This is a genomic window from Paenibacillus sp. XY044 (assembly GCF_002257645.1).
Classification (GTDB): Bacteria; Bacillota; Bacilli; order Paenibacillales; family Paenibacillaceae; genus Paenibacillus_AQ.
This window is the reverse complement of record NZ_NQMO01000001.1, coordinates 691,386-749,056: the sequence shown is the minus strand read 5'-3', so window position 1 is coordinate 749,056 and position 57,671 is coordinate 691,386. Positions and strand designations below refer to the sequence as shown.

The following is a 57,671-nucleotide window of genomic DNA, read 5'->3' as shown; positions in this document are numbered from 1 at the left end:
GCGAATGACCACAAGATCAGAATCGCAAACACGGCATAAACCGAGTGGCCAGCCATACTGAGCAAGATTAGGGCAATCACGTGAAGGGTCATCCCGCTCAAAAGGGTGAAGGTTACGCCTTTCTTATCGGCACTGAAGCCTCCAAGCTTCGAACCGACCAGGCTGGCGATCCCGAAGGCCAGCAGCGCCGTGCTCAGCAGGCTCTCCTGCAATCCGGAAATCTGCAAAAGATAGGGGGACAAGTACGTGTAAGCCACCGAATAGCCACCCAGCCAGAAGAAACTGATGGATAAGCCCAGCGCTACCTTCGGGTTTTTCAGAAGGGAGAACTGCTGCCGCAGAGGCACATGCGCGTCTCCCTGAATCCGCGGGATGGTCACCCAAATGATGAGCATCGCGACAATGCCAAGAAGTGCAATCCCGATAAATACCGCTTTCCAGCCAAACGCAGCCGCGATCATTCTGCCAAGCGGTACACCGATGATGAGCGAAGCCGTGAAGCCCATAATGACGGTGGCCAAAGAGCCCGCCTGTTTGCCTTCAGGCGCAATTTTAGCGGCGATGCTAAGCGCCGTAACGACGACCATTCCCGCTCCAAGCGCCATCAGCACACGTGACGCCAGCAGCAGTTCATATCCGGGCAGCACAAACGATAAGATGTTGGCTGCAACGAAAATGCCAAGGGCGGTGATCATCAGCCCGCGACGGTCCCACCTCGCCGTCAGTGCCATGAGAACAGGCGTGGCGATCGCGTACGTCAGCGAGAACACGGTAATCAGCTGTCCCGCGGCAACGAGCGAGATGCCCATCGTATCAGCGATTTTATCCAAAATACCGGAAACGATGTATTCCGAGGTACCCACCAAAAAGCTGATAATGGCCAAAATGTAAATTTTCCAGGTGCTGGTCATAAATGCAATCAAACTCCTTCGAATAATATTTTTATATTTCTACAATCATAGAAATAAAGGACAAAAAAAATTAGTTCAACAGAAATGGCGCATATTTCTGCGCAACCTCACGGTTCAGGCAGTAGAAAATGAAGGTGCCTTCCTTACGGGAATCCAGCAGTCCGCTCTCTGCCAGCTGCTTCAGATGATGGGACAGCGTGGAGTCGGCTACGGATTCCAGCTTGCTCCCAAGCGTAGAACAGCAGGCTTCACCTTCCCGGGACAGAATCATCGCCACTTTCAAGCGCGTCGGTTCGCCAAGTGCTTTGTATATTTTTACGGCTTGCTTGGACTCCGCTTCTTCGGTCATTTCACGCCCTCCTTCCTGATCCCATATTTCTAAATTTATAGAAATAAAATTAGCACAGACGCTTTTAAGTGTCAATCCTTTGATTTCTTCAGGCGGATCGGTGTTATTCCATCATCCGTCTTCGTTAGCTTGTACGCCCACATTCGGTCAGTCATTTAAAAAGCCCTCGCCCACTTCAGCAATCGTATCATGAGCCTGATCCATCCATAGGCAAGAGGGTGATCTATGAAACGGGACGAAGCCGTATCCTCCTCGGGTTACAGCTTCGTTTCATCCATGAGCAGCTTGACCGGACAGTGATCGCTCCCCAGGATCAGGTGATCGATCTGAGCATCGATGAGGGATGGGGCAAGCCGCGCTGATACTAGAAAATAGTCGATCCGCCAGCCCACGTTCCGCTCACGGATTTTTGGCATGTAGGACCACCAGGAATACGCGCCTTCCAGGTCCGGGTAAAAGTGTCTGAACGTATCGATAAGACCCGCATTCAGCAGCTCTGTCATTTTGCCGCGTTCCTGAGGCGTAAAGCCGGAGTTTTCGCGGTTCGACTTCGGATTCTTCAGGTCGATTTCCTGATGGGCGACGTTTAGATCCCCGCAAATGATGACAGGCTTCCGCGAATCCAGCTGCTGAATGTAGATTCTGAATCGGTCCTCCCATTCTAGCCGGAGATCCAGTCTGGACAGATCGCGGCGCGCATTGGGGGTATATACGTTCACCAAATAAAATCCTTCGTATTCGAGGGTAAGGATTCTCCCCTCCGGCTCCCCGTCCTCTTCCAGTCCGGAGTACACGGACAACGGCTTCTGCTTGGTAAAGACAGCGGTGCCGGAATACCCTTTCTTCTCGGCATAGTTCCAGTATTGATGATACTCGTCCATGCCGTCCAAGCAGATCTGCCCTTCCTGAAGCTTCGTCTCCTGCACGCAGAAGATGTCTGCGTCCACTTGCTTCACGTAATCGATAAAACCTTTATTGACACAAGCCCTAAGCCCGTTTACATTCCAAGATACCAATTTGATCATGATTTCCCCCGCTGTTTTTGAAATCTATTACTCTAGTCTACCATACTACGCCTGCCCCTTCCGTGACAAATCGGTGATTTAGTTAATGGTAGATTCATGGTACAATGTCCTAACGCAATTCAACTAATTTCCATGATGACGTGAGGGATTTATTGTACCGATGAGAACTTCCGCTCCTGTTAAAGCGTTTAATTTTCTGTTCTTTGCCCTGCTGGCCATCTTCATTCCGTTTCTTCCCGTTTATTTCGATGAGCAGGGGCTAACGCCTACCCAGATCGGCTTTATCGTTGGGACGGGCGGCTTTATCACGATTGTGGCCCAGCCGCTGTGGGGCATGATCAGCGACCGGATCAAAACGATCCGGAAAGTGCTGCTGCTCCTCCTAGTCTGTGCTGTCATTACCGGCTATTTCCTGTACCATACCGGCATCTACAGCCTGATCATCCTGTTTGCCATGCTGACCTACTTTTTTCTTATGCCTGTCGATCCGCTGACGGAGAGCCTGAACTTCCGCGTCGCCGAATCGGCGGGAATCAGCTACGGCTCGCTTCGGACCTACGGGGCGCTCGGATACGCAGTAATGTCGTTGTTAGCAGGCTATGTTATGACTTCGTACGGCGCGCACAGCCTGGCGTATTTGTTTGCGGCAATCGGGCTGGTTAGCTTTGTCATTACGCTGTTCATGCCGGATGCTCCGGTGGCGGGCAAACCGGTTACCCTGTCCAGCCTGAAGCATTTTCTCAGCAGCAAAGAAACATTGCTTTTTCTGATTCTGGTCTTTATCAGCTCCATCCCCGCCCGAATGAACGATACATATTTGGGTGTCTATATCAAGGAACTGGGCGGAACGGCCAGCCTGGTGGGACAAGCCTGGTTTCTTGCCGCGGGCAGCGAGATCGTCGTATTCGCCTTGAGCTTCTGGTGGCTGCGCAAAGGCAGCGAGCTGATGCTGATCGCCTTTTCGGGAATGTTTTATTTTGTGCGCTTTTTCGTGTCGGCCTGGATCGAAGACCCGCATCTTCTCGCCTATCTGCAGCTGCTGCAGCTGCTCACCTTTCCGGTCTTCTATTCCGCCGCCATTCAGTACCTGTACCGCATCGTTCCCGTCGAATGGCGGGCAACCGGCCAGACGGTGCTTGCGCTGCTGTTCTTCGGGGTTTCCGGGATCATCGCTTCCTTTGCAGGCGGCGCGCTGTATGAGGCATTCGGCGGGCGGACGATGTTTCTGACGATTTCCGGTATGTCGCTGGCTGGAACGCTGTTCGGGATCGTGCTGTATCGGATTTATGGGCGTAGAAACCCCGCTGCATCTACAGGGCAGGCCGGCGACGACGCCATTTAATGTTTATGAGACCACAAAAAATAACCGCCCCTGGGGGCGGTTATTTACTTGATCGCGATGTTAATGCGTGCTGGAGGCCTTGCCCGGCTTCACGGCCTGCACTTCATACATTTTGACGGTGGTGCTGATCATATAGGCTGGCGGCTCCTGGCCCTTCTTGTCGCGATGACCTTGAAGATGAGCGTCGCTTTTCTCCCAATTTTTCCAATCTTCCTGGGACTCCCAGCGGATCATGACGACGACTTCGTCCTGCTCTCTTCCTCGGGTATTGACCATAACGGTTCTGTCGATCAATCCGTTCATCTCGTCCATCGGGCCGTCCTTGGTGAATCTGGCGGCAACCTGCTCACTGTACCCTTTTTGCACGGCCATCGTTCTTAATTGGACAAACATTCGTTATTCCTCCCGTCAATGAATATATGATTGATGATTGATGTATTTCTGCGGAATCATCGCCTCATGTCGGCTCCGTGATTCCTGAACTGTATTCATCTTACTTGATAATGATTCTCATTGTCAAATAATTGAGCATTCCGAATCCCCCGCTTTTACCATTCAGCGCTTAAACCCTTGTATTTCGGTTTTTAGATATAATATCATTAAAGGAGTTTCCTCATGACTGTTGTAAGGGATACATAAACCTGACTCCAAACAAACGATACTTAACTTAACAAAGAGAGGATAATCATTCACATGATCATCAAACCAAGAACCCGGGGCTTTATCTGCACGACGGCACATCCTGTCGGATGCGCGGCGCAAGTCCAGTCCCAAATCGATTACGTCAAATCCAAGCCGGCCATCCAAGGACCGAAAAACGTGCTCGTGATCGGCGCATCGACCGGCTACGGATTAGCGGCGCGCATCACGGCTGCGTTCGGAGCCGGAGCCAATACCGTAGGCGTATACCGCCCCAGCAGCGGTTCCGAGAAACGGACCGCTTCCGCCGGTTGGTACAATTCCGCCGCATTTGAACAAGCCGCTGAAGAGGCCGGACTTAAGTCCTTCAGCGTGACCGGGGACGCTTTCTCGGCAGAGACCAAGGATCAGACGGTGGAATTGATCCGCTCCGAGCTTGGTCAGGTTGATCTGGTCGTATACAGCGTGGCATCCGCCCGCAGAACCGATCCGATTACCGGCGAAGTGTACAATTCGACCCTCAAACCGCTGGGCAAGCCTTATACGAATAAAACCGTCAATTTCCACACAGGTGAAATCAGCGAAGTGACCATTGAACCCGCTACGGAAGAAGATATCCGCGGCACGGTTGCCGTGATGGGCGGGGACGATTGGCAGTTGTGGATCGATGCACTGGAGCAGGGCGGGGTGCTCGCCGACGGAGCCGTCACCATTTCCTTCTCCTACATCGGTTCGGACATCACCCAGGCCGTGTACCGGGAAGGCTCCATTGGCAAAGCCAAGGATCACCTGGAAGCCACTGCGCTGAAGCTGAACGACCAGCTGGCGGCCAGAAACGGACATGCTTATGTCGTTGTCAGCAAGGGGCTGGTGACCCAATCCAGTTCGGCGATCCCGGTCGTGCCGCTGTATATCTCCGCTTTGTACAAGGTCATGAAAGAAAAAGGCATCCACGAAGGATGCATCGAGCAGGCTTACCGCCTGTTTACCGACCGGTTGTATACCGGCGGCGAAATACCCGTTGATGAAGTGCGCAGAATTCGCATTGACGACTGGGAGCTTCGCGAGGATGTGCAGGCAGAAGTCTCCGAAATTTGGAACAGCATTACATCAGACAACATCTATGATTTGACCGATCTTCAAGGATACCGCCGCGAGTTCTTCCAGCTGTTCGGGTTTGAGACCGACGGCGTCGATTATGAAGCTGACGTGAATCCTGACGTGAAAGTTCCGCATTCCGTTTAACGCAAATTTACGCCTTAGCTCAAGCAGCCTGGATATGCTTTATTGCATATCCAGGCTTTTTGCTTAGTGACGCCGGCAGTACCCAACCTTGATGGGACGGGGCATAATGTCGGGACTCCAGGCAAGTTAATGAAGACGGTCCCATCGCTGACAACCGTCCTTTTTCAGTGGACAAATGAATGATCTTTACACTCCTCGTTGACAATGAACTAGCAAATTCCAGGACAACCAGCGTATAATGATAGCGAGTCCGACATATCACAGCGTTTACATGCGGCTCATTGACTTATCCAGTATAGATACCCGGAGGATTGATTTTCATGAGATTGGAAAAAGATTTTCTAGGCACGAAAGAAGTACCCGATGAAGTTTACTACGGCGTTCAGACCCTGCGCGCCAAGGAAAATTTCCCGATTACCGGACAACGTCTCCATCCCGAACTGATCCGGTCGATGGCCATGGTCAAAAAGGCTGCCGCTATGGCCAATATGGAAATCAAGCGGCTGCTTCCCGCCAAAGGCGAAGCGATCGTACAAGCCGCGGATGAGATCATCGCCGGCCAATGGCTGGAGCATTTTATCGTGGATCCGATCCAGGGAGGCGCCGGTACGTCAATAAATATGAATACGAACGAAGTGATCGCGAATCGCGCTTTGGAATTGATCGGCAAAGAAAAAGGAAGCTACGCCGACATCAGCCCGAACAACCATGTCAACATGGCCCAATCGACCAACGATTCGTTCCCGACCGCAGTCCATCTGGCGACGCTGACGATGATTGACAAGCTCGTAGCCACCATGACCGAACTGCATCAGGCCTTCGTCAATAAAGCCGACGAATTTGACGCGGTGATCAAGATGGGCCGAACCCACCTGCAGGACGCCGTCCCGATCCGTCTGGGACAGGAGTTCCAGGCATATGCCCGCGTGCTGGAGCGCGACATTAACCGCGTGAAAGCAACAAAGAACAACCTTCTCCATATCAACATGGGCGCCACGGCGGTCGGAACGGGTCTCAATGCCGATCTGACCTACATCAAACGCGTGGCTGAAATCCTGGCGGAGCTGAGCGGCTTCCCGGTCCAGGCCGCCGAGCATCTGGTCGATGCCACCCAGAATACGGATGCCTATACCGAAGTGTCCGCCTCTTTAAAAATCTGCATGATGAACATGTCGAAAGTCGCCAACGATATTCGTCTGATGGCTTCGGGCCCCCGCGCCGGGCTTGGGGAGCTGACCCTTCCTTCGCGGCAGCCGGGTTCCTCCATTATGCCGGGTAAAGTCAATCCGGTCATGTGCGAAGTCATCAACCAGATCGCGTTTCAGGTCATCGGCAACGACCATACGATCTGTCTGGCATCCGAAGCCGGCCAGCTGGAGCTGAACGTCATGGAGCCGGTACTCGTTTACAACCTGCTGCAATCGCTGGAAATTATGAATCAAGGCTTCCGGGTGTTCCGCGAGCACTGCATCGAGGGCATCCAGGCCAATGTGGAGCGGTGCAGGGAATATGTCGAGAACAGCGTCGGTATCATTACGGCACTGAATCCGCACCTTGGCTATGAAGTCGTCTCTCGCATCGCGCGGGAAGCGATCACGACCGGCAAATCGGTCCGGGAGCTGTGCCTGCTGTACAATGTGCTCACGGAAGAGGAGCTGAACATCATCCTCGATCCATACCAAATGACCAATCCGGGCATTGCGGGAGAAGCGCTGCTGCAGAAGGAATAGAATCTTTTTGGGAATAGGCCCGTGCCGGCATCGGCGCGGGCTTTTTTGTCCGTATCTCCTTATGGTCCTTCCGAATCCCAAAATTTCCCAGATTGAGATCGACATTTTTTTTCAACTCCGAATGAAAATCCGCATCCTTGATCCATTCAAAAGAATAAACGTCAGCGGTACTCCTCCTTCTACTCCAACACAATCTTCTGAAAATATTGATGTAAATAGAATGAACTAAAGAAATGAATGTTATAGGCCTCTATAGGGCCTTACAACAGGAAGTTCAATGCAAATCTTTAGTTCAATCTATGTAATTACATAAAATCCACCGTTCTTTACCATACTATCCTTTATCTAAACCAAAGCCTAACCGGAATAGAGTGATAAGTGCGATGAGTTCTGTCAATCGAATGGGTTTCTCACGTATCTGCCTGATCCTCATGCTGATGAACGGGCTGACCAGTCACGTCATCGTCAACCCCATGATTCTGGACGCAGCCGGCAGAGATGCCTGGGTTTCCGTCCTCATGGCTGCGGTCTTTTACTTGCCCTGGTCACTGCTGCTCGTCATATTCATGAAGAGATCGGGAAACCGCAAGCTGCAGCCCTGGCTTGCCGATCGAACCAAACCATGGATTTCCTGGGTTCTCATGGTCCCACTGTGCCTGTATTTGTACCTGATGGGAGGCCTTACGCTGCTTCATACCTCCACCTGGACCATCACGAATTACCTGCCGGCCACGCCGAAGCTGGTGCTGGTCACCATACTGGCGCTTGTTTGCCTGTATATGGCAAAAACCGGTTTGCGCTCCATGGCCATCGGGGCAGGCGTCTTGCTGCCCATTGTCGTCGTCCTGGGGATTTTTGTCTCGGTCGCCAATTCGGCGCACAAAAATTACAAGTTGCTGTTCCCCCTGATGGAGCATGGGTGGGTGCCGCCTGTTCATGGGACGGTATATGCTGGGGGCGCGTTCATCGAACTGGTCGTCATCGTGGCGATGCAGCATCGGATCCGGTCTAATGTGAAGCCTTGGCATATGATCGTGTTCGCGCTGCTGATGGTATGGATTACGCTGGGACCCGTCATCGGGGCCATCACCGAGTTCGGGCCGATTGAAGCGGCCAAGCAGGCCACGTCCCCTTATGAGCAGTGGCGGCTGGTCAAAATCGGCGATTATGTGGAGCATGTGGACTTTCTGTCGGTGTATCAGTGGCTTGCCGGGTCAACCGTACGGATTAGCCTATCCTTGTTTCTGCTTGCGGACATCATGCCTTTCTCCAGCCAAACGATGCGGGGCAGATTTATTATCGCCCTTACATTCAGTTACATCGTGCTGTGCATGTTTCCGTACAGTCAGCAGGATTTCTACAACATGATGTACCGGATATATTTTCCGGCGTCCCTGGTCTTGGGAATCGCGTATTCCCTGATGTGCGTTGGCATCTCCTTCATTCCGGACAAAAGAAGGGAGCGTACGACATGACGGATATTGAACATAAAAATGACCTGCCCCAAGGGGGCCATGAAACAGCGGATGACCAGAAATCAGGAGGTCATTCGCATGACGAAAACATTGGAAAGCATAGCCAAAAGCGTGAAAAAAGTGAGGATCAAGATAACCGCCGCGACAATTCTTCGGAAGACCAAGCTTCAGAAGAAGCGGGCCAGGAAAATGGCGCACCGCTTGCCGACAACGAAGATGACAACGGGGGAAACAGCGGTTCCGAGCGTGACAGGGATAAAAAAAACGATGAAAATACAAAGCATGGCAAAGGTAAACGCAAGAGTGAAGACACCGATGAAAAAACTGGCGAACAGGGTAAATCGGATGATAACAAATCCCAAACAGACCATCCTGATGACAACGCCTCGGATGAACCGACGCTTTGGAATTACAGTAAGCTGAATGATTTATTTTCCAAAAGCGCCGATATTAAGGTCCAAATGCATCGGCTCAGCAAGTCCAATCCATATTCGGAAATCGTATTGGTTTTTGCGGATGGTCTTTGCGAATCGTCGCTGATCGGTAAAGTCATTCTACCGGAGCTCTACGACATGTACGAGAAAGACGGCCTTCCATCCAAAAAAGGCGAACTTCTTTCCGGCAAGCTGCCCCTCAACCTGTTGAAGCCGAACGCGCCCAGCAGCGAGGTGGAAGAAGCGGTCTTTCAGGGGAGCGTCGTCCTGTTCCTCCCTCATACCAATGAGCTGTATACGATGGACATCAGCAACATGCCCAAGCGTACGCCCGAGGAATCCACCACCGAAATTTCCGTCAAAGGGCCGAAAGACGGCTTTACCGAGGATATCAGCACGAACGTCGCGCTCATCCGCAAGCGGATCCGCAGCACCACGCTCTGCAACGAAACGTTTATTATGGGCAGACGGACGCGGACGCGCGTTTCGCTCCTTTACGTTCAAGACATCATTTCGCCCAAGCTTCTGGAGGAAGTCAAAAAACGGATGGCCAATATTGACATAGACGGATTGTATACGGCGAGTCAGCTCGAGGAACTGCTGTCCGACTCGAAGTATTCCCTGCTGCCGCTGATCGATTTTACGGGACGTCCGGATTACGCGGTTAGCTCGCTGATCAACGGGAGATTCGTCATCATCGTGGACGGCAATCCGATGGTTCTAACGGGACCCGGCTCGCTGTCCCTGCTTCTGAAGTCGCCGGAGGACATCCACTTTAATTACATTTACGTCTCCTTCGTGCGGTTGATCCGCGTGCTCAGTCTCGTTTTGTCCGTGGCATTGCCGGGATTTTGGGTGGCCCTGACCGCGTTTCACCAAGACCAGCTTCCGTACCGAATGATGGCGACGATTTCGGTGACCCGGCTGGGACTGCCCTTCTCCGCCCAAATGGAGCTGTTTTTGCTGCTCCTGCTGTTTGAGATCTTCCGCGAGGCCGGCATCCGCCTGCCCAGCACGATCGGCCAAACCTTGACCGTTATCGGCGGTCTTATCATCGGCGACGCCTCCATCCGCGCGGGATTGGTCTCGCCATCGTCCGTTGTCATAGGCGCCATTACGACCGTCACCGGCGCGACGCTGGTCAACCAGAGCTTGAGCTCCATCATCAGCGTCATCCGGTTCGGCCTGTTTATGATCTCCTCGTTTCTGGGCATGTACGGCCTGATTCTCGGATTGATCCTGCTCCTGGTCTACGTATCCCGCCTACGGACGTTTGGAATGTCTTATCTCGCGCCGGTTTCTCCTTTCCAGTTCAAGGATTTTGTCAATTCGGTCATCCGTCTGCCGTGGGATAAAATCAAATTCCGCACCTCCTTCTTGAATCCGAAGGATCCGGACCATCAAGGGGAATCCCCGACATGAAGCGTTTGGTGCTCTTCATGGTGTGCTGTGCACTGACCCTTCTCCTTCCGGGCTGCTGGAACTCCAAGGATATCCAGAATATGGCCTACGTGACGGCAATCGGTCTTGACTATGAGGACGGAAAATATAAAAGCTACATTCAGGTGCTGAACTTCTCGAATATCGCGCAAACCCAAAATGCCCAGGTCGGCAAGGCCGTACCGATCTGGATCGGCACCGGAGAAGGGAAAACCGTGACCGAATCGTTGTCGACAATCTACTCAACGGCTCAGCGTCGGGTATTCTGGGGCCATATGAAAGCAGTCGTTTGTTCGGAACGGTTGCTGAAGCACGGCATGGGCCAAGTATTTGACATGCTGAACCGGTACAGGGAGATCCGCTATAACGTGCTGCTGTACGGGACGAGAGATCCGATTCAAAATATTTTGACGGAAAAGTCCATCCTGAACTTTTCTCCGCTGGAAAGCGTGCTGGAATCGCCGCAGCAAATTTACACGCAGCGTTCGTTTATCCTGCCGATCTACGAGTTTAAAATTCTGTCCATGCTGAACGAACCGAGCGGAACGGCCATCCTTCCTTCGCTCACCATTGATCGGAATGACTGGTATGAGGACAAAAAGGATCATCCGATGCTCCGGGTGAATGGAGCTTATTTCTTTGACAACAAAGATTTCCGCGGTTGGCTCTCGGAGGATGACCTGAAGGGGACCCGCTGGATTCAGCTGCAGCTTGAAGAGTCACCCATCAACATCCCAGACAGCAAAAACCCCGTGGCCGGCCTGATTCTGATGAAACCGCATTTTGTCGTGGAACCCAAATTGGAGCAAGGCAAAGTTCATTTCAATATCCGGATCGGCCTTAAATCCTATGTCAATTTGCTTATCAAGGAGCTCCCCGAATCGACGCTGGAAAACATGGCCTCCGAGCTGGTGAAAAATGAAGTGATCGACAGCTTCAAAAAGGGCATTGCCCTGAAATGCGACGTGCTGATGCTGGAGGACAAGCTGTACCGTAAATATCCTGATAAATGGAGGGAGCTCAGCAAGCAGTCCGATTTTATTTTGACCGAGGATATGCTGAAAAACGTGGACGTCACCGTTACGATGGTCAACTCCGGAAAGTACAAGCAAAGGGTTCACTGATCTTCCGGCGCATGGTATGATGAAGCCAAGAATGCGTTCCTGTCACACAGCCAGGGATCGAGGAAGGTGATTATATATGTGGATTTACATCGTCGTGATCGGGATCGCCCTGCTGGCTGCTGTGGGGACATTCTGGGTCGGTTTTTCCGCGGAAAATAAAAAGCGCAACCCGGAATACGAGCATCGTACGAAGAAAAACCTGTCGAAATTGACTTCCATTTACGCGGTGACGATCGTCCTGGCGATTATCATCTGTGTTGCGGTGGTGTATTTAAGATAGCTAGCAGCTCTAACATGAAAAAAGAGAAGCATCGTTGCGATGCTTCTCTTTTGCGCTTGGAAGTCCGGGAAAATACGTCGCCCGGATCTTCCAGTATCGTCGTCCCTACCGGCTACTGTGCCGTCAGAATTTCCGGACCGTTAGCCGTAATCGCGATCGTGTGCTCATACTGCGCCGACAATCCGCCGTCCAGCGTTCTGGCGGTCCAGCCGTCGCTGTCCATCTTGCTCCGGTAGGTCCCGGTATTCAGCATCGGCTCAATCGTAATGACCATGCCTTCCTTCAGCCGCGGGCCCACATTCGCCGGTCCGTAGTGCGGAACCTGCGGCGCTTCGTGCATTTCCTCGCCGATGCCGTGGCCGATGAAATCGCGTACGACCGAAAAGCCTTCGCCTTCTGCATAAACCTGGATCTCATGCGAAATGTCGCCGATCCGGTTGCCGATCACCGCCTTCTCGATCCCCTTGTACAGAGAATCATGCGTCACGTCCAGCAGGCGCTGCGCCTGCTCGGAAATGTTCCCGACCGGATAGGACCACGCGGAGTCGGCCAGCCAGCCCTTCAGGTTGACCACCATATCCACGGTTATGATATCCCCGTCCTTCAGCGCCGTTTTACCCGGAAAGCCGTGGCAGATCACGTCGTTTAGCGAAGTGCAAGTCGCATAAGGAAAGCCGTTGTATCCTTTCTGCTCGGGCGTGGCCCCGTGCTTGCGGATAAATTGTTCTGCGAAACGGTCAATCTCTATGGTGGTGATGCCGGGAGCAATCATCTTGCGGATTTCGCGGTGGCAGGCGGCCAAAATTTCGCCCGCTTCTTTCATGTACTTGATCTGGTCTTTCGTCTTCAGAATTATCATCTTTTTATCTACCCTCATTCCTGTCTGTATCTTCTTATTATACCCAATATCGTCAATGTCCGAAATCTACCCGTATCATCTTATGCGGTATAAGGCGAAAAAGAGCTCCGGTCCTCCCATCGGAAGAACCGGAACTCCTGTGAATAGATTGTATCCATAAGCGGCCTTACGCCGTTTGCGGCTCTACCGGGGCTTCCTTCGTCTTGCGGCCCTTGACTAGGAAATAAACAAGGGTCAAGACAAGGAAAATCACAGCGTCGATGCCCAGGATGCCTGCCTGCTTCCATACGAGATCGAAATCGCCGCTTGCGATAATCGCCTTGTATCCGATCACGCTGTGGGACATCGGAAGCCAAGGATTCAGCGGTTTCAGCCAATCCGGAATGAGCTCCAGCGGGAACGTTCCGGCACTGGTAGCCAGCTGCAGAATCAGCAGGATAATGATCAGGAAGCGTCCCGGCATATCCAGCCAAGTGACGAATGCCTGAACGATAAACATAAACGTCAAGCTGGTAATAAAGGAGAAAAGGAAGAACAGCGGTATGCTTCGAACCTCCAGCCCCAGTCCGTACAAAATGATCGCTGCCGCAACCACGGACTGGAACAAGCTCATACCCGCAAAGGACAACGAGCGGCTGACAAAACGGCTGAAGCCGGATGCACCGGGAACCGTCGTTCCTTTGAGCGAAATGACAAGCGTCGAAATGAGCGCTCCAACGAACAGGCCGAGCGACATGAAGTACGGCGTCAGACCCGTGCCGTAGTTCGGTACCTTGCGATCGTCGATTTCCTTCGTATCGACCGGTGAAGCGAACATTTCAACCAAAGCGTCGGTCTTCTTCAACTCGGAGGTTTTGTCCGCCGCGTCCGTCAGCTTCGTCTGCAGCTCTTTCGAGCCGTCCTCCAGCTTGCTGATGCCGCTCTTCAGATCGCCTGCGCCGTTATTCAGCTGCTGCGAACCGTCCGCAAGCGTTCCGAGCCCGCTGGCGAGCTTGTTCACGCCGCCCTGCAGCTGGTTGGATCCCGCCAGGAGCTGCTGAGCGCCGCCCACCAGGCTCTGGCTGCCGCCGGCCGCTTCGGAGAGCTTCTGGCCGAACGTTTGCAGTCCGGCCGTAAGCTGCTGTTGGCCGGCATTCAGCTTGGATGCGCCGGCCACGAGCTGCTGCTGGCCCGCTACGAGCTGGCCGCTGCCTGCACTGAGCTGCTGCGTACCCACATGCAGCTGGGCGGCGCCGCTGGCCAGCTTCTTCTGGCCGTCGTGCAGCGAGTTCGCCCCGCTGAGCAGATGCTGCTGCCCCTGCACGAGCTGGGCGCTGCCGTCGGCTACAGCCTGGCTGGCGGCGATCAGCTTCTGCACCTCAGGATTAGCCGCGAGCTCAGGGCTCGCATTGGCCAACTGCTGCAGGCCATCGGCCACGCCTTTGGCACCGTCGGCGACCTTCTGGGTGCCAGTGGCGGAAGATTCAAGGCCGCTCGCCAGATCGGCGCTTCCTTTCTCCGACGCCTGCAGGCCGGATTCCAGTCCGGCTGCGCCCTCATCGGCGCTCTTTAGCCCGGCATCCAGGTCTTGGGCGCCTTTCAGCGAGGACTGCAGCCCTTGATACAGCTGCTCTCCGCCCTTTTGGGCCGATACAGCCCCTGCGGTCAGCTGACCCTGCGCGCTGCTCAGCTGGCTGAGTCCGCCGGCAAGCTGCTTCGCGCCGCCTTCCAGGTCACCGACGCCTTTGGTCAGGTCGCCGGCCCCTTTGGCCAGCGGAGCCATGCCGTCCTTCGCTTCCAGCGTGCCTGCGGCAAGCTTGCCGAGGTTTTCTTTCAGCTTGACGGCTCCTTCATCCAAATCATTGGTACCGTTGTGCAGCTTGCCCGCGCCATCACCGGCTTCGGCCAATCCGTCCGATACCTCCGTAAAATTGTCCAAAAGGCTGTCGGTATACGACTCCGTTACTTTCGCGGATACCTTGGATTTGATATCCTTCACTGCCGTATTGCCGATCTGGGAGGCGACGAAGTTGTAGTCTCCGTTCGGCTCGTATTCGATGCTGGCCGGCTGCGGATTTTCGTCCATCAGCGTCGTCGCTTTGCCGGAAAAATCCTCAGGAATCGTAATTTTCATATAATAGCGGTTATCCTTGATTCCCTGCTCGGCTTCCTTCTCGTTGACGAATTCCCAATCGAAATCTTTGCCTTTCTTCAGTTCGTCCACCAAGTCGTCTCCGATATGGAGCTGCTTGCCTTTGAACTCGGCGCCCTGATCCTTGTTGACCACCGCTACAGGCAGTTGGTCCAGATGACCGTAGGGGTCCCAAAAGGCAGCCAAATATACGCCGCTGTACAAAATCGGAATGAACATGACGGCAATGACCGGAATGAACACTTTCGGATTTTTCACGGCCGCCGCCAAATCTTTAAAAAATACGGCTATCGATTTCATGTTTCCGGGCTTCCCCCTTTACGTTATTTTGTATGACTCTGACACTCCCGAGTATCACTGACTGATTTCTTCAATTGGTCACTTTTGCGCATACGGAAACACTCCGGACAAAAGAACCCCACGAAGTGGGGCTATTTCACCGAGGTGTACTCGGGTAAGTCGCCGTGCCGCCTGACAATGGCCTCAGCGGTCCCTGCTCTAATAAAAGGATATAACGCATGCCCGGTTATTTTGCAGACAAGCCTTCTTCCAGGAACAGCCGGAAGTGCTGCCTGATTTCTTCCTTCGTTAAAGTTTCTTGATGCTGTTTGTTCCATTCGGACGTCAAGGCGACGTACATTTTCAGCATGAGAAAAGCGACGACGGACGGCTCGCATTCGCGGATTTCGTGCTGCTCCACCGCAAACCGGACTTCCTTTTCCATATAACCCAGGATAACACTCTCCACCCGGCTCATCGCCTCTTGGGATTGCGGAGTCCCGAAGTCTCTAACCTCCTGCGAGAGCTTAATTAACAGCTCATGCTCCCCCCGGAATTCCAGAAGGGAATCCAGAACCCGGAACAAGTTGTCGAAAAACGGCTTCCCGTGATCCACTTCCCGATCAATGATCGTTTTCATTTCGAATATCACACCATGCAGAATTTCGTCGAACAACTGCTCTTTCGTATCGAAAAACGTGTAAATCGTGCCTTTTCCCACATTAGCGATCTTCGCCACCTGCTCCATCGTCGTCGCCTTGTACCCAAACAAGGAAAAGGACTGGGCAGCCGCGCCCAGCACCTGTTTCTTCCGGTCGACCGTTCCTATGATGTTCTCCTCCCATCTAAACGCGTATCCGCAAAAAAATGACCAATTTTCAATTTCAGTCATAAGGTCATTTTTTACTTTACCACATTTAATGGAATATGCAAAGATAAAAGCTTGAAAATTTCACGATTGAATGAAAATTTCATATTTTGCCCGTTCGGTTTCCATGGAAAGCTGCTGATCCTGCACCTCCGCGTACTTCAAACCGTCGACGTAGATTTGATACGTGCTCTGCGGAAGCGGGATATCCCCCTGCTCGTTCACCACAGCTCCGCTGCCGTGCAAAATCAGGGAATCCCCCTCGGTATATTCGTCAATCGTCGGGGTACTCGGCTTGTATTCCACGTCCTCCAGCGTGATTCGCGTCTGGTCGGTATCCTCGAGTTCCTGTTTGCGGATCATGACGGTCTGCCGTTTATGCGCGTTCAGCCAGTCGGTTATGGATTTAAGCGATTCATTCATGAAAAGCCCTTCTTTCTGCGTAGTAGTCATTGTCTTTATTTCCGGGTGCGGCTCTTGTCAATGGAGCAGCCGCTGCCCGTCTATAAAGAGTCTAACCATTCCGCCGAAAGGCAAAACATCCCTTACGATTCGGCAATCGTAACCCTATATGATTGATTCACGGTGGTTTGAAATCCATAAACGCCGGGTTCGATCATCTCGGTCTGGATCCTTTCGGCTCCAGCGGATATTTGGATGGGCTGCTGTGAGCGCAGTCTGCAATAATTACCGTTCGACGAATAAATGCAGGCTGCGGCCAGCTTGCCTTCTTCCCATGCCAGGTCTACCGTGAATCCGCCCCTGGCGCGCAATCCCCGAATGCTTCCTTCGGCCCACTCCTTTGGCAGCGCCGGCAAAAGCCGCAGCTCCCCCGCTTGGCTCTGCAGCAGCAGCTCCGCGATTCCCGCGGTTGCCCCGAAATTCGCTTCTACCGTCAGCGGGTAGAACGAAAGCTTGGGATGGCGGTGGGCATTCAATAGGTTGGGGAAAGGATTTTCTAAGAGCTTGATTAAATAATGATGGGCCATATCCGCGTCACCAAGCCTCGCAAATTGGTTAATTCGCCAAGCAAAGCACCAGCCAATGGCATCCTCCTTTTCATGCTGCTGCCGCCGGTCCAACGAGACCCGGCAAGCTTCAGCCAAATCGGGCGTAATATAGGGATCAATTTGATCTCCGGGATGCAAGGCATATAAATGCACCGTATGTCGGTGTCCTGGTTCAGCCTCCTCGAAATCCTGAGACCACTCCTGAAGCTGTCCATAACGGCCAATCCGCAGCGGACGCAGCCGGTTTCGGGCTGCAAGAAGCTCGTGTCTGAACTCCGTATCGGTTTCAAGGATGGCTGACGCCTCCATGCAGTTGGTGAATAGCTCCCAAACGAGCGAATTGTCCAAGGTCGAAGCGATGCTGACTGCCGCCTTTTTTCCATCAGGTCCGATAAACGTATTCTCGGGCGATGTGGATGGATTCGTAACCAGATATCCTTCCGGGTCCTTCACCAGCCAATCCAACAGGAAGAGCGCCGCTTCCTTCATAATGGGATAAGCCTTTTCCCTCAGGAAAGCCACATCGCCTCCAAAACGGTAGTGCTCCCATAAGTGCTGACACAGCCATGGACCTGCCATCGGCCAGAAAGCCCAGCTGGCCGGACCTTTGGACGGACCGCCGGAAGGCGTCGACAGCCTCCACAGATCAACGGCATGGTGGCATGCCCAGCCGCTGGCGCCATAATGGATTTTTGCCGTTTCCCGTCCGGTTACGCGAAGATCCTCCAGCAAGTCGAAGAGAGGTGTGTGGCATTCCGCCAAATTACAGCTCTCGGCGAGCCAGTAATTCATCTGCAGGTTAATGTTTACTGTATAATTACCTGCCCACGGCGGCCGCGTCCGGTCGTTCCATATCCCTTGGAGGTTGGCAGGCTGCGTTCCCGGTCTCGAGCTGGAGATCAGCAGATAACGCCCAAACTGGAAAAACAGCACCGCTAACTGCGCATCCTCGCGTCCTTCGCGCAGCGCCTGGATCCGTTCATCGGTGGGAAGTTCCGTTAATCCGGGCGCGCCGAGCACCAGCTCCACCCGGTCGAACAACTCACCGTATTCGTTTTCATGGCGATGCAGCAGCTGTTGAAAGGAGTAAGCGGATGCCCTGTTCAGCCATTCCTCGCAGCGCAAGGTTGGGTTGCTCCCGTCCTGGAACGGATCCCGGTCGAAGCCGTTAAAGCTTGTTGCTGCCGCTAACAGAAAAGTCACTGCGTTCGCGCGCTCTACTTTCAAACCATGCTCGCCCTGTTCCAAGGAGCCCTGATCTGCCATGGCAATCAGCTGAATTTCAAACCTCATGCCTTTCCCTTCTTCATACACCACGGGATCCGCTGATCTGGCATGAAAAGGCTCTACATGACTCGGGCTGCGCCCTTGAAGAATAAGGCGATCGGGTGCATCCAGCTTGACCTTGTGCTCCAGCAGGCTGTCGAGTGATGCTTGTACGGATACTTTTCCTGGCTGGTCTGCCGATAGATGGATGACCATCACCTGATCCGCCGCCGAGACAAACACTTCACGGACATAACGAACGCCGTTCATGACAAAGGATGTGCGGCATACGGCCCGCTTCAGGTTCAGCTCCCGCCGATACTCCGTGACGTCGCCAGCGTTCTCCATTTGAAGATACAGGTCTCCCATCGCTTGATAGGACGCTGACCACGGACCAAGCATATGCTCTTCAATTAGCTCCTGCGCCTCGGCATAACTGCCTTCGAAGTTGAGCTGACGGACTTTTTCTAGATGGGATAAAGCTTCATGATTCGCAGGGTCATCAGGATGCCCCGACCAGAGCGTGTCTTCATTCAACTGAATACGCTCCTGCTCCGCGCCTCCGAACACCATTCCACCCAAACGGCCGTTACCTACGGGAAGGGCTTCTACCCATTCCTTGGCCGGCTTACGATACCACATCTTCATGCTGCGATCTTTCACCAATATGCTCCACTCCTTATTACGCATTATGGTATTTGCTTCAAGATATACACGGCATGGGCAGGCAGAATCATTTCGCCGGTGACCTGCCTCCCCGTTAGCACGTCAAGTCGTTGTTCTGGCCCCAAATGGATCGTCGACGATGTCTCGTTATGATTTAACAGAAATGTATAACGCTCACCATTCTTTACGCGAACGGCAGCCTCGACCCCCGGCGGCGTCTCTATAACGGGTAAAATGTTTTTTCTTTCGGACAATTGCCCGAAGAATGCCGCCAGGAAATCATCTTCAGGATCCGCTGCGATATACCAAGCTTCTCCACTGCCGAATACATTCCGCGTCAATGCCGGCATGCCTTGATAGAAATCACTTCCATACGTAGCGGCTATCTCCGCCGTTTCCGGGTGGAGCAGCTCGCACAGCATGCCGCAGGCATAGCTGCCTTCCAAGCCGGCAGCGTTTGCCTGCAGCTGCATGCTGTTGAACTGTCCCGGGAAAAGGGCGTCGATTTCCTCTACCCACACGCCGAGCAGTTTCCGCAGCTCGCCCGGATAACCGCCCAAGGTGACCAGATCGCTTTCATCGACGATGCCGCTAAAAAATGTAGTGACGAACGTTCCTCCGCTTGCCACGTAGTTTTCCAGCTTCTCGGCAACCCCTTCTTTCACCAAATATAAAACAGGCGCGATGACGATATCGTATTTGCCAAGATCCTCCTGGATTCCGATCATATCCACCGGGATATTGCGATGATAGAAGGCGTCATAGTACTTTTGAATTTGCGGCAAGTATTTCAATTGCTGACTGGGTCCGCTGGAATGCTCCAGCGCCCACCAATTATCCCAATCAAACAAAATGGCGACCCGCGATTCCGTCTCAGCCCCAAGCAGCGTGTCCCCCAGCAGCTTCAATTCCTTCCCCAGTTCCGCGCATTCACGAAATACGCGCGTATGCTCGTGGCCGGCATGATCGATGACCGCGCCATGAAACTTCTCAAAAGCTCCGCGGGAGCGCCTCAATTGGAAGAACATCACGCTTTCCGCCCCGCGGGCTACAGCCTGATAGCTCCATAAGCGCATCACGCCCGGCCGCTTCAACGGATTGACGGGTTTCCAATTGAGCTGACTTGGACTCTGCTCCATTAATAGATACGGCTGACCCTGCTTCAGCCCTCGCATCAGATCGTGGCGCATCGCAATTTGGCTCATCGGCATGTCATTGGAAGGGTAGCTGTCCAAGGCGATGACATCCAGCTCTTTGGCCAATTTGAAATAATCCAGCGGCTTATACGTGCCATTGCTCTGGAAATTGGTCGTAACTACGGCATCCGCGATAACCGCCTTGATTGCATCCCGTTCAAGCTTATAGCAGTCCAAAATGCTGCCCGAGTTAAACCGGTCGTAATCGAGCGATATGCCTTGAAATGCCGTTTGATCAAAGTTACTTCGATTCAAATGCTCGCTGAGCAGGTTAGGCAGCACAATTTCATCCCAGTCGTAGAACGTATGGCTCCAAAAGGAGGTATACCAAGCCCTGTTCAACTCCTCCAAGGTGCCGTACCGTGCTTTGAGCCATTCCCGAAAGGCGGACTCACAGTTGTCGCAATAACACCGCCAGCCGTACTCGTTATTCACATGCCACAGCAGCAGGGCGGGATGATCTTGATAGCGCTCCGCCAGCTTTGCGGCCATCGCCTGGGAATATTTCCGATAGGTAGGGCTGTTCGGGCATGAATTATGCCTGCGGCCGTATTTCATTTTCCTTCCGTCCGCGGTCACCGTCCGTACGTCGGGATATTGACGTGCCATCCATGCCGGATGGGCGGCCGTACCCGTAGCAAGGCAAGCGTACATCCCATTTGCATGAAGCAGATCCATGACGTCATCGAGCCAATCAAAGGAATACGTCGTTTCGTCCGGTTGATTCAGCGCCCATGAAAACACATTGACCGTGGCGATATCGATGCCTGCAAGTTTGAATAAGCGCATGTCCTCTTCCCATAGTTCTCTCGGCCATTGCTCCGGATTATAGTCCCCACCATACAAAATTTTCGGCCATGCTCGCGGCATGATGAACTCCCCCATTCCCTATGATTTTGCTCTATGATTTCATTTGCGCAAGATTACTCTGCCAAAGTTTGGTTTTCTCCGCCAGAATGTCTTCATAACCAGCCTTCATCACGTCAGCTTGCAATTTTTTATATACCGCTTCAAGCTCCACGTCACTTTTGGCAAATATCATTTTGGCGTTGGCTTCCTGCCAGATTTGCTTGATTTGCTGTTCTTTGATCCCGGCATCTGATTTCGGATCAAGTTTCATATTATTGAATTGATCGGTATTGAGCTTGGCAAATTTGGCGAAATACTCGCTGGCTGCCATACCCCAGTTTTGATGATCAGGATCTTGGGCATTCTTGAAGTGGGTAACTTTGTAATATAATGGAGTGCCCAGCGGGTTAAACAGCCCTATTTTCAAATTTGCTTTTTCTTCTGGCTTGATCGTTTTTGCCTTTTCATTGTCGATAGGCGCTCCATTCTCATCCACCTTATCGTACAGCAGTCCAGGGGGGCCGAACGCATTGATACGCTGCCCTTCTTCACTGGCCCACCAATCGTAGAACTGGAAGATTAGCCCCGGCTGCTTCGCTTTTTTGGTAATGACGATAACGTTCCAGCCTAATGTGCCATACGTATGCGGATTCACCGTTGTCGGATCAACCCCAGTCTTGTACAGGAACGGAATATAATCATAACCGGCTTCAGGGTTCTTGGCGCGCAGTATATCATTCGCCGTGTTCCCAAGTCCTGTAATATTAGAGATTGCTGTAACCGCGATGCGGCCGGAGTTCAGCTTTTCCTGCACCTGCTCCTGCTTTTACGTAAACATATCAGGTGACACTAAGCCTTCTCGGGTCAGTTTGCTCATATACTTAAACGCTTCCAAGTAGGCAGGATCATTAAATATCGGCTCTAACGTATGCGTTTCGGTATTCGGGAAGGTCGGGACGTCTCCAATATTCCAAATGGTTCGATTACCGCCGTTTCCGGCATAAATCAGTTTGTACAGCATATTAACCCCATTCATGGCAATGCCCGGCTCAAGCGGTACGACATTCGGAAATTTCTCCTTCACTTGTTTCAGGTAGCTGTATAATTCATCGAATGTTTTTAGCTCCGGTTTTCCAAGGTCGGCATATATTTCCCGATTGACGGTCCAACCCGTGTTTACGTTCTTATATTGATTTTGGGCGCTATCGAACCAGTTCGGAATGACATACATGTGACCGTCCTCCGCCTTCAGCATGTTAAACGTCTCTGGATCTATGAGCTTCTGAAGCACGGGATATTTCTTATAATAGTCGTCGAGCGGTACAAGCATCCCATTCTTCTGCATCGTTGTATAATCCGTCGAGCCCCGATCCAGCATGATGGCATCCGGAAGGTCGTTAGAAGCGACCATCGTGCCGAATTTCTGGCTTGCATTGCCGTTGGAACCGATTTCAACCATGTTTAATTTTTTATTCTCTTTCAGCCACTTCGTCGATACATCATTTCCATAACCGATAGGAGAGGCGAAGTCATAGTTGGAATAAAAGCTGAATTCAAGCGGTTGTTCTCCGAACACGGCAGTCTCTGCACTGGATTGATTGTCTCCGCTTGACTTGGTCGCCGATGAATCGCCGCCGCATGCAGACAGTGCCAGGCTTAACGCCGTCATGACTGAAATCACTGTGAAATGCTTTCTTCTTCCCCTCATGGATAATCCCCCATTCATCGTTTGTGATCGGCCTACTCTTTAAGTGATCCGACCATTACACCTTTCACAAAAAACTTTTGCACAAAAGGATATACCAGAATAATTGGCAGGCTTACGACCATCAGAGCTGTCATTTGCAGTGATTTCGGAGTAATTGTGCTTGAGATCATATCTCCCACGCCGCCGGCTGCACCAAGTTGGCTGATCATTTCCTGAGCCGAATTGGAGTTAATCATATTCATCAAATAGTTCTGTACCGGCAGCAGATTGGCATTGTTGATGTAAATACCGGACGAGAACCATTCATTCCAGAAGAACACCGCTTGGAACAGAGACAGTGTAGCGATGACAGGACCGGATAGACGAATGATGATGCGAAAAAATAGACCGTAATGATTACACCCGTCTAGCATCGCTGATTCCTCCAGTTCTTTCGGCAGCTCCTGGAAAAACGTGCGGAAGACAATCATATTCCATACGCTAATGGTCCATGGAACGAACAATACCCAGAAGTTGTTGAACAGCCCGAGCTCTCTGAGCCATAAATAGGTTGGAATGAGTCCACCGCTGAAATACATTGTAAATATCGCGATCACCATGTAATATTTTCGCCCGACGGTATCTTTCCGGGATAAACCATAGGCGAGCATGGCCGTAAAGAAAATAGAAGCAGCCGTCCCGCTAACGGTTCTTAACACGGAGATCCCTAATGCTTTAAAAAATCGCGTGTCGCTCAGGATCACCTTGTAATTATCGAAAGTCAACTGTCTGGGCCACAGCGTCAGACCGCCCAAGGATGTATCAATGCCGGAATTCAGTGAAATGACCAGCGCATTCCAAAATGGGTACAGGGATACCAGTGCTAGTATGATTAGCACGGTATAAACAAAGATTTGCAGAAACCGATCTTCGAGGCTGAGCTTCATGTTCCTACCTCCCGCGCGATAACTGGGTTACCACAGTGACGACCCTGATATTCTTCTTGCAATGGAGTTGGCACCCCACAGAAGCAGCACATTAATGATAGATTTAAACAATCCCGCAGCCGTAGCGAATGAATATCGCTGCTGATTGACGCCAAAATTGTAGACATAGGTATCAATGACTTCCGACACATCACGAAGAATGGTATTTTTCCCGCTGTTCGTGATGGCTAATATGTCTTCGAACCCTGCATTCAGCAAATTACCGATATGAAGGATGAGGAAGATCGTCACGACAGGCGCTATGCTTGGCAGCGTAACCAAAACCATTTGTTTGAATCTGCCCGCACCATCCATCGCGGCTGCTTCATATAGGTGCGGATTGATACCTGTGATGGCAGCCAGGTAGACAATGGAGCTGAAGCCAATCTCCTTCCATACCCCGGCGGAGATTAATATGGAATAAAAGTATTTCGGCAGCGACAGCCAATTCATCGGCTGCTCGATCAAGTTCAGCTTCTGAAGCGCTATATTGAGGCTGCCTCCATCAACCGCCAAGATCGAAAATAAGAGGCCTGATACGATAACCCAGGATATGAAATGCGGTAAGTACGTTAACGTCTGCACGATTCTCTTGAATGCGGCAAGCCGTATTTCATTGAGCATCAGCGCAAGAATAATCGGAGCCGGAAAGATGAAGATCAGCTTCAGCACCGCGATGACCAGCGTATTTTTCATAATCATGAAGAAGTCGGGAGATTCAAAAAACAATCTAAACTGTTTAAAGCCCACCCATGGACTGCCCGAGATCCCTTGGAAAATATCAAACTCTTTGAATGCGATCGTAATTCCATACATCGGGATGTAGCTGAATACAACAATGAAGAGAATTCCCGGCAGGATCATCGATTGCACTTGCCATTGGCCGGCAAGTCTGCGCAGTATTCCATTCGATCGCGTCTTCTTTGCGCTGGATGCAGTCCATTTCATAACAGATTTGTCATTCACATTGTTCACGACCTTTACTTGAAATGACCGGGCTAAAGCCTATTTCTTAGTAATGAATCACTTTCATGCTTACTTGTGAATGCATACGTGCCAGAGCCTGTATGAAAGACAGCGATCCCTTTCTCATAACGCATCAATTCCGGATCCCGCATCCCGGAAATCGGGAGATTATGCTCCGTAATGTGTTCTAAATCATCAGCCGGAATATAGATGTACGCTTCCGTGTTTACCGGGACATGAACTTGAACGGTTAAACGACCGTCCTCGCCCTTCGTCCATTGAACAACTGCCCGCCCGGATCGGAGGTCGCACCATGCCTCCGCCCAATCCACGCCGCCTACCACATTCGGCTGTACCGTTAAGACATAATGCCCCTGTTCCGGATCATACCTGTAATCCAATCCGCCCAGATGACTGTACAGCCATTCCTCCAAATGACCCAGCATGAAATGGTTCTGGGATTTGCCGACGGTCGGTCCGTCCCAGGCTTCCGTTAACGAAGTTGCTCCATGGGCAACCTGATATCCATAGCCTGGCGTTTCCGTATTTTGCGTCATGCGGAAAATGAGATCCGACCGGCCTGCTCGCGCTAAAGCCAGCAGTACGTACCGATGCCCTACGTCACCGGCGGTGGTTTGGTATCCGCGGCTGGCGATGCCGTCGATAAGCCGTTCCAGCACCTGTCCATGCTTTTCCTCAGGCGCAAGTCCAATGGCAAGGGCCATGGCCTGCGCCGCATCGCTGCCATTCGCGTACATTCCATTCTCGTAATTTAAGAACTCTTCATTAAAAGCGGTTTGGATCTGGCGGCTCCGCTCCCTATACATGCTGGAATCCTCAAGCTCACCAATGATGCCCGCTATGTTCTTCATCACGACGTTCAACCCGTAATAAATCGCCGTTTCGACGAGTGCCACCGGCGTATTTTGCGCGAAGCCGGGACCATTCGGCCCGATATCGTACCAATCCCCCAGCCCGTGCCGAAGAATACAGCCGTCTGCACGGCTTGCCAGGTAATCGGCATACCTCTTCATCCCCTCGTAATGCCGCTTTAGCACCCCGTCATTTCCGTAGCGCTGCAGCAGCTCCCATCCCGCCAAAATATACGCGCCGCCCCATGCGGCCGCATCGCGGAACATATCCCATGGTTTATCGAATACGACATACTCCGGAGCCGTCGTCGGGATCAGGCCATCCGGCTGCTGGGCATCCGCCATATCCTCCATCACCTTGCTCAGCAGCGCCTCAACGTCATAGTTGAACATCAGTGACGGACCCATCAGATGAATTTGTTCCAGCCAGCCGAGCTTCTCACGATGCGGGCAATCGGTGAACACGCTTTTCATGTTGCTCAGCATTGCCCAACCTATAATCTCATGAATGCGATTCAGCAGTTGATTCGAGCAGCGGAACCCGCCAGCACCCGAAACGTCGGGATATAGCATCTGCCCTTGCAAGCTGTGCAGTACAGGCATGGCTTCGCCGCTTGATGAGCTTTCCAGCGGTACAGCTCCTTCTACCTGTACATAGCGGAAGCCGTAATATGTGAATTGGGGCCGCCACGTTTCAAGCCCCTCCCCTTTTAACACGTAACGCAATTGGTAGGGTGAACCCGTCCAGCGCTGATCCGCCAAACCTTCTGCGGTTAACAGCTCGGCCGGAGTAAGGCTGATGGCCGCCCCAGCTGGGCCTGATACCGAAATTTCCGGCCAACCCGAGAAGTTCTGGCCGAGGTCCAGGACAAAAATTCCCGGCTTGGGTTCCGTCATGGCCACAACATCAAAACGTTTCATCACAGTGATTGCCGGCGCCGTCTGAGCCGACAGCATGCCTGTCGGTGCCTCGGCATCTGCGGCGGCAACCCATTCCCCGCCAGGCTGAAAATACGGGCGGTCCCAGCCGGGCTGCTCGCGTCTCGCGTCGTAATCCTCTCCCCCATAAATGCAGGAAAATAGCAGGGGGCTGCCGGATACGCTCCACGTTCCATCCGTGCAGATCGTTTCGCTGGTACCGTTCGAATAATCGATGATCAAGTTGACAAGGCATTTCGGAGTTCCGAACGAATCCTTAAATTTGGCATACCTGCCGCCGGTTACATGATAAAATCCGTTCCCCAGCAAGACGCCAACGGCATTCTCCCCCTGCTGCAGCTCATGGGTAATATCGTATACCGTATAAAGGACGGTTCTGTCATAGTCGGTCCAGCCTGGATCAAGCTCTCTTGCGCCGACTTTGTGGCCATTGAGCCGGAGTTCATAGTGTCCCAAGCCGCAAATATAGGCTCTGGCCTGGCGCACGGCGCCCCAAACGATGAATGAACGGCGGAATTGCGGCAGCGGACGCCCTATTTCTGCAGCTTGAGGATCACCAATCCACTTTCCCGGCCAATTTTCCGGCGACCGTAAACCCATTTCCCACCATGCAATGTCGCTGACGGCAGCAGTTCCTTGTTCATCCCACACCGTTACCCGCCAAAACAGCAGCTGTCTAGGCAGCAGAGCTACGCCGTTATAAAGAATGTCGGTATGCCTCCTGCTCGTCACCACGCCGCTGTCCCACATGTCGAAGCAGCCGTCCGCCAAACGCTTCTGGCTCGATGCAACGACGATCCTGTAGGCTTTCTGTCTCAGCGAACGCTGCTCCGATGCGCCATATGACCAGCTAAGGTGAGGTGTATCGGAATCGATTCCCAGCGGACAGGTTCGTCCTTCCGTCCACATGGCATCCACTGTGATTTGTGTCATCTCTTATAGTCCCCCTATCCGACTGGCGTTACCGCGGAAGCGGCCTTGATGTGGCAACCGTAATGGTGCGGAATTCCGGAAAGACGTTGCAGGTGCGATCGCCTTCCTTCGGTTTGCGGCTTGCCGTATAGAAATGGTACAGGATTCCGTTATGCGAAATGACGGACGGCTTATGGGCAAAGGTCTCATCCAGCTCGCCTTCTCCACCGACGGTAATAATCGGCTCTGGATGCTTGTTCCAATGGCGCAAATCAGGAGAGAGCGCAATTCCTTCCTGTGCTTTCTTGTAGTTGTAGCCGAAGTAGAACATCGCCCACTCATTTCCGTTGCGCAGCACGCAGGGGTCGCTCGCGAAACCCGAGTCCCATGCCTCAGGCGTCACTTGAATCACCGGATTATGCGGATGTCTGTCCCAATGGATTAAATCCGTGGACGTAGCGAGCCCAGTCTGTTCGATCCAGCGGCCATGGTTCTTGTTCTTGGCATTATAAAACAGGTAGAACGTCCCCTCATGTTCAAGCAGGCATTCCTTATACAGTCCGCCTCGTTCCCATGATTCGCCATCTTCGGGTGTTAAAATGGGGCGTTCAAGGCGGTTCCAGTGAAGCAGGTTTTCATCCTCTGTCCAGGCAAGACCGATACGGGCCGATCCTTCCTCGTAACCCTCCCCGGGGTAAGAGTGATAGGCAAGCCAATACTTTCCGTTCCATTTTTTCAGCTTGGCTGGTCCCTGCATTTCGTTCTCCCGCATGATCCATGTACCCGCGACATTTCTGGAATCCCAGCCTGAACCTTCCTCCCGGCGCAAAATCGTTGACAGATGCTCCCAGCGAAGCAGATCGTCGCTAACGGCAAGCGCCGTTTGGTAGCCCAGCCCATCGAATCCGACATACATCATATAGAAACGATTCTGATGCTCAAACACAAAAGGACAGTCTACGGCATGATAATCAAATGCGTCTTTCTCCCCTGAGCCCACAAGGACCGGCTCATTCCATTTGTAAGGCGTTAAGTAGCTGCGGATGTCCACGCTCGCCACTCCCTTCGGATATTTACTCCAGAATCACTTGAACAGGGCCATACAGCCCTCCGGCCGGAAAGGCAGCGCGCCATTCAGGCCGATTCGTGCGGTCCCAATAGGTCACGTCCGGATTGGCGCCGACCAGGCTCGTCGGACGCCCAATCTCATAATGCGTGCCTAGCGTGTTCGTCACCCGAATGCGGATGCGGTGGGCGCCTTTCGTTAATGCGCCAAGCGCATATTGGTACGGGCGCCAAACGCGTATACCGATCGGCTTGCCGTCCAGCCACACCTCTGCAGTGCCTCGGATATGGCCGAGATCAAGCCAGGCTTTACGATCTTCACCCAACTCCAACGTCGTTTCGTATTCGACTGCTCCGCTATGATGAGGCAATTCGAGCGCCGTTCTCCAATCGCCGAGTTCCGCCTGGAAAGGCACGACGTGGAATCGGATCGGCGCGTTCAAAACGGCAAGCTCTATCGCATTGCCTTCCGGAACGACGCGGATCACGGCGATCGTTCCTGCCGCTTGCGGAGGGAACGATGCTTTCCCCTCTGCATAGGGGACTTCAATGCCATTGATCCATACCCGGGCTTGGCCGGCCGTATCGATCTCCATCCCCTTCGCTCCTACCGGCAGCGGAAATCTCAGCCACACTGGACGGCCCAATTGAGCGATGTCCGCGGCGCAGGATACGGGAGATGAACCAGGGATGGATTCCGGCATCAACCAGCCGACTCCCGGCAGCGGATGCGGCCTAGGGTTAATCCAGAGCGATTCGGTCTCGGCAAAATGAAGCACGCTCGAATGCAGGATGCAGGCTGGATTTCCGTGTTCATCCTTCCAATCGGCTCCCGTGCAGAACGGCAGGATGCGGCCATCCTGCAGTTCAATGCGTCCGTCGGCGAACACGTCGCCCTCTCCTTCCGGCAGCAGAAACGTGACGACATTCTCTCCATCGCGCCAGTAGGAGGTAACGTCGACCTGCTCCTGTCCTTGGCGTACATAGGGGTTAAAGTCACCGTGCTCCGTTACCGGTACACCGTTCACCTGAAGGACAGCGCGCCCTCTTCCGGCGAATACGAGATAAACTTTCCGGACTTTGCCGCCGTCAGGCGCCCGCAGCACCCGCTCCAATCTGGCGCCGGGATGCCGATCGCCCGCATAAATCCATTTCGGCAGCGGATCGCTTAACTTGGAATTAATCTCGACACCGGCCCGAATTAGACCGTCTTTTAGCGCCTTCGCCCGGATAAGCAGCGTGTTGGCTCCCTCATTCAAATGGATCCAGGCGGTTTGTTCTTCAAATCCGCCCTCCCAATCGATGGGCTCTCCGTTGATCCATCCCATGATTTCGCCGTTGCTCTCCGCCCGAATGCCGTATCGCCCGGAAGATGGCGCTAATGCATGAGTCTGTGCCCAGATCCATTCGCCCTTCTGCGCATCGCCTAAAGAAAGATACCGTCTGGGGACTCGTCCCATGCGCCCGGCCCATGAACGATACGCCAGATCCCCGAAAATATGGCTGTACACCAGAGGTTTTGAGGCAGACGCTCGAAAGGTCCTCCCTTTAGAAACCAGCCAGTATGCTGCCTCGCTCCATAAGCGCTCTTCCCATCCGGACTCCTCATGGTCAGGCAAGTACCACCCGTCGTCGATGCCCGACATCCCCTCGAATTCTGTACGGATCAGCATGTTTCGCCGTTCGGGCGGCATCTCACCGCGGTGTTCCGTATGAAGATCGAAATCGCCGTATCGATTGTCCAGCGTCGGTACGATCTTCACCCGCCATGAATCAAGCCGCAGCGGCGCCACACCATCTTTCGGCAGTTCGCTCTGCTCGGCAGGATCATGATCGGCGGTCCGCGCCGGGAAATCCGTGTTTGCAACGTTCGCATTCGGCGAATCCTGATCCTCGGAAACGGCGCCATGCGGGCAAACGATTAGCGCAGCCGGCCAGTCGCGGAACTGGACTTCGAGCCGAATCCATTCCCCTTCCCGCTCATACGGGATCCGAACGATACGCCCGCTGACCGGATCCCACAGCTCAGGAACGCCGGAAGTATTCAGCCGATATTCCGCCGGCGGGAGCGGCGTCATCGATTCACTCGCCGGTTCATGCATCTGCAGCAGCGAACCGTCTTCCGGCAGCAGCAGGAACACGTCAGCGTCGCCTGTACGCCGCTGAAGCGTTAAGCCTGGCCCCGAGGACCGCTTCGGAATCCGCTGCTCGATCATATCCGCCATCTCCTCTGCGGATTGAACATACAGCGCTCCGGGCAGCGTCATTTGTTCCTCCTTCGGCACTTGGACGCCGATCACCAGCCCGCCCTGCTCCGCCATCCGCTTGACCTGCTGCTTCGCCGCCTCATCCATGATGGTCGTGCCGCAGAGGACTAGAACCGAAAATGTCTCATTGGCTACGGACAGCTGTCCCTGACGGACTTCCGTCCGTTCAAGAACGGAATCATCCACGATATCGAAGTCGAGATGCCGGCTGCGCAGCATACCTGGATTAGCAGCTGTATCGCGTCGGTTCACAGCTCCGGTAACCCTCAGATACACCTGGCGCAGATGCGCCACCTTCTCATTCGGGTCGCGGTTCGAAGCAGCCATGGGATGCTCGCGTGGTTTGACGTCGTCCAGCGACAAATGGCCAACGATCGCATGCGATGGATAGTGGACCGCAATGTTGCACACGTGTGCACCAGAGCTTAACAAATGGCATGCCCGGCTAACCGTATCGGCAAATACTCCGTAATGCTCGAAGTAGGGCTGTCTCCAGCCTGTATCCGGCGGAGCCCATTCCCACCATCCTCCCCGGGTGGTGTAGTACACGGCGTGCGGGCTGAACAAGGTGGCTCCGGCTTGAAGCCAAGGAACGAGCCAGTGCATCGTCTCCTCAATCGTTCCTCCCCAGCCGCTGGAATGAAATGCTTCCAGCCATACCCTTGAACCACCGTTCAGATGGACCATGGATGAATGCGGTTTCAGTTCGCCTTCCATATCAGCGCCGGGAGAGTTGTACCATCGGTGCGTTCGAAAATAATCCAGGTACAACCGCTGTGCGGCATGCGGATCAACGCGCCTGGCCGGACCGGCTTGATCGCAGCCGATGACCATATTGTATTTGCGGTGCCATTGGCCCAGCGGGATAAACAATGATCGTTCGGCCAATTCGGCGGCAATGCGATACACTCTGCGCCGGATGGTTTCCGCGCCTTCAACATCGTCAAACAATGCCGCCAGATGCGGGATCAGGTCTTCTCCAAATCGCTGTGCATATTGAATCGGCACTTCAGGCGACCAGAGCGGCAATGGCGGCAGTTCGTCCTGAAAGCTCCCCGCTATCGTCTTTCCCAGATCATTCGGAAACCGGCGCTCCATTTCACCGTGCACGCGGTCCAGGAGAGCGCCGGCAGCTTGAGGATCCAGCCAGTTGAAGCCCTGACGGACCTCTGCATATCGGTATTCCGTTGTTTCGAGAAGTATTTTTGCACCCTCCGGGAGTTTCTCCTCCGCGGAAAACCTGCGCAGGTGATACCCGGAATATTCCGGGTTGGCCGCGACCAAGCGCGCGAGTTCGTTGGCTCCGGAGAAGCCGATCTGATCGTAGAACCACAGTCGCATGCCAAGCCGCTCGGCTTCACGCAGCGCCGCTTCGAAGAGCTGCCACCATTCTTCGCTCATAAACACCGGACGGTCTCCGCACGTTCCGTATTGGGGACCTGTCGGCGCAAGATGAATAATGCCGATATTGCGTAATCCGCCTGCACGGAATTTCTGGAGCTGCCACCGGATCCGCTCTTCGGTTACTTCTTCCCCGCTCCACCACCAGAATGGGACGGGGCCGTACTGTGGATCGGGCAAGGAAAACTTGTTCCTAAGTTCCCTTATCGTTATCATGCAAACATCTCCTCATCGATACGGTTATGCAAGAACTCGGTTGGATGCTGTATGAGCCTGCTGTCCTCAGTCCATTGTCCGCTGCAGGACGCCAAGGATTTGCCTTGCATCCTGCGGACTTGCGACCTCCAGTTCCATGGCATGAATGATGTCCGCTACCTTGGATACCAGCTCCGCGTTATGCGCTGCTCTGCGATCGCGGTTCAAATAATCGCTGTCTTCAAAACCAATGCGAACAAGACCCGCGCCCATCGCGATCGCCGCGGAAATGATGCAGTAATCCGTCCGGTTGGCATGCGTAATGCCCCATAATGCATCACGAGGCACAAGGCTGCGCAGGGCAATTAAGGCGTCTATCGTAGCAGGCGCGCCGCCCGGATGTCCAAGCACCAAATCGAACATGAGCGGCTTCGGCAAGGCATATTGCCGATCCAGCTCCAGAACGGTATGAATCATGCCGAGCTCAAAAATTTCAATTTCCGGGATTTTCCCATGCTTTAACAATTGCTCGACGCAATAACGCACGTCGCCGATCGGATTCCTATAAATCGCTTTCCCCAGGTTGACCGAACCTACGTTTAACGAGATCGTTTCCACCTTGTCGCAGCTCAGCGGCGCACAGCGCTGCTGGATCGTCAGGTCAGACAAGCCGCCGGTCGAAGCCTGAATCACCATATCGCTTTCTCGCGTAATACGCTCAACGGTATCCTTGTATACATCCATATCGTCGGTTAATTTCCCGTTTCGATCCCTAACATGCATATGCACCATCGCTGCGCCTGCACGGCCGGCTGCAATAACCTCTCCCGCCAGGACCTCGGGATCGATCGAATCGGGCAGCGCCGAAGTAGGCGCTACAGAGATGATCACTTTTCTCATACGGTCAGCTCCTCCACCATATCAAGCAGCGTCCTCTCTTCCCCCACATTCCCCGGAAAAATAATATAAGGAAGATGCGGATACTTGCTCTCTTCCCCGCAAATCCATACGGGGATGCCCGGCTTGATCTGCCCGGCGACCACCGCCACGGTCACACCTAACGCCTTCGTGCCAATATCGCTCGAGGTGATGCCCCCTTTGGCCACGATATAACGTGGACGCACGGTCAATTGACTTACGATCTCCGTCAGCGCAGCCGAAATGCGTACGGCAATGCGAAGCTCATCTTCCTTGCTGCCGTTACCGATATCAAACCGCTCACGCTTCGTGCGCAGCACGACGGTGTACCCTGCCTTCAGCCGCTCCACGGTCTTTTCCGAAGCACGCACGATTTCGCGCCGCCACACCTCTTCCGGCTCAGCGGCCAAATGCTGGTTCAGTTCAACCACGGCGGCATCCCGGCGGCGCTCCAGCTGCTGAAGCTGTCCCGTCGTGAGACCGGTATGCGAGCCCGCAACAATGAGTCCGCCGGCAACCGCAGCCTCGGATTGCGGTTCATTCAGCTCTTGGGGTTGAAACAATTCCTTCGCTTTCAAAAGGGGCCGCTCCTGAACCCCCCCGAAAACGCGAACGAAGCTGGCCGCTGTCCGGAACAAAAAGCGTTTGCCCTTTTCCATTGCTTCATATAAAGCCAGGCAAAAAACCTCGGCATCGCCGTAATCAAGTGCATTAACGATCACTTTATTGAAGCCGCAGACCGACATGAGCTTCCCGGCAATGCCGGCTGCATCACAGGCACGCAGTTCCTGAAGCGAGATGGCGGCGACGTCCTGCGCCCGAAAATGTCCGGAAGTCTTCTCTTCCACCCATGCGCACAAATCGGAAGAATGATAGCCGAACGTTTTATCCTGCGCGAATTCCGTCTCCCCGCTCGGAGTCAGAAATCCATGATTCTCCACATAGTGCGTATTATGAACGGTATATCGTCCGCCTTCTTTGAAGAAAGGAAAAATAATTTCTCCGTCGACCTTCGTGCCCGTCTCCGATTCGATGGCATCGCGCAGCGTTTCGGTCTCCAAAGGATAGTGGCCCCGAAGGGTTGAATCGCTGCGGCTCACAAGGATGAACGGCCGATTCAGCTCCCGGGATACGCGAATGATGTTGTTAACCGCCTCGCGATGGACAGCCCGCGTCTCCTCCGCAGTAAAGCTGCGTGAATTGGTCAGGATGAAAAACAGCTTCTCTTCCGTGAGAAATCCGCGGCGAATATGCTCTGGATCCCAGCCTGTCACGACAGTGACATTGTGAACCGTCTGCACGCCGGTTGGATCATCATCCAGCACAATGATTTTCCCGGGATGGTTCGAAATGGCTTTCCTGAGCCGTAATGTAACGGAAGGATCAACCCCGTGATCATATGCCTTCATGACATCGCCCAGCTTTAACCTATCCATATCCAGCGTCCCTTTCGAAGTTTTCGCATGTCATGCATCTCACAGCTTCCCAAGCAGCTCCTTCACCTGCTGCACGCCAAAGCGTGGGGAGGAAAATACTACTTTCCCCGTTGCATCCCGCAGCCTTTGCTCCATTCGAGCCATAGAACCTTGGGCCAACACGATGGCGTCGGCCCGCCCGGCCACGTCAAGCGCCGTACGCAGCAGGATCTCGTCATGCTCTTCCGGCCGGCCGGATACAAGCGCATCAAAAGCCCCTTCGGCCAGCCCGTTTACGACTTCGATCCCTTTGCCCGCTTCCTCGGCTTTCTTCGCAATCAAACGCATGGTCGGGGCCAGCGTTGTCGGCAGCGTCGCAACGACCGCAATGCGACGGAAGCTCTCGACCGCCTTCTCGGCCATCCCATCATCGATCTTCACGATCGGAATCCCGATCATACCGCGCGCGTCATCTGCCACCTCGCCAACGGAAGAACACGTATTCAAAATAACGTCGGCGCCCAATTCCTCCCCATGGCGATAGTACTGCACAAGGCGCTTCGCAACGCCCGGCGGTACCTGCCCCGCCTTGACGACATCGCCGATCAAGCTGTCGTCAATAATGTTAACGAGGCGGCAGTCCGGCAGCAGTTCTTGGAACACAGCCTTTAGCGGCTCCGCAAGTCCCTGGCCTGTATATACGGCCACTACCGTTTTCGTCATATGCCAACACTCCCTTGCAGTTTAGATGAGCCCGCCATGAGTTCACGGACCTTCAAAACATTCTTTTATCCGCAAACCGCACCACCACGGTGCTCCGCCGGAGATTTACCATATGAAGTCTTTTTCCGGAATCCTCAAGCTGCCTTCTCTCATCGGTGCTTGATCAGAGACGCTGCGTGTTGAATATAGCGGCTTGCTCTTCCCTTGAGGCGTAATATGGATGACATCATCGCCTCGCCACTCCGTTATGAATTGCTGTCCCACCGCCGTTTCAACCGTTGTGCGGAAGCTTAACGGGAAAGTGATGGTGATCGTCTCGCCAGCAAAAGCTTCATTCAGCTGCAAGAAGCAGCGGTTTACCCAGCGGCTGGGTTCTTTGCCATGGCCTTCAACGACTGAACCTTCACGATCGCGGCGATATCGTATCTTCGTGAACCCGGCCCATTCGGGAATGCGGACCCGTAAGCGGGGAAGATCCTGGTGCACTTTCAGCACAAGCTTTCCTTCATGCGGAAGATAACTGTGAACGTCCAGCCATTTGGAGCCCCGGTTCAGCAGGAAATTGACGCTGACCGTGCCGTTTTTCTCCGTAATGGTGTTGCTCCAGCCCATAAACAGGCCGCGCGTCCCCGAGCCCAAACAGCAAATTTGCAAATCATTGGTGTGCCCGCGGCCTTCGATGACGTCGCACACGAAATCATTCGGTGCCGAATAGCCCGCAAAAGAACCTCTGGTGCGGTCTGCCACTTTGTAATACGTTGCGCGCGCATGATCATCCTTCGAGCGGTCATCGCTTTGCTTCACCCAGTCCAGATCCAGCAGTTGCGATTCTGCCAAATGGTTGCGGATAAAACGCTCCACAATCCCCCAGTACTCGGCGTATCCGCTCTGCGCGAGCGTAATGCCGGTCGAGATCAGGTCTACGAGCGAGCAGGTTTCATGCTCGTACGCTTGTTCATGCATATCGCCCGGCGTCCAGCCGAAAGAAGTGCCGATCGTCAGCGCCCAGTCGTAGCTTTTTTTCACCCAGGCAATCATCGCCGCATTTCCTGTAAACACGCCAAAACGGGCGATCGCGTCCAGCGTGCCAATGCGTGTATGGAAATGTCCGCTGCGATAAGCAAGCGAGGTATTAAAGCTGCCGTCCTCATGAAATACTCCGCTGCGCTCCATAATCAGCGCCGTGAAAAATTCGCACAGCTCAAAGGCATCTTGGTTGCCGGTGACTTCATGGTATTTCAACAGAGGCATAATCAGGCGTCCGCTAAATGAAGCAGGATCCGGGGCCAACCGAAGCTGCGCGGCATTGGCTGACGGCCAGCCGCTTTCCTTGTATTCCGAAGCCGGGTAGTACCAAATGTCCCGCTCCTTAATGGCAATTCTCTTCAAGGCCGCGACATGACGATCAGCATGTTCCTTCACTTTCAAATCGCCGCTTTCCATATACCAAGAAGTTAACGCCAGAATAACAGCACGCTGATCGATCAAATTGGCGTTCGTCTCCCATCGATGAACGGGATTCAATTGGCGGTAGCTCAGTCCGTCTTCTTTGAAAAAAGACAATAAATTGCTCCGGTATTTCTCCTCGGTCTCCTTGCCCTCCGCTGAACCGCTCATATGCCGTGCCAGCACCAAAGCGTCCACCATACGGCCGTGAGATGAACCGTAGTCCCAGTCGCCATGGGTCATTTTGGCGGGCTCTGCCATCAGGTCCGCGGCAAAGAACGGGATATGGCCAAAGTCATGATCGGCCATGCCAATGATGGCATTGATCGCGTGCGCCGCCCTATCCTCCAGCATTAACGTATCCGGAATTACACACTTCTCCATTTCGTCATCTCCTCCAAGTTTTGTGAGCGTTACTTCCTGAACCGACTTCGAACAAAACTCACTTCGGAAGCATGGGCTTCGTTTTGTGAGCGTTACTTCCTGAATTCACTTCGAACAAAACTCACTTCGGAAGCGTTGGCTTCGTTTTGTGAGCGTTACTTGATGTCAGCCAATGATGACGATTCCGTCACGCTGCTCGCGCGCCAGCTGCGATGTAAACGCCCACGTTCCCGATCCCACCTGAAAAGAAGCCGTCCGCCGGCCAGACGTATACGATGGCGTTAGCGACGCCTCCGAAACGACATTCCGTCCCGGTACATGCACTGTAGCGGTCGTATTCGCCGGAACCGTTACCTGCAGCAGGAATCCTCCTGACTCCGTTACCTCCCAACGCACTTCATGGCGGCCGTACAGACTGTCATAGCTTGCTTGCACCGACGTGACCCTGCCATCCGGATGCGGCTGAATGACCGCATGTTTGAAACCCGGCTTCTCCGGATCCGCTTCCAGACCTGCCATGTAACGGAACATCCACTCGCCGACAGAACCGAGGGAATAGTGGTTGAACGAATTCATGCTCGGCGTCTGGAAGCCGTTGTGCTCGGTCCATCCATCCCATCGCTCCCAAATCGTCGTTGCTCCATGCTTGATGGAATACATCCATGACGGGAATTCTTCCTGTAGCAGCAATGTATACGCCAGATCCAGATGACCGTGATCGGTTAATGCCGGCAGAAGATATCCTACGCCGAGGAAGCCTGTAGACAAGCGGTTGCCGCGGGCCCGGATATCCTCCGCCAGATGCGCTGCGGCCTGCAGCTGCTGCTCGGGCGTCAGCAATCCGAATTGAAGGGCGAGCACATAGACCGTTTGGGTCTCGCCATGAATCCGGCCCTGCTCATCGACAAACGCTTGACGGAAAGCCGCGGAGATATCGGCAAAGCATTGATCGAAACGCCGCTTGTCATCCGTTTTTCCAAGGGTTTCGGATATCAGCCCCATAACCTTGGCGCTGTAAGCAAAATATGCGGTGGCGAGCACATCCTTCGGCGTATCCGCGTCGATCGATAACCAGTCCCCATAGTTGGCGTAAGCCGGGCGAACGAAATGGTCGCTCATCGATATCAGGTACTCTATCCAGCGCACCATCGCGTCGTAATGCGTTTCCAGAATCCGGCGGTCACCGTACATGAGGTACACGGTCCACGGAATGATAACGCCCGCATCCCCCCAGCCGGCATTGTCAGGCGCAGACCAGTTGAGCCGGGTATTCCACATCTTGTGCCGTATCCATCCCGCGTCCGGTGCCACATCCGTAAAAGCTCCCGAAGGCTGCTGGGCATCGATCATATCCCCTATGAATTTTTCGAAAAAGCGGGATACATCCATATTGTAGGTCGCTGCTCTCGCAAAAATCTGCGCATCGCCGGTCCAGCCCAGGCGCTCATCGCGCTGAGGGCAATCCGTCGGCACGGAGAGAAAGTTCCCTCGCTGTCCCCAGGTAATATTGGAGTAGAGCTTATTCACCATCGGATCCGATGTCGTCAAGCTGCCGGCTACCGCCGTATCGGAGTGAACGACTTTGCCGATGATCGTATCCAAGTCCGGTTCCCCCGGATAACCGATCAGTTCCACATAGCGGAAGCCGTGGAAGGTGAAATGCGGCTCGTATCGCTCCTCGCCTCCGCCATTCAGAATATAGTGATCCTGCTGAACTGCTTCACGAAGGTTTTCCAAGTATAACGTACCGTCCGGATTCAGCATTTCCGCATGGCTGAGCGTTACTTTGGTTCCCCGCTCACCGGCCACGGTGAGTTCTGTCCAGCCAACCATGTTTTGTCCCATATCATAAATATAGGTGCCGGTCTCGGTCTTGCGAACGCTGATCGGCTTTAGCGTGCGCGTAATGCGAATCGGCGGTTCTATTGCCGCTGTCAGCAAGCCGTTATAACCGGGCCTGATGTCGGGAAGCTGCCAATCCGCATCATCATAACCTGCTTCATCCCATTCCGTCCGTTCCGCCGTCGCATCGTACAACTCGCCCTTGATGAAATCAGAATATCGAATCGGGCCGTCCGCCGTTTTCCAGCTTCCATCCGTCACGAACAGCTCTTTCGTGCCGTCGGTATATTCAACGGACAGTTGCAGAAACAGGAATGGACGCTCGCCGTAAACTTTGTCATGCAGGAAACCCACGGTACCCGAATACCATCCCTCTCCCAGAATGGCCCCAATCGCATTGCTTCCCTGGTGCAGCTTGGAAGTCACGTCAAAGGCTTGAACTTGAACGCGCTTATTGTAGTCGGTCCAGCCCGGAGCGAATAAGTGACTGACGATTTCGCCGTTCACCCGCAGTTGATAGATACCGAGCGCGGTGACATAAACCATCGCGCGTTTCACGTCAGCGGCAGCGTGGATTTCTTTTCGAAATAACGGTGCCGGCTGTTTCTCCAGGCCCGGATCAGCTTTGCGGCCAATCCACTGTGCCTTCCAGCCGGTCCGGGATAGAATGCCCATACTCCACCTTTGCGGCTCGCTCCATACCGGGCTTGAATCTTTGCCCGTCCATACGCATACCTTCCAGAAGTAATCCGTGTCCGATGCCAATGCTGTTCCTTCGTATGTAATATGCGTGGATTGATCGCTTTCGAGCCTGCCGCTGTCCCACATCTCGCCTACATCGCGGGAAAGGGAATCCCTCGAGGCGGATACCAGTATTCGATAAGCGCTCTGGTGCACATGGCGTTCATCCGACGCGATCTTCCAAAATAAACGCGGCTGCAGTACATCGAGGCCTAACGGCTCTGTCAAATATTCAGTCCTGCAATCCGTAACGACAACTGACATGGTGTTCTCCTCCAATTATGTTTTCTTTCGCAACCTTTGCCAGAGCGTCATTCAGCGCGCTTTGAAGGGTTGCAATAAAAATGAGAAAGCTTGTTTCTCTGCCGGCAGCAAGTATTTCGTGAGCGTCGGCGCATAGCCGCAGCTATGATTGCCGATGCCGCTCTGATCTGAATCCAGTTTGAGCTCAATGTGGTCCAAGGGTGACAATTGATGAACGTGTTTTTTGCGCGCCAGCTCCTCAACCGAATAATAGTGGGCACTCATATGGAATAACCCGGCACTGGTGATGACCATCCCGCTGCCTTGATCATCGCTGTACCTGCCCCAGCGCACATCCGCTTTGTTTCCGTTCTCCTGCGGCTTGATATAGGGAACGAACTGCTCTTCGACGAGCCCGCCATGAATGCCCAGCTTCCCGCTTTCTTTGCGGTCGGGATAGCATTCATGCGGACCGCGGCCAAACCAGGTTACGTTGTGGAAGCGGCGCGGAATGCCAAGCCGGATTCCCAATCTAGGCATCGGCGGCAGCTCGCGCAGCGGTTCGATGGATTGGGTCAGCTGCAGGGCGCCGCCGCTTGTAAAAAGATGGGTCAAGTTCGAACGGAATAACGGTAAGGCCCCTCTGGCGCCAATAACGAGCTCGACCTGCACGGTGCAGCCCCGCCCATCGTCCGGCATGAAGGACAATTCCCGAACATCGGTATGAAGGCGGTCATATCCTGCCGCCCGCCACGCCTTGGCCAAATGGATATCATTATCGAGCGGTGCCCGCCATAGATTGATAACCGGTCCTTCCACCAGCAGAGGTATGCCCTGATATTCCCATGTCGTCAGTTTTCCTGTAGCCTTGTCAAGAACAGCCTTCCAATCATCGCCTCTAATATGAATGGCCTTGCGGGACTCTTCCGCCGTAAGCTGATGGACAGGCTCCATTATGGAAGCTGCCGCCTCAAGCACATCAGGAAGCATGACTTGTGGTTCCCGCGGCACGCCAAGCGGCAGCGGCAGGTCTGCCCAAGCCATTTCATAGCCTGCCTCCGCCCACGGTGCCGCATGGCGCAGCGTAAAGCTGACATGAAGCCAATATTCGCCGTCCATAGCCCATGTTTGCTTGTCGAATGGGAGCTTCACCTCGGAGCGCTCACCTGACGGCGTATCCAGCGCTGGAAGCTCTCCGGCCTGTATTGCTTCTCCACTGCGATAAACTTTCCACGTCCCCAGCAGATGCGACAGCGATAAAAAATCGTAACGATTTTCAATAACCAGCGCTTCGCCATCGTGGCTATAGCTGACCCTCACGGGCTCGAGCACCTTTTTATATTCCAATAGCGAAGCTTTCGGCGTATTGTCGGGAAATAACAGCCCATCGATGCAGAATGATCCGCTGTGCGGTTCTTCACCAAAATCGCCGCCGTAGGCATACCAAGCGTCGCCTTGTTCATTTTTCTGCAATATCGCCAGATCTCTCCATTCCCAGATCAGCCCGCCAAGCAAACGGGGATACTCATCAATGATGTTCCAGTACTCCCGAAGATTACCGACCGAATTCCCCATCGCATGACCATATTCAATCATTAAATACGGACGGGCATCCTGCTTCTCGCCTTCTTGCTTCAGCATATCGACTGATGGGTACATCGTGCTCACGATATCTACCGTTTCCGCATCGTAAGCCCGCTCATAATGGATCGGCCGCGTTGAATCCACAGAACGAATCCATGCTGCCATGGCATCGTGATTCTGACCGTATCCCGATTCGTTGCCGAGCGACCAGACAATAATGCAGGGATGATTTTTGTTCCGTTCAACCATGCGTTTTGCACGATCAATGTACATAGGACTCCAATCGGGATGGTCGGATAAACAGCTTTCTGCAGCACCGCGCGCAAACCCAGGAATCTCTTGGTTCACTCGCTCACCGGTTAAAGCAAATCCATGCGTCTCCAAATCGGCCTCATCAATGACGAACATGCCATAGCGATCGCACAACTCCAGCCAGCGCCGATCATTCGGGTAATGGGAGAGCCGCACTGTGTTCAAATTATGCCGCTTCATGAGCAGGATATCTTGCTTCATGTCTTCCATCGTGATCACTGCGCCGCGTTCTGTATGAAATTCGTTACGGTTCACCCCTTTAATGACGATCGGTTTGCCGTTAACGAGCATTCGCCCGTCGGCAATCCGAACATCCCGGAAGCCAACCTCCAATCTTCGAACCTCCTGCACAGCAGATGTTTCCTGATCCCGTACGGTGATCAAGAGAGAGTACAGCTGCGGATCTTCCGCTGTCCAAAGCCTGGGCGCCTGCACAGTTTCCAACATGTTCACCTTAACGTCTTCCAGCGGACCGGGCTGAAGCACCGAGTCGTATTGCCGCTTCAGGATACATTCCATACGCGCATTGAAGAGCGAAATGTCCAGTTGGAAAGGAGCGGATGCCCTGCGTCTGCGATTGACCAGGTCGATATCGATTTCCAGCTCACCGGACGTATAATCCTCGGATAAATTCGTGCGAATCCTTACATCCCTGACGCCTGCCGCGCACTCCGCGATCAGATACACGTCGCGAAAAATGCCGCTTAGACGCCATTTATCCTGTGTTTCCAAATAACTGCCCTTGGACCATTGATAGACTTGCACCGCTAACACGTTGCTGCCCAATTTTAGGAAATGGGTAATGTTAAATTCAGATGTATAGTGGCTTCCTTCGCTATAACCGGCAGACTGCCCATTGACCCAAAGTTCAAAAGCCGAATCGACTCCCTCGAATACAATATAAATTTCGCGTTCCTTCCAATCGTCCCGCACCTGAAACTCCGTCCGATAACAGCCCGTCGGATTCAGCTTCGGCACATGCGGCGGATCCACGGGAAACGGGTATGGACAGCTGCTGTACTGCGGCCGGCCATATCCATGTAGCTGCCAGTTTGATGGAACCGGTATAGGGTGCCAGTCCTCCGATAAGGCGTAACCCGGCTGCTGGAAGCCTTCCGGCACTGCGATTGGCGATTCCGCATAGTGGAAATCCCATATGCCGTTTAACATTTGGATGTAGGAGGAGCCCGCCCGATCCCCACTGAAAGCGCTGTCAATTGAATCGAACAACGCCATATCCGATCGAGGGCGTTCACGGTTCTGCTCAAGTATGGATAAGTCTTCCCATATGGCGGGGTTCCTGCTATCCGTCACCTTCATGATCCCAGTCATCCCAATCACCTCTTTCAGCTTGTGCTCGGGTAAAGAGAAAGATGCCCTGCATTCCATTCAGCTAAGGCATCTTAGAGGTCGTTGTTATGTCAGTTGTGCAGCTCTGCCAATACAAGATTTGCGTTCTACAAATGTCGTATCCACTTTAATTTTCGTTTTGACGCTTAATTCCTGTTCCATCCAATCGGACAGCATATCCACGGCAAGGAAAGCCATGCGCTCCTTATCTACATGAATCGTCGTTAATTCCGGCGAAACGATGACCGATTCTTTAATGTTGTCGAAGCCAATGATCGCCGTATCCTCCGGAACCCGGATGCCGAGCTCCGACATCGTCTTGATCGCACTGATGGCGATATAATCGCATTCGCAGAACCAGGCGGTAGGCAGCGATTTCCCGCTTTCAAGAATACTTGACAGCTGCTGCTTCAGCGCCTCCTGCGAAGTCAAGATCGTAGGTGCGACGGATAAACGGTGCGAAGGCGCAACCTGAATATCATATTCGGCAAGCGCACTGAGAAAACCGCGCTCCCGTTCTTCGAAATTATGAATTCTCACGCTGGATGCGATATAGCCGATCGATGTATGCCCTGATTCGCACAAAAAGGTACCTGCTTGATAGGCGCCCATCATATTGTTAATGCCAACGAATTGAACCGGCATTTCTTCATAGCATGTATCCAGCACCACAACGTTCGTAAAATGCTGCTGAATGTAGTGAATTTGCTTGCGGGACAGATTCGTGCCAAGCACGATGACGCCTTGATGGCGGCTGGCCCCTCCGTCTTTATGAATCTCTTCTTCAAAAGATTCCATGTCCACTTTAGAGAAAAATAACCGGTAGCCCTTCTGTCTGCACCGCTCCTCAATGCATTGAATCAGCTCCTGGAAAAAGGGCTGCTGATAATACTCCTCCAGTACGATGCCGGAATTCGTCACGACGAGAAATACGAAGGAAGCGCTTTGCCCCGCTGCACCGGATCCGGAATTCGTCTCATCTCCCTGCTCCTCTTCCTCTTTCCTGGAGCCTGCTGCTCTGATCTTCGGCGTATATCCCGCTTCCGCAGCAATTTGCAGAATACGGTCGCGCGTCTCTTGTCCAATGCCAGGCTTTCCGTTAAAAGCTAATGAAACGGCCGCCTTGGAAACATTGGCCATTCTGGCAATGTCCTCCATCTTCATACAAGGTTGCTCTCCATTTCTTGGATATCTGTTTAGTTAATTGAAGTTTACTACGATTTTAGTTCCACTTCAATAGTTAACTAAAATTATTACTAAATTTATTTATTGTTTAGTTATAAAGAACTAAATAATGTCATATTATGGATTGACCGGTCAGAAAACCGGTGCTATTATGGCTGTAAGCGGTTTAATTTTACATATATAAAGATCTAAACTAACTAAACTAAATTGAATTCAACTAAACTACGAAAAAACTATTAATAAAGGAGAATCGGCAATGAAGAAATTAAAACTTGGTTATGCGCCTACCCGTCGGTTTACTTTCAGCGCAGAAGACGCCTTTAAATACAAGGTGCAAATCCGGAAGCAAATTGAAAGCTTCGGCATGGATATCGATATCGTCGACTTAGAGGGATTGAATTCCGAAGGGTTGCTGTATGACGATCATATCAACGCCGATCTCATTACACAGCGTTTTAAGGAGGAAGAGGTCGACGCCGTCTTTTTCCCTCACTGCAATTTCGGTACGGAAGATACTGTGGCGCGCGTCGGCAAAGCGCTCGGCAAACCCGTTCTCCTCTGGGGTCCCCGCGACGAAGCGCCGCTGGAAGACGGGATGCGCCTGCGCGATACGCAATGCGGCATTTTTGCAACCGGAAAGGTGCTCCGTCGTTTCGGCGTGCCATTTACTTATGTCACCAACAGTTGGGTAAACGATCCCGTATTCGAGCGTGGATTTACCAACTTCATCGCGGCCGCGAATGTTGTGCGCCAGTTTAAGCGCCTCCGCATTCTTCAAATCGGCCCCCGCCCCGCTTCCTTTTGGACGATGATCTGTAATGAAGGCGAGCTGCTGGAGCGTTTCGGCATCGAAATCCACCCGATTACGCTCGTCGACATCCAATTGCGGACGAAGAAAATCGAGTCAAGCAGCAGCAGCGAATTGCTGGAAGTGATCGATTATATCAAGGAAAAGCTCGATGTCAGCGAAGTAACCGAAGCGGGTATCCGCAGGATCGCCGCACTCAAAGTCGCCATGAAATCTTACGCCCAAGAAACCGGAAGCAGCGCCATTGCGATTCAATGCTGGTCCTCATTGCAGGAAGCGATGTCGATCATGCCTTGTCTGGCCAATGCGATTCTGACGGACGAACAGATTCCGGTAACGTGTGAGACCGATATCCATGGGGCGATTACCTCAATCATGGTGCAGGCCGCCGCGATGAATGAGCATCCGACGTTCTTCGCCGACATTACAGTCAGACACCCCGAGAACGATAACGGCGAGCTGCTTTTCCATTGCGGAAATTTCCCGGTCTCGTTAAGCGCAGAGCAAAAGCCAAGGCTGCGTAAACACTTCCTCTTCGATGACCATGCTCCCGGAACCCATGAAGGCGAAATCCGCGGCGGCAGCATGAGCATCGCACGATTTGACGGAGACCATGGAGAATATTCGATTTTTTTAGGCCGCGCAAAAGGAATTCAAGGTCCATATACGCGGGGCTCCTACGTTTGGGTCGAGGTAAACGATTGGCCGCTGTGGGAAGAAAAGCTCGTGAAAGGTCCGTACGTGCATCATTCCGTCGGGATCCATGCGAATGTCATCCCTGCCATCTATGAAGCCTGCAATTATATCCCTGGTCTTACGGCAGATCCCGTAGATCCGACGGAGCAGGAAATTCAAAGCTGGCTGCGCGGCTCGGATTTAGCCCGCAAGCCGTCCGCAAGCACCCACTCATAAGGAGGATTCGTTCATGGACACGAGAGCGTTAAAGATCAAGGCGGCCCAGATTCGCATGGAGCTCCTCACCATCATTCACCGTGCCAAAACCGGACATACTGGCGGATCGCTCAGTAATACCGACATTTTAACGGCATTATACTACGACGTCATGAACGTTGATCCGGCGAATCCGAAATGGGGGCTGCGGGATCGTTTTATCGCGAGCAAAGGACATTCCGTTGAATCGCTATGGTGCATTCTTGCGGACAAAGGCTTTTTTCCGAAAGAAGAACTGAAAACGTACAGCCAGTTCGGTACACGTCTCATTGGGCATCCCAACAACAAGGTGCCGGGAATCGAGATGAACACCGGCGCGCTCGGCCATGGCCTGCCGATCTCCGCAGGCATGGCGCTGGCAGCCAAACGCGACGGTCTGCCGTACCGCGTTTTCTGTCTTATGGGCGACGGCGAGCAGGCGGAGGGCTCCAACTGGGAAGCCGCGATGGCCGGCGCGCATTATAAGCTGGATAACTTGATCGGGATCGTCGATCGCAATCGCCTCCAGATCAGCGGCACCACCGAGGAAGTGATGGGACTGGACCCGCTCGATGAGAAATGGCGGGCATTCGGCTGGCATGTCGTCTCCATCGACGGAAACGACATGGACGCATTGGTTGAAGCGTTTCGCGCCGCTCCACTCACCGTAGGGAAGCCGACGCTGGTCATTGCGAACACCGTCAAGGGCAAGGGGGTTTCCTTTGCCGAGAACGTCCCTGCTTGGCACCATCATGTCCCCGATGACGAGCAGCTGAAGCTCGCGCTCGCCGAGTTGGAAGCCCACATCGCGGAACTTTCACGTGAAGGACAGGTGATCTAGCATGAATTCGATTCCAAACCGTCAGGTCATTTGCGAGACGCTGTTGGAACTGGCCAAAACAGACCGGGACATCATGGTGCTGGCGAGCGATTCGCGCGGATCCGCGGCGATGGCCCCCTTCGCTAACGCCTATCCCGAGCAATTCGTCGAGGTGGGCATTGCGGAGCAGAATATCGTAGGCATGTCGGCAGGGCTTGCCCACAGCGGGAAAAAGCCTTTCGTCACTTCCCCCGCCTGTTTCTTAAGCATGCGCAGCATCGAACAGATTAAAGTCGACGTCGCTTACTCCAATACGAACGTAAAGCTCATTGGGATTAGCGGCGGCGTAAGCTACGGGGCGCTCGGCATGTCACATCACTCCGTGCAGGATCTCGCGGTTGCCAGGGCCATACCGGGACTCGCCGTCATGATGCCGGCTGACCGGCACGAGACGAAGAAAATGACCGAAGCGCTCGTCCAATATGAAGGCGGGGTTTATGTCCGCATTGGCAGGAACCCGGTTGAAGATGTATATCCATCCTATGATTATCCCTTTGAGATCGGTAAAGCCGTTACGATGCGGGAGGGGACGGATGTGACGATCATTGGGGCCGGCGAGACCGTTCGCGTCGCCTTGGATGCTGCAGACCGCCTCGCCGAAGACGGCGTTTCGGCCCGGGTTCTGAACATGCACACGATCAAGCCTCTGGATGAAGAATCGATCGTGAAAGCGGCCCGGGAAACCGGACGCATCATCACGGTCGAAGAACACAGCATTTACGGTGGCCTGGGCGCAGCCGTCGCAGAAGTCGTCGTGCAGCATTACCCCGTTCCGGTGAACATTGTAGGCATCCCCGACGAGCCCGCTATTGCAGGGAAAACAGCGGAAGTATTCCGCCATTACGGAATTAGTGCCGCACACATCCAACAGTTGGCTCATCAGCTCATGAACAAGCAAAGGGCGAGAACATGATGCTTGAACAACAATACATTCTGGCCATCGATCAGAGCACTTCGGGGACAAAAGCGCTCATCGTCGACCGTCAAGGAAACACCGTTGCGCGCAGCATGAAAGAGCATAAGCAGTACTACCCGAAACCGGGTTGGGTTGAGCATGATCCGCTTGAAATCTATGACAATGTCATCTCCGCGGCCCGCTCCTGTGTCGAAGCGGCCGGCATTGAACCGGCAGATTTAGCTGCGCTGACACTGACCAATCAGCGCGAGACCGCAATGATCTGGGACAAAACCACTGGCCTTCCCATTTATCCCGCCATCGTCTGGCAGTGTCAACGAACCGCCGATGTATGCATGAAATTGCATGAAGACGGATATGAGCAAACCGTTGCAAACAAAACCGGTTTGATGTTGGACCCGTATTTCTCGGCCACGAAGCTGCAGTGGATTCTGGATCATGTAGACGGAGCCCGTACGCTTACAGCCGAAGGCCGCCTGCTCGCCGGGACCATCGACAGCTGGCTGGTCTGGAAGTTGACGGGGGGCTCCGTTCACGCGACGGACTATACGAATGCAAGCCGAACTTCCCTCTTCAATATTCATACCCTGCAGTGGGATGAAGAGCTGTGTTCCCTATTTCAGGTCCCCCCTTCCCTGCTGCCGGCTGTCAAGCCATCGGATACCCTCTTCGGGTTTACGAGGGAACCTTTATTATTTGGCGAAGAAATTCCGATTTCAGGCGTTATTGGCGACTCCCAAGGGGCTTTATTCGGACAGTTCTGCCACGAGCCCGGCATGGCCAAAGCGACCTACGGTACAGGAACATCGGTGATGATGAATGTAGGAGAACGATCTCTCCCCTGTGAAGAAGGGCTTGTCACAACCATCGCCTGGGGAGCCGGAGGCACGATAACCTATGCACTGGAATCGGTCCTGCGTACGACAGGAGACAGCATGAAGTGGATTCGCGACAATTTGGGATTGTACTCCACTTATGAAGAAATGCAAGAGCTTCTGGACAGTGTCCCTTCGACGGAAGGTGTGTATTTAGTTCCCGCATTCGTCGGATTGGGCGCTCCTTATTGGGATCCTTACGCCCGGGCGGCCATTCTCGGGATGAGCCGCTCAACGGGACGCGGGCATATTATTCGTGCGGCACTGGAGAGCATAGCCTACCAGGTCCAAGATTCCGTGGCGAGCCTGGAAGAAAAGTCCGGTGTCTCCCTTCGGGAGCTCCGGGCGGATGGCGGCGCATCGGCGAACGATTGGCTCATGCAATTCCAGAGCAATCTGCTGAACGGGCCCGTGAGCCGCTCGGCATGCGCCGAATTATCAGCCATGGGTTCGGTATACCTAGGCGGACTATGCGTAGGCTTCTGGTCCAGCCTTGACGATTTGGCGCAAAGCTCCAATTTACACGAAACCTTCACGCCTCAAATGGATGAAGCCACTAGGCGCCAATTATATGCAGGCTGGAAAAGCGCTGTCCACACGATCATCGATGCAAACAAGAAAACCAGGATTCACGCCGAATCATGACGGTTTTTAACCATATCCCTGAACTGGATGCCTCAGACTCCGTTTATTCGGGGTCTTTGTTCATTTTCGTCACCCCTGGCTTGGTATTGTGATGGGTTCAAGGATAGCAGGAAATCATAAACGGTAGAATCAATTTCATCATTCTAAGGCCTTTACTGCGCCTAAGTTTTTAGAGCATGAAAAAAGGAGTACCTCCCCAAATCTCGAAGTGCGCAACAAAACACCGAGATAGAGGAAGAACTCCAGATGAATAGTATTCAATAATGAGATGCTGATCATTAAAACTTACGTTTATGATAGGGGAGACCCTCCCCCTCTTCACAGTAGGATTTGAGGCTATAAAGGAAAATAGCCCAGTTGTAGTTACAAGAACGAAAAAATGGCGTTACTTCTCTCCAGTTCATTTGACGCAAAGTAATCAAAGACTTCCCGTTCTTTTCTTCAATATCAAAGGAAATAATCGTACCAATCCACTCTGGATCTGAATCTATACACTCCCATATGACTTTTTTATTAGTGATCAATTCCTCTATTCTCATCTTAGTTATGTCATTGCTACCGAATCGAAATTCATTAATAAAGCCAATTTGATTATTGATAATGAGTTCATTGGTCCATATTTCCGACAGTCCCTCAGTGGTGGTTAAAGCTTCATACACCTTCGACGCTGGAACATGTACGGTTTGCAAATGCTCGATATTTGCCATGCCTTACCCCTTTCTATACCTTTGGTACTGTAATTAGGTGTTGATATTTACCTGTCGAATCAATTTCATAATGGATTAAACATGCGATAACGAAACGACATATAGACAAATAAAACCGTTTTGATCTATATATCGTCTTGATTAAAGCTGCTAATGGTATTATGAAATTGATTCCTGTCTGCAATAATTTATGTTTCATGCTTATGATAACATGTAGTGAATGTAATAGATTCTTTTGGATTGCTATATCGGTATTCCTCATAAAAAAACCCGGGAAGCAGCCACTTGGAATCAAGTGATCGCCTCCCGGGTTTTTGTTACCCCTCATCGTCAAGCGAGTGAATGCTCCCGCAGGATATCCTCAACGCGAACCGGCTGGCCCGTCTCCATGCTGCGCTCCATCGCGGCCATGACCGCCAGCGTTCGGATGCCTTCCCGAAGGTCCGGTTTCGGGATCTCTCCTTGATCAAGGCAGTCGGCAAAATATTCGATGTAGTTCTGGTACTCGCCGGCATGATGGCTATCCCCTTCGAAGCGGAAGTAATACGGCCGTTTTTCCTCAAAGGAGTGAACAGCGGTCTTCTCTTTATGGAAGTGGGTGTAGTATTCCAGCTTGGAGTACACTGCGCGGCTCGTACCGTTTGTTCCGCGCAGCGTACAGCTGATTCCCGGATCGACGCCGCGGAGCGCAGGGGTCGTATAGGAGCCGCTCACTTGAGCGATGCGTCCTTCACGGTCTCTCATCAGGAATCTCATCGTATCGGGTACAGAAAGACCATGCTCGCCGTTGGTGCTGCTCGAACGCCCGTATCCGAATACTTCCTCGATGTTCGGCAAATACCAGGCAGCCAGATCAACGGCATGTATCATAAAATTGTACATCCAGCTGAAGCCGGATTGCTTGCTCCAGCTGCGTTCCAGAAACCATCGGGCATCCGAAATGTAATACGCTTCGACGGCTTCCAGATCGCCATGCCGCCCGGCAATATAATCCTTCCGCTGATGAATCATCGGCTCAAAGAAGCGGCTGCTTTGTCCGACGAACAGATGCTTGCCGGATGCTTCCGATGCTTCGAGCACCTCATGAACGCCTTCTAGCGAATTCAGCATCGGCTTCGTGACGATGACATGCTTGCCTGCCTCGAACGCTTGCTTGATATGTCTCCCATGCCATTGATCCGGCGTATAAATAGCAATCACGTCAATGTTGGGATCATGCAGCAACTCATCATATTGAAGCGTGTAACGGGTTAACCCGAATTCGCGCGCTCTTTCCTTGCAGATGTCTTCATTGATATCGCACATATTGACGATCTCCCAGCGTTCACTTGCCTGTGCCGCCGAAAGGATGCTTCTTCCTTCTCCTAAGCCGATGACGCCCAGCCGATACATATCCTTTTTCATATACAGTTCAACTCCATTCCGGTGTAACTGGCTTTCCCTCAGCTATACAGCCAATCCAACGAGCGGGAGCTTTCACTGAACGGTGCTACGTCCCGCTCCTTCATCTGCTGGTCGCCGGCAATGACGCCGAGCACGGCATAGGCGCCCTTGCCAAGATTCAGCGTATGCCGCCCGGGCTCATACAAAAACGCGTGGACGTTAATGCTTGGGTAGAACGAAGTCTTGATCCCTTTGCGCAAAATAGGCGAGAGCCCTCCGCGATCATCCGCATGCGTATTCTCATCCAAAGTCGGTACCTGAAGCCACTGCGGATCGGATGAGTTGAAGTAGCCGACAAGCAGGCGCACCGGCGTATCCGTTTCGAACTCTAAGGACATGCCCCGGTTTGCGGCATTCTTACGGCTGAACCGGATTCCCTTTATGCCTTCCAGCTCTTCCGCGCAGCTCTGTATGTACACTTCGCCATCCGTGAACAGACTGCTGTCCTTCGTTACCTCAAAAACTTCTGCACCTTCGGTAATTAACCGAAACTCCGACTGCCGGTATGGCTCTAACCTCTGCTCATGGCTAACGTGATCAGGCAGTTTACCGGACTGCAGCTGTTTCACGTTAGATTCAAAGCATCTAAGCTCCTCCTCATAAATAGGAAGGCATTCTTTCCAATGCTTGTATTTCTTGCCGTCAGGGATCGGTATTTTGCGATGCGGGGTTTGCATGCTGTTTGCGTACAGGTAGGTGCGTTCCGTCAACGCTGTCAGCTTACGGTACCAATCCAGGCTTTCGCGAAGATCGGGAACAGCCTCCGCCAATACGTCCGTATGATCCAGATAGCTGCCGTTAACCTTATGCTTGTATCGAAGCACCTTGACGGCAGCGCGCACTTTGGCTCCATAAAATTTCATCAAATAGCGTATCGCTTCCACATCATTGACAATCCGTTCGTATTCTTCCCTATTGCTCGTGACGTGTGAGCCGGCCTGCTGAACGGCGACCCATGCCTGATCGGCAAACATCTCGGCCGATTCGATGGCATCGATCGGCGTCTCGCCGATGTGCGGCTCTCCGGCAGCTTCTCTCGCGGCATACAATTCCAGCCTCTCGCCTTGCGGCGCATGATCTTCCCAGAGCGCTCTGTAAGGGGAGTACCGGTCCGGATTCGTCAGCTGACTCAGTTTCATGCCCAGCGATAAGGTCTGCCTGTTCCCCTCCGTTATCCCGAAGCGGCGGAGAATCCGCGGCGCGCATTCCCCGAAAGCATCGTATGCTTCAAGCAGCAGGGCGCCCGCTTCGCGCGATCCGAACTTTGCGGCAAACTGCTCGGTCCAGTAGTACGTTTCCGTTTCCGGGTCCCTATCCGGATTCCATGCGTAGCGTGCCCAGGCAGCATACCATATCCAATCGCGATCGGCCTGCTTCAGCCTAGGCTCCGCCTTGTCTCCGCTATAAGGCCAATCCCAGTAAAACAACGGATACACATGCAGACCGTTCGCCTTCTGCCGATGCTTCGCTGCCTGCATGCTCTTTTGTATAAAAGCAGGCGCTCCGTAACGGAAGGGCTCCAGGTTCGCCAGAATGTGAATATTTACGATATGCACCGACTGCATGCTGCTTAAGTTCCGGTGGGTCTCCACCCAACCGCCCCTTGGCGTCCAGGTCGTCAGCGACTCGCCGTTGTATTTGGCTTCAGTATACAAATTCGGATACAGCGGGGCCGCCTTTTCGATGACCGGTTCCGCCTTGAGCGCGTGGGCACGCAGGATGATGGGCGGATAATCCTTCACGTTCAGATCACGGAGCCCTTCGTTCACGCCGGCAAGAATGGTATCCGTAAACCATTCCGCACCATAGACGCTTCCTTGAAGCGCTTCGCCCAGACACAGCATAAGCCCGACGCTTGGATAGGTCCGAACGAATGCCGCGACCGATTTCCGGGTATAGTCTGCGGTAATCGGCAGCGGTTTCGGCTGGTGAAGCTCGAGCCCGTGTTTCTCGGCAAACGGCAGCGGGATATGAATGTTGTAGAAATTCAGCACAACCCAAATGCCGCGTTTATCCGCCTCTTTCGTCAACCAGCTGAACGTCTCGAAATTGAGCTGATACTCCTCTTCCGTCACTTCCAGCGCTTCGGGATAATCTTCTACTTTGACCAAGGATGCGAAAGGATGCCCCGTCCAGATATACACGACATTGCTGCGCTGCCGGCACAGCATATCCAAATAGTCGATCCACATCGATTGATCATAAAACCAAGGGAACCGACCGGGCGTGATCGGATACTCATATGTACGCCGGGGGGGTTCGATCTCCGTCTTCTGCAGTCCAAGCACGGGTCCGCGCAAGACAAAATCCGGGTTCTCCCCATGCGCGAGCAGATTCGGAACTTTCCCTGCCGAGCGGATCCTACTTGCGAGTTCCATCGCTCCGTATAAGGCGCCCGTGTCATTTCCTCCGGATACGACGATCAAATTCCCCGGAAGTGTAGCTAAATAAAAGCCTTCCTTGCCCGGTTCCTGCGAATGGTAAATAAGCACCTCTTGCTGTTCCAAGGTTCGGATCAATTCCGACTCTTCGCGTTGACCGACATAAATTTTTAAATCCGGTGACTTTGCATAAGAAAACGCAGTCCATTCCTCATCTGCCATTTTCGTATCATAGCCACAGTCCTGCAGGGCGCTGATCAGCTGCTCTAATCCATGCTGCATCCGCGGTGTTGCATCACGTTGAATACTCAGCCATACGCTTGGGTTCATTGTTTGTAGCACCTCCGATTGCATCTTCAATTTCTTGTCATGGTTTTGGTTTTACGCCAACCTTTTACTGTACATCCGTCCCGCCGCCATGCCATGTCGTGAGAAGCCATGGATAAGCAGCGCGTCCGCTCACTTCGTGCACGCCCGGGAATATATCATACTGGAGCATGGACGCCGCGTTTTCCTCAAGATAAATGCCTTTAAGCACCTCGATCGCCTCCCGGACAGAAGCAGCTGGAAATATCGGGTCCTTCTCTCCCGATTCGATGAATAGCGGACGCGGGGCGATGAGGCCGATGAGCTCGGGAAGCTCAGCATAATCGAGTACGCCGGGAATGAAATTATCAATGCAGTGATTGATCGATAGAATGCTGCCTTTAAACGTATTGGTAAAAGCGCACAGAACCGCTGCCCGTATCCGCTCATCCAGCGCCGATGCATAGGCTGCGACCAAGCCGCCGCCGGAAAAGCCCATACAGCCGATTTGCCCGGAATTGACTTCAGGCCGGGATGCCAAATAATCCAGCGCCCTTAGCGCTTCGAATACGCGAAGTCCCGCAAGGGACATGCCGAACATCATCAGTTGGCCGGTCAGGGAAACGCAGGAGCTCCTTTCCTTGCCTGGTTTCGTGTCACGGATGAGCCTGCGATCGCCAAGGCCGATCATTTCCGGCGCAGCGACAATATGTCCCTGCTTCATGAGCTCGAGCGCGAAGCTGTTATGCCCGCCTTTCTTCTCTTGGATCGTGCCGTCTGCGGCAAGGCCCACGACCTCACGACTCCCGTAGCCATGGCCGTGCAGCGCCAGCATGCCCGGAAGCTTGCCGGACGCTGCCGGCTTCTTCGGAATTAGGATATAGACCGGCATTCGCAGTCCGGTGACCGTACCGATGTCGACGCGCTCCCGGATATAATCCTCATACTCGACGCGTTCCACAACAATCGGCTCAAGCGGCGAGCGCATGTCATCGAACGATCCTAGCGAAGACTGGAGCCGTTCTCTCAACAGCATTTTGCGCGCAGGGCGGCTTAGCTTGAAGTTCTCCTTTCTGGCATGGTCTGAATTTGCATACAGCATCTCCATAAAAGAATCAGGATTCCACAACGCTCGTTAACTCCTCTCTCTGAAAAAAGCTAAGTGTATGTTTGTTTACCGAGAAACCTCGCACTCGCCCACTGACTTATGCAAGCCTCAGAACATCGGGCCTTTAAGGCTTTAATGGTTCAACATCAATGATTAGGAAGCGTGAAGCAAAAACAAACTATTCCGTCGGAAGGCTGGTCTCCTCAGGATTCCATCCATCCTCCCCTGCCAGCACGCTGCTGACGCTTAACGTGGAGGCTGATTGTTCCGTCAGAACTTTAGCCCAACCGACCCGATCCGCCTGCAATGCACCCGGTCCCGTGCTTCCATATTCCGCATACCGCGACGTAATCTCTTTGCTTGGATCGCGCCAGTTATCCCAACCTGCCGGACGGATATGACGATCCATCCACGTATTTACAAAGATCGTGCTCCCGTATGGTTTCCATGGCCGGCCCAAGCTTACCGTCTCCGCGGTGGTGGATGACGTCAGCCTGCATTGAAGCAGCACGTAACCGTAAGGCTGCTCAATACCGGTCGAAGCTGCCGTCACATAGCCGTTATGACGGTTCAGATTATGCAGCTCGCATTCCTTGAACACGGCTGTCGCAGACCCGAACACGAAGTCTACCGTTCCTTCGATATAACAATGGTCGTATAATTGTCTGCCGTTTCCAGGCGTATACAAAGTATCCTGGTGTCCAAGGATTGCAACGTTCCGGAAGATGGCGCGATCCCCCGCCGCTTCAAGGGCGACGGCCTGGCCAGCGCGCTCCAGCCTGCTGGCTGAATTCGCAAAGGTCAGATCCTCCGCATGAAAGCCATTCGCCAGTACGGTAAACGTAGCCGTTTCGTACGTCGTCATTTTCTCGCCGTTCGGTTTTAATTTCGAGACCGAATCGTCATGCACGATGACGGCACCATCCCTGCTCTCGCCTCGTATGCAAAGGTTCGTCTTACTTGCCGGAACCGTTATTTTTTCGCGGTATTCCCCGTTATTCAAAATGATCAGCGTTCGTTCGGCGGCATGATCCGGCACAGCCGCGATCGCCTCCGCCACCGTAACAACATCTCCGTTTCCGTTCTGGTCCACCACAATGCTCCGCATATGGGCACCTCCTAGTTCGCTTTAGTCGATAACAGTTTTCGATAAATCGTCTCCAGTTCTTCAAGGGAGAACCGTTTGGGATTGTTATCCATGAGGCGGGTCACCTGCGACGCCCCACGGGCCATCGACGGAAGATCCTGCTCCGTCACGCCGTATTCCGCCAAATCCTGCGGGATGCCAATCCGATGCGTCCACTCCGCGATCTGTCCTAGCGCCCATTCGGCTTCTGCGCGGGCATGGCTGGCACGGCTTGCGAGTTGGCCCATGCCCTGCCGCATCGCTGCCGCTGCCAGCTCCAGTCTGCCGGTAATCTCGTCAAGCTGCATCTCCATGACATGGGGCAGGAGCATCGCATTCGCAGTGCCATGCGCAATACCGAATCGGCCGCCTAACGGATAGGCCATCGCATGCACGGCAGCGGTACCTGACACCGCAAGCGCCGCACCGCCGTACGCCGAGCCGTACAGCATCGCTGAGCGCGCACGAATGGAGCTTCCATCCTCGCATGCTTCGACGATGCTTCCGCTGATCAGCCGGATCGATTCAAGCGCAAACAAATCGCTGATCGGGTTCGCTTTTTGGCCTATGAACGATTCCAGCGCGTGGGTAAAAGCGTCCATTCCCGTTGACGCCGTCACGGCCTTCGGAAGCGTGAGCGTCAGCTCGGGATCCAGCACCGCGAGCCGGGGATATAAGCGGCGGCTTACGACTCCGATTTTCAATTGGCGCTCAGGCAGCGTCACGATCGCATTCGGCGTAACCTCCGCCCCCGTGCCCGATGTCGTTGGAATGAGTACGGTCGGAATGCCGTCATGTTCGAAGTTGTCTGTACCAAGCATTTCTTCGATCGGCTTACTGTTCGTCGCCAGCACGGAGAGCAGCTTGGTTGCGTCAAGCACGCTGCCGCCGCCTATTCCGATATAAGCCTCGTACGCTTCGCCATGGATCGCCGCATGAATGGCTTCAATCGCCGCCGCCGTCGGTTCGGGAAGAATGTCATCCCTGAGAATATC

At 53.3% G+C, this 57,671-nt stretch carries 41 protein-coding genes (2 of these 41 cut by a window edge); 11 read left to right on the top strand and 30 right to left on the bottom strand.

Translation table 11 applies throughout. The features are described from left to right. The 3 genes from CJP46_RS03620 to CJP46_RS03610 all read right to left on the bottom strand — a co-directional run. A protein-coding gene (locus CJP46_RS03620; RefSeq protein WP_094594221.1) for an MFS transporter crosses the window boundary here: on the bottom strand, positions 1 to 911 show its 5' portion. It extends 259 nt beyond the left edge of the window; only the first 911 of its 1,170 coding nucleotides appear in the window; its start codon is at positions 909 to 911; its stop codon lies off the left edge, out of view. 70 nt (positions 912 to 981) lie between these two features. Beyond that, the gene (locus CJP46_RS03615; protein WP_094594220.1) at positions 982 to 1,260 is read right to left on the bottom strand and encodes an ArsR/SmtB family transcription factor; all 279 of its coding nucleotides are present in this window, start codon (positions 1,258 to 1,260) and stop codon (positions 982 to 984) included. Positions 1,261 to 1,517: 257 nt separating this feature from the next. Continuing rightward, on the bottom strand, positions 1,518 to 2,282 hold the full coding sequence (locus tag CJP46_RS03610; RefSeq protein ID WP_094595048.1) for an exodeoxyribonuclease III: 765 nt from the start codon (positions 2,280 to 2,282) through the stop codon (positions 1,518 to 1,520). Positions 2,283 to 2,445: 163 nt separating this feature from the next. Between CJP46_RS03610 and CJP46_RS03605 the strand changes: the two genes are divergently transcribed. Then, positions 2,446 to 3,627 carry an MFS transporter gene (locus CJP46_RS03605; RefSeq protein WP_094594219.1) on the top strand — a complete coding sequence of 394 codons (1,182 nt, stop codon included), beginning with the start codon at positions 2,446 to 2,448 and terminating at the stop codon, positions 3,625 to 3,627. Between the two features lie 60 nt (positions 3,628 to 3,687). Here CJP46_RS03605 and CJP46_RS03600 read toward each other — a convergent pair whose 3' ends face one another. After that, positions 3,688 to 4,020, bottom strand: coding sequence for an antibiotic biosynthesis monooxygenase (locus tag CJP46_RS03600; RefSeq protein ID WP_094594218.1), 333 nt, complete (start codon positions 4,018 to 4,020; stop codon positions 3,688 to 3,690). A gap of 300 nt (positions 4,021 to 4,320) precedes the next feature. Between CJP46_RS03600 and fabV the strand changes: the two genes are divergently transcribed. The 6 genes from fabV (at position 4,321) to CJP46_RS03570 (ending at position 11,994) form a co-directional block, all read left to right on the top strand. Further along, entirely contained in the window at positions 4,321 to 5,511 is a 1,191-nt protein-coding gene (gene fabV / locus CJP46_RS03595) for an enoyl-ACP reductase FabV (protein ID WP_094594217.1), read from the top strand. Positions 5,512 to 5,831: 320 nt separating this feature from the next. After that, complete coding sequence (aspA, locus tag CJP46_RS03590) at positions 5,832 to 7,241, top strand: aspartate ammonia-lyase (RefSeq protein ID WP_094594216.1); 1,410 nt, start codon at positions 5,832 to 5,834, stop codon at positions 7,239 to 7,241. 383 nt (positions 7,242 to 7,624) lie between these two features. Continuing rightward, on the top strand, positions 7,625 to 8,716 hold the full coding sequence (locus CJP46_RS03585) for a GerAB/ArcD/ProY family transporter (RefSeq protein WP_094594215.1): 1,092 nt from the start codon (positions 7,625 to 7,627) through the stop codon (positions 8,714 to 8,716). After that, positions 8,713 to 10,572, top strand: coding sequence for a spore germination protein (locus tag CJP46_RS03580; protein ID WP_094594214.1), 1,860 nt, complete (start codon positions 8,713 to 8,715; stop codon positions 10,570 to 10,572). The genes CJP46_RS03585 and CJP46_RS03580 overlap by 4 nt, the downstream gene beginning before the upstream one ends. Next, a complete protein-coding gene (locus CJP46_RS03575) occupies positions 10,569 to 11,714 on the top strand; it encodes a Ger(x)C family spore germination protein (RefSeq protein WP_094594213.1) in 1,146 nt (381 codons plus the stop codon). The genes CJP46_RS03580 and CJP46_RS03575 overlap by 4 nt, the downstream gene beginning before the upstream one ends. Positions 11,715 to 11,790: 76 nt before the next feature. Further along, on the top strand, positions 11,791 to 11,994 hold the full coding sequence (locus tag CJP46_RS03570; RefSeq protein ID WP_256992169.1) for a hypothetical protein: 204 nt from the start codon (positions 11,791 to 11,793) through the stop codon (positions 11,992 to 11,994). 112 nt (positions 11,995 to 12,106) lie between these two features. Here the strand turns inward: CJP46_RS03570 and map are convergent, their stop codons facing one another. From map to CJP46_RS03470, 20 genes are all read right to left on the bottom strand, one after another. After that, the gene (map, locus tag CJP46_RS03565; protein WP_094594212.1) at positions 12,107 to 12,853 is read right to left on the bottom strand and encodes a type I methionyl aminopeptidase; all 747 of its coding nucleotides are present in this window, start codon (positions 12,851 to 12,853) and stop codon (positions 12,107 to 12,109) included. A gap of 166 nt (positions 12,854 to 13,019) precedes the next feature. Next, entirely contained in the window at positions 13,020 to 15,284 is a 2,265-nt protein-coding gene (locus CJP46_RS03560; RefSeq protein WP_094594211.1) for a YhgE/Pip domain-containing protein, read from the bottom strand. A 226-nt stretch (positions 15,285 to 15,510) separates the two neighbouring features. Beyond that, complete coding sequence (locus CJP46_RS03555; protein WP_179281086.1) at positions 15,511 to 16,092, bottom strand: TetR/AcrR family transcriptional regulator; 582 nt, start codon at positions 16,090 to 16,092, stop codon at positions 15,511 to 15,513. A 123-nt stretch (positions 16,093 to 16,215) separates the two neighbouring features. After that, on the bottom strand, positions 16,216 to 16,554 hold the full coding sequence (gene ymzB / locus CJP46_RS03550) for a protein YmzB (protein WP_094594209.1): 339 nt from the start codon (positions 16,552 to 16,554) through the stop codon (positions 16,216 to 16,218). A gap of 122 nt (positions 16,555 to 16,676) precedes the next feature. Beyond that, positions 16,677 to 19,070 (bottom strand): glycoside hydrolase family 95 protein, encoded by a 2,394-nt coding sequence (locus tag CJP46_RS03545; protein ID WP_256992249.1) that lies wholly within the window; start codon positions 19,068 to 19,070, stop codon positions 16,677 to 16,679. A gap of 26 nt (positions 19,071 to 19,096) precedes the next feature. Next, entirely contained in the window at positions 19,097 to 21,139 is a 2,043-nt protein-coding gene (locus CJP46_RS03540; protein ID WP_094594208.1) for a beta-galactosidase, read from the bottom strand. A 31-nt stretch (positions 21,140 to 21,170) separates the two neighbouring features. Beyond that, positions 21,171 to 21,932, bottom strand: coding sequence for a type 2 periplasmic-binding domain-containing protein (locus tag CJP46_RS37365; protein ID WP_094594207.1), 762 nt, complete (start codon positions 21,930 to 21,932; stop codon positions 21,171 to 21,173). Between the two features lie 12 nt (positions 21,933 to 21,944). After that, positions 21,945 to 22,826: an extracellular solute-binding protein gene (locus CJP46_RS37360; protein ID WP_179281016.1), complete on the bottom strand. Its 882-nt coding sequence runs from the start codon at positions 22,824 to 22,826 to the stop codon at positions 21,945 to 21,947. A gap of 32 nt (positions 22,827 to 22,858) precedes the next feature. Further along, complete coding sequence (locus CJP46_RS03525; protein WP_094594205.1) at positions 22,859 to 23,752, bottom strand: carbohydrate ABC transporter permease; 894 nt, start codon at positions 23,750 to 23,752, stop codon at positions 22,859 to 22,861. A 27-nt stretch (positions 23,753 to 23,779) separates the two neighbouring features. Then, complete coding sequence (locus tag CJP46_RS03520) at positions 23,780 to 24,739, bottom strand: ABC transporter permease (RefSeq protein ID WP_094594204.1); 960 nt, start codon at positions 24,737 to 24,739, stop codon at positions 23,780 to 23,782. A gap of 50 nt (positions 24,740 to 24,789) precedes the next feature. Beyond that, the gene (locus CJP46_RS03515; protein WP_094594203.1) at positions 24,790 to 27,501 is read right to left on the bottom strand and encodes an alpha-L-rhamnosidase; all 2,712 of its coding nucleotides are present in this window, start codon (positions 27,499 to 27,501) and stop codon (positions 24,790 to 24,792) included. 28 nt (positions 27,502 to 27,529) lie between these two features. Next, positions 27,530 to 28,531 (bottom strand): glycoside hydrolase family protein, encoded by a 1,002-nt coding sequence (locus CJP46_RS03510; protein WP_094594202.1) that lies wholly within the window; start codon positions 28,529 to 28,531, stop codon positions 27,530 to 27,532. A gap of 22 nt (positions 28,532 to 28,553) precedes the next feature. Further along, the gene (locus CJP46_RS03505; RefSeq protein WP_256992168.1) at positions 28,554 to 32,429 is read right to left on the bottom strand and encodes a hypothetical protein; all 3,876 of its coding nucleotides are present in this window, start codon (positions 32,427 to 32,429) and stop codon (positions 28,554 to 28,556) included. A 66-nt stretch (positions 32,430 to 32,495) separates the two neighbouring features. Then, positions 32,496 to 33,308: a beta-keto acid cleavage family enzyme gene (locus CJP46_RS03500; protein ID WP_094594201.1), complete on the bottom strand. Its 813-nt coding sequence runs from the start codon at positions 33,306 to 33,308 to the stop codon at positions 32,496 to 32,498. Next, the gene (locus tag CJP46_RS03495) at positions 33,305 to 34,762 is read right to left on the bottom strand and encodes a four-carbon acid sugar kinase family protein (RefSeq protein WP_094594200.1); all 1,458 of its coding nucleotides are present in this window, start codon (positions 34,760 to 34,762) and stop codon (positions 33,305 to 33,307) included. The genes CJP46_RS03500 and CJP46_RS03495 overlap by 4 nt, the downstream gene beginning before the upstream one ends. Positions 34,763 to 34,801: 39 nt before the next feature. Beyond that, entirely contained in the window at positions 34,802 to 35,464 is a 663-nt protein-coding gene (locus tag CJP46_RS03490; protein WP_094594199.1) for an aspartate/glutamate racemase family protein, read from the bottom strand. Between the two features lie 105 nt (positions 35,465 to 35,569). After that, positions 35,570 to 37,294, bottom strand: a complete 1,725-nt coding sequence (locus CJP46_RS03485; protein WP_094594198.1) for a hypothetical protein — start codon at positions 37,292 to 37,294, stop codon at positions 35,570 to 35,572. 165 nt (positions 37,295 to 37,459) lie between these two features. Further along, positions 37,460 to 40,141 (bottom strand): family 78 glycoside hydrolase catalytic domain, encoded by a 2,682-nt coding sequence (locus tag CJP46_RS03480; RefSeq protein WP_094594197.1) that lies wholly within the window; start codon positions 40,139 to 40,141, stop codon positions 37,460 to 37,462. Positions 40,142 to 40,192: 51 nt separating this feature from the next. After that, positions 40,193 to 43,348, bottom strand: coding sequence for a glycoside hydrolase family 2 TIM barrel-domain containing protein (locus CJP46_RS03475; RefSeq protein ID WP_179281015.1), 3,156 nt, complete (start codon positions 43,346 to 43,348; stop codon positions 40,193 to 40,195). 84 nt (positions 43,349 to 43,432) lie between these two features. Then, the gene (locus CJP46_RS03470) at positions 43,433 to 44,530 is read right to left on the bottom strand and encodes a LacI family DNA-binding transcriptional regulator (RefSeq protein WP_094594195.1); all 1,098 of its coding nucleotides are present in this window, start codon (positions 44,528 to 44,530) and stop codon (positions 43,433 to 43,435) included. Positions 44,531 to 44,807: 277 nt separating this feature from the next. Between CJP46_RS03470 and CJP46_RS03465 the strand changes: the two genes are divergently transcribed. Genes CJP46_RS03465 through glpK form a run of 4 tightly spaced genes read left to right on the top strand, consistent with a single transcriptional unit; the run spans position 44,808 to position 49,605 of the window. Continuing rightward, positions 44,808 to 46,271 (top strand): L-fucose/L-arabinose isomerase family protein, encoded by a 1,464-nt coding sequence (locus tag CJP46_RS03465; RefSeq protein ID WP_094594194.1) that lies wholly within the window; start codon positions 44,808 to 44,810, stop codon positions 46,269 to 46,271. A gap of 13 nt (positions 46,272 to 46,284) precedes the next feature. After that, positions 46,285 to 47,130, top strand: a complete 846-nt coding sequence (locus CJP46_RS03460) for a transketolase (RefSeq protein ID WP_094594193.1) — start codon at positions 46,285 to 46,287, stop codon at positions 47,128 to 47,130. Position 47,131: 1 nt separating this feature from the next. Further along, entirely contained in the window at positions 47,132 to 48,082 is a 951-nt protein-coding gene (locus CJP46_RS03455; RefSeq protein ID WP_094594192.1) for a transketolase family protein, read from the top strand. Beyond that, a complete protein-coding gene (gene glpK, locus CJP46_RS03450) occupies positions 48,079 to 49,605 on the top strand; it encodes a glycerol kinase GlpK (protein WP_373557952.1) in 1,527 nt (508 codons plus the stop codon). Before CJP46_RS03455 ends, glpK begins: the two co-directional genes overlap by 4 nt. Before the next feature lie 278 nt (positions 49,606 to 49,883). On the opposite strand, the gene CJP46_RS03445 is transcribed toward glpK, so the two are convergent. From CJP46_RS03445 to CJP46_RS03420, 6 genes are all read right to left on the bottom strand, one after another. Next, complete coding sequence (locus CJP46_RS03445; protein WP_094594191.1) at positions 49,884 to 50,312, bottom strand: SRPBCC family protein; 429 nt, start codon at positions 50,310 to 50,312, stop codon at positions 49,884 to 49,886. A 330-nt stretch (positions 50,313 to 50,642) separates the two neighbouring features. Further along, the gene (locus tag CJP46_RS03440) at positions 50,643 to 51,716 is read right to left on the bottom strand and encodes a Gfo/Idh/MocA family protein (protein ID WP_218831021.1); all 1,074 of its coding nucleotides are present in this window, start codon (positions 51,714 to 51,716) and stop codon (positions 50,643 to 50,645) included. Positions 51,717 to 51,754: 38 nt separating this feature from the next. Further along, entirely contained in the window at positions 51,755 to 54,466 is a 2,712-nt protein-coding gene (locus CJP46_RS03435; protein WP_094594190.1) for a beta-N-acetylhexosaminidase family protein, read from the bottom strand. Positions 54,467 to 54,530: 64 nt separating this feature from the next. Next, positions 54,531 to 55,571, bottom strand: a complete 1,041-nt coding sequence (locus tag CJP46_RS03430) for a dienelactone hydrolase family protein (protein ID WP_094594189.1) — start codon at positions 55,569 to 55,571, stop codon at positions 54,531 to 54,533. A 157-nt stretch (positions 55,572 to 55,728) separates the two neighbouring features. Continuing rightward, the gene (locus CJP46_RS03425; protein WP_094594188.1) at positions 55,729 to 56,658 is read right to left on the bottom strand and encodes a pectinesterase family protein; all 930 of its coding nucleotides are present in this window, start codon (positions 56,656 to 56,658) and stop codon (positions 55,729 to 55,731) included. 11 nt (positions 56,659 to 56,669) lie between these two features. Further along, a protein-coding gene (locus CJP46_RS03420; RefSeq protein ID WP_094594187.1) for an iron-containing alcohol dehydrogenase crosses the window boundary here: on the bottom strand, positions 56,670 to 57,671 show its 3' portion. 189 nt of this gene lie beyond the right edge of the window; the window shows 1,002 of its 1,191 coding nt (coding positions 190-1,191); its start codon lies beyond the right edge, outside the window; its stop codon occupies positions 56,670 to 56,672.

Bases quoted from the DNA above. Each gene is read 5' to 3' on its own strand.
- CJP46_RS03570 (WP_256992169.1), top strand. From the start codon at position 11,791: ATGTGGATTTACATCGTCGTGATCGGGATCGCCCTGCTGGCTGCTGTG.
- CJP46_RS37360 (WP_179281016.1), bottom strand. From the start codon at position 22,826: ATGAGGGGAAGAAGAAAGCATTTCACAGTGATTTCAGTCATGACGGCG.
- CJP46_RS03500 (WP_094594201.1), bottom strand. From the start codon at position 33,308: ATGAGAAAAGTGATCATCTCTGTAGCGCCTACTTCGGCGCTGCCCGAT.
- CJP46_RS03465 (WP_094594194.1), top strand. From the start codon at position 44,808: ATGAAGAAATTAAAACTTGGTTATGCGCCTACCCGTCGGTTTACTTTC.
- CJP46_RS03505 (WP_256992168.1), bottom strand. From the start codon at position 32,429: ATGATAACGATAAGGGAACTTAGGAACAAGTTTTCCTTGCCCGATCCA.
- CJP46_RS03495 (WP_094594200.1), bottom strand. From the start codon at position 34,762: ATGGATAGGTTAAAGCTGGGCGATGTCATGAAGGCATATGATCACGGG.
- CJP46_RS03490 (WP_094594199.1), bottom strand. From the start codon at position 35,464: ATGACGAAAACGGTAGTGGCCGTATATACAGGCCAGGGACTTGCGGAG.
- glpK (WP_373557952.1), top strand. From the start codon at position 48,079: ATGATGCTTGAACAACAATACATTCTGGCCATCGATCAGAGCACTTCG.
- CJP46_RS03615 (WP_094594220.1), bottom strand. From the start codon at position 1,260: ATGACCGAAGAAGCGGAGTCCAAGCAAGCCGTAAAAATATACAAAGCA.
- CJP46_RS03440 (WP_218831021.1), bottom strand. From the start codon at position 51,716: ATGAAAAAGGATATGTATCGGCTGGGCGTCATCGGCTTAGGAGAAGGA.
- CJP46_RS03485 (WP_094594198.1), bottom strand. From the start codon at position 37,294: ATGGAGAAGTGTGTAATTCCGGATACGTTAATGCTGGAGGATAGGGCG.
- ymzB (WP_094594209.1), bottom strand. From the start codon at position 16,554: ATGAATGAATCGCTTAAATCCATAACCGACTGGCTGAACGCGCATAAA.
- CJP46_RS03475 (WP_179281015.1), bottom strand. From the start codon at position 43,348: ATGACTGGGATCATGAAGGTGACGGATAGCAGGAACCCCGCCATATGG.
- CJP46_RS03605 (WP_094594219.1), top strand. From the start codon at position 2,446: ATGAGAACTTCCGCTCCTGTTAAAGCGTTTAATTTTCTGTTCTTTGCC.
- fabV (WP_094594217.1), top strand. From the start codon at position 4,321: ATGATCATCAAACCAAGAACCCGGGGCTTTATCTGCACGACGGCACAT.
- CJP46_RS03575 (WP_094594213.1), top strand. From the start codon at position 10,569: ATGAAGCGTTTGGTGCTCTTCATGGTGTGCTGTGCACTGACCCTTCTC.
- CJP46_RS03435 (WP_094594190.1), bottom strand. From the start codon at position 54,466: ATGAACCCAAGCGTATGGCTGAGTATTCAACGTGATGCAACACCGCGG.
- CJP46_RS03585 (WP_094594215.1), top strand. From the start codon at position 7,625: ATGAGTTCTGTCAATCGAATGGGTTTCTCACGTATCTGCCTGATCCTC.
- CJP46_RS03540 (WP_094594208.1), bottom strand. From the start codon at position 21,139: ATGCCGCGAGCATGGCCGAAAATTTTGTATGGTGGGGACTATAATCCG.
- CJP46_RS03525 (WP_094594205.1), bottom strand. From the start codon at position 23,752: ATGAAGCTCAGCCTCGAAGATCGGTTTCTGCAAATCTTTGTTTATACC.
- CJP46_RS03460 (WP_094594193.1), top strand. From the start codon at position 46,285: ATGGACACGAGAGCGTTAAAGATCAAGGCGGCCCAGATTCGCATGGAG.
- map (WP_094594212.1), bottom strand. From the start codon at position 12,853: ATGATAATTCTGAAGACGAAAGACCAGATCAAGTACATGAAAGAAGCG.
- CJP46_RS03480 (WP_094594197.1), bottom strand. From the start codon at position 40,141: ATGTCAGTTGTCGTTACGGATTGCAGGACTGAATATTTGACAGAGCCG.
- CJP46_RS03425 (WP_094594188.1), bottom strand. From the start codon at position 56,658: ATGCGGAGCATTGTGGTGGACCAGAACGGAAACGGAGATGTTGTTACG.
- CJP46_RS03580 (WP_094594214.1), top strand. From the start codon at position 8,713: ATGACGGATATTGAACATAAAAATGACCTGCCCCAAGGGGGCCATGAA.
- CJP46_RS03470 (WP_094594195.1), bottom strand. From the start codon at position 44,530: ATGAAGATGGAGGACATTGCCAGAATGGCCAATGTTTCCAAGGCGGCC.
- aspA (WP_094594216.1), top strand. From the start codon at position 5,832: ATGAGATTGGAAAAAGATTTTCTAGGCACGAAAGAAGTACCCGATGAA.
- CJP46_RS03445 (WP_094594191.1), bottom strand. From the start codon at position 50,312: ATGGCAAATATCGAGCATTTGCAAACCGTACATGTTCCAGCGTCGAAG.
- CJP46_RS03560 (WP_094594211.1), bottom strand. From the start codon at position 15,284: ATGAAATCGATAGCCGTATTTTTTAAAGATTTGGCGGCGGCCGTGAAA.
- CJP46_RS03515 (WP_094594203.1), bottom strand. From the start codon at position 27,501: ATGACACAAATCACAGTGGATGCCATGTGGACGGAAGGACGAACCTGT.
- CJP46_RS03600 (WP_094594218.1), bottom strand. From the start codon at position 4,020: ATGTTTGTCCAATTAAGAACGATGGCCGTGCAAAAAGGGTACAGTGAG.
- CJP46_RS03520 (WP_094594204.1), bottom strand. From the start codon at position 24,739: ATGAAATGGACTGCATCCAGCGCAAAGAAGACGCGATCGAATGGAATA.
- CJP46_RS03455 (WP_094594192.1), top strand. From the start codon at position 47,132: ATGAATTCGATTCCAAACCGTCAGGTCATTTGCGAGACGCTGTTGGAA.